Raw genomic sequence first — 57,671 nt, forward strand, 5'->3', positions numbered from 1 at the left:
AACTGCCTTTATGTTGTCAACCGGTCGACTGTATTTACTGATCCAGGTATGTAAGGTGTTTTCATTCACGCCAATTTCTCTGGCGGTTTGGGCTACAGGTTTATCCGATTCAATGGCCAACTTTACCGATGACTCCCTAAATTCAGCTGTATAGACTTTGGGTTTTTCTTGGATCATTTAAATACATTCCTTCTTTCAGTTATTTTAAGGAATGTGTCCGGTTTAGTGTAGCCACATCAAGTTTGGATGGTGTTCTAAACCAGAGGGGGCAAATTTAGATTGCCGATGAAGCAGTAAAAGGGGTCAAAATTACATTGCCGTTGACAATTACTGTATCATTACTAGTATTATGACATGCAGGTAGAGATTATGTTTGACGGCAGGTACGGTATCCCGATACATTTTTTGAACGAATGAAAAAATACGTCTGCATTTCTGCATTTCTGCATTTCTGCATTTCTGCATTTCTGCATTTCTGCATTGCTCCAATGCGATTCTACCAACTAAGGATCGCGGTATATTCTATTGCTTGATATGAGTAACGTCCCCAAGCGTATTCATCCACTTATCTCTATCGTTACGCCATTCTATAATTCGATTGGTAAAGCAAATCGTCTTTTGTCTACATTTGCTACGATGAGCGACCCCGATGTTGAGCTTATATGGGTGGACGACGGATCAACTGACGAGACTTGGTCATATCTGCAAAAATACAAAGATAAGATGTGCTGTAGGTGCATTGTCGTCCAGCAAGAGAACAAAGGACCAGGGGGCGCGCGTAACCACGGTCTGTCATTGGCATCCGGACGCTACATATGGTTCGTTGACTCCGATGACGACATCAATCCCTCCGCAATCGGTACTGTGAGACGCTTGGGTACCTGCGATTATGACTTTATCGACTTTGAGGTGAAACATTTTTCCGATGACGAAGGGCGGATCAAGCCGTCAGCGGGTCTACGAGCGGGCGCCTTAGAACTTCTTGAGGGTGAATATTACACCAAGAAGGTGACTCGCTACTCTCTGTTACACACTGTCGGCTGGCTCTGGACCAAGGTATTTAGGCGAGAATTCCTCGTAAATCATGGAGTTTTCTATCCAGAATATTGTGTTTACGAAGACACGCCGCTATTCTTCTGGCTTCCTTTTATTGTAAAGCGATTCTACAAATCTAACGATGTCGCGTACTTCCATCATCAGGAACAGGAATCTGTTACCAGATCTGTGGGTCACAAAGGTCCTCGCTTCTATGATCGCCTACCTACTGCTTCATACGGCCTCATGCTGACCAGTAGGTTTACTTGTAGTCGCAGTGAGCGCTTGCTCAGTGAGGAAAAGTTCAAACTCATTTTTCTTCTTCATACCCTCAAGATTCTCTACATCTCCGGTGATTGGCTAATGATCCCTCGCGTGATGAGGTTTTACCGAGAAGAGGCACGTCGACTTGGCGTTAGTATAAGCCCACTGCGGATGATTTCTAAAAGCCGACTGGTTTTATTCATTGCTCCTTGGTTATTATCGTACTTATACCCATCCCAGCGTAACTACTTTGATAAGCTTCATCTACACGCGTGGGGGGTACCCATACAATATCCCACATCTGAGAATGTGTTATAAATGGTCCATCCTGAAAACGCGCACTGCGCTGTTTTAATGGACTAATTCCTTTATTTATCGAGCGTATATTTTCTGGGGCGACTACTTATTACAAATGGCGTGCTAAAAATACGGTGGTATGGATACTGAGATGATGAAGCGTTTAAGAGAGCTTGAAGACGAAAATCATCGATATTAGAAATATGTATGCTGAAGAATGATTAAAATCTCAACTGCGCCAGGAAGCACTTGAGGGAAAGTGGTAAAGTTATCTTTACAAAAAAGAGATACACAGGATGTGGTTGAGCAGCAAGGCATCACAATTACATTGATCTGTGAGGCATTTGGTATAAGTCAAACGTGCTACCTCTGGCAACAGAATGGCTCTGGACAATATAATAGGATACCTCGAAAAACCTGTAAATTCTGAAAAGATTTATATGTAGCACATTGATTTTAAAATCAATTTTTTTCAAAAATAGGGTTTTTCGAGGTGGCCAATAACGAACGGTATAACTCAGCTGAAATGTCGGTTGTCCTCGGCATCGATACCTTTACCTGGTAGTAGCTCTGCGATCTGCAACCACTGTGTATCGCTCAACTATTATTTTTTTGCCTATAACAGAGTGATTACGGATTACAGCGAGTCCGTATTATTTAACAACCGAGACAGTAATTCCGGCTTTGCGCAGGCAGCGCAGCAGAAGATGATTGCTGGTACTGACGACTATCCAGCCAATTTTGAACCAGCCACATTTCTTGAAAGTATTCAGTGAAGCGACATTCGTTGAGCGTATATGTGTCACGATCCTGGAATAGCCATGCTTCTTAATATCCTCGCACATCATTTCCAGTAGTAATGCTGCAGCACCTAATCCACGGTAATGGGGGCGGGTGAATAAGTAGCCAAGGAAGACATCTCCAGATGCCAGACCAATATCTAAATCCGTTGGTGAATCGACTCGAATAACAGTGCTGTGGCTGATATTTGTTTGTGATACAACTTGTGTTCCATCAATCAATGCATAGATACTGGCATCGTCTTGAATAAGTTGTGTAACGCCTCGGCCACTTTGTGAACTGATTTGTTCGATCAGTTCATGCGGATGCATGGCAATATCCTGAGTGGAGTTTAGAGAAATAAAGTGGAATGTCTCTGTTCCGGATTTTTTGACAAGAGGCTGTGGCAACGACGCCTGTTGCCGAGTCAAATCAGTTGCGTAGAAAAAATAAATCTCTACTCTACATAGTATTTTAATCAGCCAGAATGCTGCCGCCTTGAACCCTCCCTTATATCTCAAGAGTGCCAGTCTTTCTCGCCAGGCATTCATGATATTGATTTGCTAAATAAAGTAAAAGTAATCATTACCAACCCCAATCACCCCGCCAGGATAAAGTAAGCCATCACATGCGGTGGCTGCTATTCGTTTAGATAAAAATATCAATCTTACGCATCAGGTTAGCCAATTTTTTTTGGGGCCAGCTCAATTGTTCCCAGTAGCGCGGATAAGATTGGCGCCGTACCAATTCGATTTCTTCTGACCAAAATCCTTTGCGATTCGCGTGTTGATGCAGATCTAGATCAGCAATTTCATTGTTTTCGATGATGACAGGACCCCGTTCAGTCAAAGCGATATCCCAATGGTGGAGATTCATCCCCATGAGATAGTTTTCTGCTTGTTCACAAATTTCTGTTAATTTTGGCCAGTCTGGCAATATGTATCGATCGAATGGTGCGCCGGTATCAGGATGAATAGTAACTGCCTCGATCTTTCCGTTAATCTTGCCAACGACTCGAGTGATCTGGCCGTTAGTTATGTTTACACCCCCCAGTAAATTTCCGGAAGCACCATGCTGAAAGTTATCCACCATGTTCGATCCGACAGGAATACGCCATACTGCACTGACAATGGCATTTTTGCTATTAATGCGGGCAGAAGTGACACGTATGCTGCTGACGCGAGGGCCACAGACACGCTCAATTTCCGGGTGTGGTTTGAGCTGTTCTTGAAACAGAATGCCGTGTGAAGATTTTGGGTTGAGTGACTTGATCCATTCAATCACGTTATGTTGCTCGCCGTTCAAAAAAACGATGCTGTCTGATTCCGGTGAATACTTTTGTAAGCCCAGAGCCCCCCAGCCATAAGCACTATGACTAGGTTTGACAAATAATGGGTAATGCTGGGGGGTGCGGAGATAAGCAGCAGTTTCATCGATATTGTTTAATGTAATGGCACCCGGCAAATTTCTACCATCGAGATCATATACTGCATGAATTCTGGGCATGGGGAGGTCCGTTGCCATCATGAAAAGTGTCATCGGTAACTTTTCGCCCAGCATGAACCAGCGAGTGTCATTACACACATAGTTGAGCCGGTATTTACGGCCATTTCCCAGAAATTTATTGCGTTCTTCAGCGCTCAGGTCATCCAGTTCATGCAAGCGATAATCAATATACTCTTGAAACAACAAGCGCTGCGAACCAAAGCGCATGCGCAGCACTTCAGATAATGTTGCGAAAGGTGTCTTGCGAGCACGTTTGCCAAACAGGATATTGAGAATATTCATGCGGTGCCTTAAAGTGATTGAAAGAACATCAATGAAATTGAGTGATGAAATCTTCCCAGATTGCATCTTCCGGTCGCATGGAGCCCTCAACCCAAACGGGCTGCGAAGCCTGATCAGATAATTTCCAGTGTCCCGGGCATTTCGCAATCGCCCACCCTTCGTAGTAATAACTAATTTCTGCGATGACAGGCTCGCCGTTTCGTCGCAGAACATCGACAGCGAGTGACTGGGTTTGCAGTATTTTTGCCGTTTGAAAAGCAAGGAGAAGTGAATCCAATGGAATTTGAGTGGGATCCCAATCTATGCGGCCGCTACCGCTTGCCCGAAAATCTCCTGGTCGATTATATCGTTTGAATGCAAAGGCACGATTACCGATGATGGTTATACGGATATCAAAGTCATTTCCAGGCAGGAACTCTTGGAGCAGCAAATATCCTTTATGAAATTCTATATCTGTTTTCTGTGATAGAAATATCCGTGCTGCTTCTCTTGCACGCCTGGCGAACCAACGGAAGGGCAGATTGGCTGGTGGCAGTGCGTACATACCGGAATCAAACAGTGCATAAGCGTGGTGGCTTGCCTCACGGCTGTTATGTACAAGTTCAACATTCGTTGAAACGATACCGGAAGATAATTTTAGTACCAATGGATAATTAGCCGAATTAATAAATTTATCCGCCTGTGATTTTGACCAGAATACCCAGGTTTCGGGAGTAGGGATGCCTGCCAGTTGCAGAAGATAAGATTGCGCTACCTTATCGTCAAAATGCCATATCGTATTATGATTGGGAAATGTTGGGATTTTATTGATATGTGCCAAGGCTGCGATTAATCTGCGGCCGGGGCGGCTAACCGAGAGTGGTTGGCCAAACCACCACATGAACCCATCACAATCTTTGAGTTGATCCAGCCAGTTAGTCGAATCAGAGAAAATATCGATATCTTGGGTTGTGATGTCCCGCTGTGCAGCCAGCTCATGCCAATGTGTCGAAAAGGACTGCCAACGGTTACTTGAAAGATGTTGGTGATCGTGTTGAATGGCGATAATTAGTTTATGCATTATCGTAAAGAATCAAATTTTTTCAGGAAGGGGGTAATTTTTCTGGTGATCCACGAGAGTTCACTTAAGTAAGATCGATAAGAGTAAGCAAGTACTTCTTCGAGTTTCGGTGAACGAAACCCTTGTCGGTTTGCATATTGATGGACATCCATGTCACCGAATACGTTAATTTCCGTAATGATGGGGCCTTGGTCAGTCAGTGCAACATCCCAGTTTTGTAAGTTAAGTCCAATCATGGTTCTGCCCGCCAGCATCAATGTTTCAACGATACGTTCCCAGTTCGGGATTATGAACCCTTCGAACAGGTAACCTGAATCCGGATGGCAGGTTACAAGGCTAATTTTACTGTCCTTCCGGCCATAAACCTGAGTTACTCTGCCAGTTTCTATATCGATACCACCGAGTAAATTGCCGGATACTCCATGGCAAAAATTATCCGTCATATTTTTCCCAACCGGGATTCGCCAGCATGCACTAATAATTTCAATTCCTTTTGCGGTGCGGCCTGTCGTTACACGCAAGCTGGAGATGGCTTGACCACAGATACTGGCGAGGATCTTTCCTGGTCTTAACAGCGCCTGGAATAGGATGGTTTTTGGCTGCTGATCAATTTTATGAGCAAAACTATCTAGCGGCTCCCTATCTCCGTTGATATAAATCAGCTCTCTGGATTGTTTATCATAGCCCTGAACTCCGGATGCACCCTCCCCAAGCATTCCGTCATCCGGTTTTATGAATAATGGGTAAACTGCCTGGTTGGTGAGATATTCAATAACAGTAATTTCATTACTTAATGCCGCTACGCCAGGTAAGTAATAAGTGGAATTTTTGTCGTAAATCGCGTGAATTTTAGGTATTTGGAATCCACCACCCATCATGAATTGTGTGAATGGAATTTTGTAATGCAGCATGAACCATTGTTTTTTATTGCAGCGGATATGCAGGCGCCATTTTCTGTCTTCCCCGATGAAACGTTTGCGTTCCTCTGTGGTTAGCGTCTGATCCGTATGTAGTTGATAACTTATATACTCTCTGAGTGATAATCTGTGCCCGCCAGCCCTCATGAGTAGAGCTTCATATAATCGACCAAACGGTTCCGGGCTTTCACGTAAGATAGTCAGTAGTTCATGCATGGCAATTAGATTCCTAAAGATCTTAATGAAAACATCATCGGCGAACTAGATCAATAACCTCATGGTAGCTGCGTTTGTTGAAAAACAATGTAAGACTTCCATATACCAGTATTCCAGTGACAATCAAAATCAATAGTTTTGCCCATTGATCAACATGATCTGCTAGCAGTATGGCTGTTGCCTGTACTGCCAGATACATTCCAATGGTGGTGCCCATGGCTGGCATCATGGCATAAAAAAAATCAGACAATCGTAGCTCTATTACCCGGAGCATACGCTGGATATTGATAAAAAATACTAATGGATAAGCAATAACCCAGCTTAGTGCAACGCCCTCCAACCCCCAGTTGCAGCCAATCAGGAAAGCGATCGGCATAACGATTGAGGCCAGGAGTACATTTCTCATGGTGACATCAGGCCTGCCCAGCGCATCAACAGCAGAAGGCAGGAAATTTGCAATCATACGTAAAGGCATCATTAGTGCTAGCAGTTGCAGCGGCAATATTGCGTTATGCCATTTTTCTCCAAGGAACAGCTGGACTATTTCATCAGCAATACTGGAAATTCCCCATAGTATGGGGAAAGCCACCAGGCTAAGCATTCGGGCTGCTTTAAGTATAAAACTACCAAATTGTTCACGATTATCCTGGATTCTGGAAAAGACAGGAAATGCAACCTGATTAATGATTGCGGAAATTCGCTGTACAGGTAATGAAGCAAGCTGCATCGCAATAGAATAAACCCCGAGCGTTTCCTTGCCCAACAATTTGCCGATAATGGCAATGTCTGCCTGGGTATAAAAAAACCAAAGTAAACGCGATAAGGTGACATTTCCACCAAAAGACAGAAGATTACGTATACTGACTATAGAAAATTTTGGGAGAAAATGCAATGGAGCTACAACGTTCATTGCGATTACGCTGAGTATGCCGGCGAACAGATTCCCCAGAACAAGCGCCCATACACCAAATTGTGCGAATGCCAGTATCAGTGTCAGTATGCTCCCAACGATCGTCGTTAAAAAGCTAATCAGTGACAAACTTCTAAATTTCAGCTGGCGATACAGCTGAACGCTGGGAAGCGTACCGAAGATAGTCAATAAAAATTGAAGTGACAAAACATGCAAAATCAGTATTAATCTTTCCTCATCAAAAAAAGCTGCAATGAAAGGAGTCAACAGATTGAGCAATAGCAGCAGACTAATATTTGCGATGATGACGATGGCAAATACACTGCGTAAAGCAGTTTCGTCAAGATCCTGTTTCTGAATCAGTGCAGGGCCAAGCCCAGCCTCGGACAACATCAACATGAAAGCAACAAATACCGATGCCATGGCCAGCAGGCCGTAGTCTTCTGGTGTCAGCAAACGCATCACAACAAGCGTGATTGCCCATGTAATGACCTGTGCTCCTAGCTTTCCACCCGCCGTCCATTTGAGCCCTGTCAATACCTGCTCGCGCACTGTCGTCATATGATGGTTATTTCCCATTGATCCGATGAAGTTAAATCCAATTTAAAATCTGCGGATAAACATTCATCAAGATTTTTAAGTTCGGTACCTATTGGTAAAAGAGATGAAGTGCGGTGGTGACGAGTACAAGAATCTCTCTTTTCTTGTTTGGCGCTATTAAATTTGATTCTTATTTGGTGCAACTTTAGACCAGTATCGATATAAAATTCCTGGGGTTTGGAGCAGATATGAGCGATCACTTTGTCTGAACCGCATCAGAATTGTCCATAGACGTAGGTAAAAAAGGTTCAAATACTGGTGTGAGAACACCGAATCTCGACTAAGCTCTTTTGCATATTTCAATGCATGCAGTTTGTTCTGTCTGGTTGCTTCAGTACTTGAATTCCATTGATATGTAAGGCCCTCTGGTTGGGGCAGTGGGCAAGGCATGTGACCTGGATATGCTTGCCATGGCACTTCCAGCACTGCTTTAGGAAAATAGCTCAACCATTCCATATAGAAAACATGGCGTAGAAAGGGATCTATCGGGAGTTTAATGATTTCTGCAATAAAGTTGGAATCAAAAAATGGGAGCTCAAATTCCACCCGTCCCAAATCTATGTTCTCAAAATGATTAAACATATGTCGACGCTGATCATTCAGCATCAGAAATAAGTAAAAAATCCGTCCAGGATCACCTGAATGGATTGAATCCAGCTCAGATCGGATTCCATCATTGAGGAAATTAATTAGGGTTGAGGCTATCTTCGGTTTCAAAAGCTTAGTGCTTATCCCGCAATTATTATAGGTAAAAAATTCTTTCTTTGCCCTCCCCATATCCTTTTTTCGTGAGGCTTGGATAATTTCTGGATTTAGATATACATGCCCAAGGCCTACGCTACCTCCATCACCAGACCAGATAACACGGGGCTTAGGTAGCTTCTTGTCCGTGTAAGTCGTTGAATTTATCCATTTGTTTACGGATAACTTGTGATATGAATCTCGCTCATCTTGTTTGCCTATCTGCAGATGGGTATGATGAGTTCCCAGCTTTTCAGCGGCAAGTTGCCCAAATACCTGATCCTGACTACCAAGTGGGGCAAAATTGGAGGTGACTATCGCTACATCAAGACTTCTCAGTGCGCCAACGATGGCGCGAGAATCGAGGCCGCCGCTTAAAAATGCCGCGACAGTTTTTTGTTCCTGCAGCCGTATTTTGACCGAATCAATGAATATTGTATGAAGGTGTTTAGCAGAAGTACCTATGTCACTATCACTAGTTTTTTCGATGGGTAACTTATCCCATTCCCAGTACTTTTGCCGGTTGATTGTTTCGTTTGAGAAACTGATTGTTTCGCCGGCATAGAGCGTAAATATATTTTCATAAGGGGAACGATCGGATAGCGGATAACCAAAACACGCAATTTCTGCCACTCCCTGAAGATTCAACGATTTTTTCTGGAAGGATAAAGCTTCCAGAATTCGTAATGCAGTCGAGAAAATGATGAAATCGGGCAATACCCAATAGTAAACAGGCCGGACACCAAGCTTGTCTGTTACTAAGTGAAGTCTACTGTTTGCATATTCGTAGATGACCGCGCAGTAGGTTCCGCGACAAGCATAAAGAGCATCCAGTTTTCCGGCTGCCAGATCAAATGCCAGATTTTGCAGACTTTCCGCACGCGGCCCTGGCATCATACTAGGGTTAGCTTGATATAAGGGGTCACCCGCCGCAAACGCAGTCAGCTCCTTGTTAGAAAAACTTCCTGGCTGTTTCAATACATCGATATCAACTTTTGCGAGATAAATCCCGTTATCAGTAAATTCTATTACAGCATTTTTATCATCAGGATGACGTGATATTGCCGTTCGAAGCTCACTTATAAGCGAATTAGGTATAATTTTATCTTTATGACGGGCGAGAATCCCTGCAAAAATTGTCATTGGGAAGTAGTAAAAAGTGAACAAGTAAAAATAGAAAATATACCCATCAATTATTTTTTAATTGTAGAGAGCTCTTGCTGTAAAGATGGTTGCAGCTAAGGTGTGGCAATCGTGCCATTTCAATAAATTTAAAGATATTGATATATACCCTATCTTATACAACTTACACTTAAATCATTTTAATAAAGACTGGCATCTTTCTGCGGATATTATCGTTCTAAAATTAATACAGTTTCTTGTTAAATAACCTGTTTAGATGAGGACTTTATTCTATCCTGTTTGATTTTAACTAGGAATTCTGGGAGCAGTCGGTCAAGTTTTTTAGAGCAAGTGGATTTGACGATAAATCTTGATTTGGCGAGGGATAGCAGGTAATTGTCCAGAATGGATCGCTCGATGCAAATTAGATTTGAACCTGTAGAATTTCTGATCATGAGTTTCTTATGATTGTTTTTTATTCACAACATTGCTCCTGTATGCCATGGTTGCATGGTGGTGCATAACTAACGACTACTAATCTTGTCTCTACGCGATATTATTATAGGTATTATTGTCCTGATTGCAGGATTATATGCATTACGCCGTGCGTGGATCGGGCCATTGCTCTGGACGTGGTTGAGTACCATGAATCCTCATCGTTACGCATGGGGGATGCTCGCTACCGCTCCGGTTGCCGCTTATGCTGCAGGTGTGACATTACTCGGATTAGCTTTTACTAAAGAGCGGCGTTCACCTTTTATAGGTCTGCCTGTCACTGTTTTTGCCTTCTTTGTCATGTGGATAACTTTATCTTGGTTGATGGGGCGTGATGTATCAGAGGATTACTGGCAATGGAGTAAGTGTGTGAAAATTTATCTAATGATATTCGTCACCGTTGCTTTACTCCAAACCAAAGAGCACATCATGGCGTTTGCCTGGGTTCTGATTGGATCACTGGCAATATTAGGCGCTAAGGGGGGGTTTTTTACACTTATAACATTGGGGAATTACCGTGTATGGGGTCCCCCCGACTCTTTTATTGCGGGTAATAATGAGTTTGCTTTGGCTTTGATCATGATTATCCCTTTGGTATATTTTTTGCAATTTCAGGTTACGCAAAAGGTATGGCGTCATGCGCTTAGTGTGGTGATGTTGCTGTGTGCTGTTGCTGCTTTCGGATCATATTCTCGAGGGGCTTTGGTTGCTATTGCAGCTATGGGAACCATGTTCTGGTGGCGTAGCCCGAAGAAAGGAGAGGTAGCAATATTTATCTTTATTATTGCGCTAGCAATGATACCCATGCTTCCGGAACAATGGTGGGCGAGGATGGATACTATTTCAGAATACCAGGCAGATGAATCAGCTATGGGGCGGTTAAATGCATGGGGTGTAGCGTGGGAGGTGGCGTTACATAATGTATTTGGTGGGGGGATGAGCTATCAATACCAAGATTATTTTCTGCTTTATGGAAAATATGAGTCTATTGTGCGAGCAGCACACAGTATATATTTTCAGATTTTGGGTAATCATGGTTTTATAGGGCTATTCCTCTTTCTTCTTTTGTGGATAACCACCTATCGCGATGCTGGATGGTTAAGAAAAAATGCACGTAATGAACCACATACTTTGTGGGCTGCTCAACTGGGAGCGATGGCGCAAGTCAGTCTAGTTGGGTATGCAGTGGGGGGGGCTTTTTTAAGCCTGGGCTATTTTGACCTGCCTTATAATCTTATGGTATTGGTAGTAATGACTAAAAAATGGGTAACTTCTAAGGCGTGGCAGTGTGAAGAGGTAAGTCATAAGCCTTGATTTTACTTTTTTCCTAAATTTTGTATAGCTTGTTTCGCTTGCCTTATGTACTCGCCTCCGGAAAATCTATTATCCCCAATGAAATGGATAAGTTTTGCGTGAGCAATATTGATCCCTGGCTTCCAGTAGGGATAGTGTTCGAAAGGTAGCATAAGAGCTCGATCGGAGTTAGCGATCAGAAAATTCGATGCAACTTGTTCACTTCCCCACTGTTTCCATGTATCCAGTCCGCCAAGTAGTTGCTCCATTGACTTTGAGAATTGTTTCAAATCCTCAATCATTACTGAATTTCTCCCAAATCCGGCAAAACCAGAGCATCCCCGGACATAGCGTAAACTCTCGGCACTTGGGAGCTTTCTCATGGCACGCTCCGCCAAGATTTGCACATGGCTGCTATCAATGTTATCGGCAAAAGTTGCTGTCTCTTGTACAGGTGCCACCGTACGTCCTTGAAGAGTGGAGAGCGTAAAGCATCTATTTTCTCTGACACAAACCGCAACTTCATCAGGATAATCGCGGGTTACAGTATCTGAATCGAGTTGAACGATATAATCATCAGTGCAGCGGTTTATAATGCTCACTAACCTTTCCCATGTCCCTCCTGTTGGACAACCCTCAGTTGGAATATTATGAGTCGATATGAACTCAGCTGCACCCAAATGATTAGATATGATTTCTTTATCTGATCTTGTAAACCCATCGTCAATCACTATAAAACTTTTCGGCCGTACAAAATGAGCGAACGATTTTGCTGCGATTAAAAACATAAAGAGATCACGGTGGTAACTTTGACTCAGTATAACTAAGTTGCTGGTTGGGTCACAATTTACAGGCGGCGTTTTAAGAATATCTTTTACAGTAAAATCGAAAATCTGTTTTTTGATCCTTTTTAGAGAAATCATTTTTGCATTATCCTAATTTAGGTTATAGCAATTACCGGGGAAAAGTGTTATTTGGTGAGTTCTTTTTCAAAAATATGCCTTAAGAGCCCCTGACTCGCATTTTCCACCAGGTCCAGCACTCTTTCGAATCCATGACTGCCCCCGTAGTAAGGGTCAGGCACTTCCTGGTGAGTACTCCATTGATTGCCGTATTGTAAGAACAGCCCTAACCGGTCAATATATTGTGACGGACAATCTTGCTGCAGTTCTTCCAGGTTGTGATGATCCATTGCTAGGATATATTGGAAGCGTGAAAAATCTTCTGGTGCGACTCTTCTGGCGCGCAAACCTTGCATGCCATAGCCGCGTTTTAGGGCAGCCTGTTGTGAGCGCCGATCCGGTGGTTCGCCAATGTGATAAGCGTGTGTCCCAGCAGAATCAACATGAATGAGGTGTTCCAACCCGGCAGATCTGACATGGTGCTTGAAAACTGCATCCGCCGTAGGCGATCGACAAATATTTCCCATGCAGACAAACAACACGCTGATTTTTTCTACCTTCAGATGCTCCATTTATCTTGCTGTTATAATTAATTAAGGGTTCTGCAATTATACCTTTGATCATAAAAAATCATAATTTCCATTTCTGACTTCTTTATCTGCACGATCTGAGATTTACCACCAGGATTTATTCACGATGAGCAATCGTTGGCAGGCTGTTTTGAAAACTGCTGCTTTCCTTAAGCCCTATAAATCATCGATGGGTTTCAGTCTGCTGGCATTATTTCTGACTGCCGGGATTACACTTTCGATCGGGCAAGGCATACGGCTACTGGTGGATCGGGGGTTTGCCACGCAATCTCCTGAATTGCTGGCTCAGTATGTTTTAATCTTCCTGATGCTCGTAGTGCTGCTCGCAATAGGTACGTTTACTCGTTACTACTGGGTGACTTGGCTGGGTGAACGGGTAATCGCGGATATACGACGTAAAGTGTTCGCGCATCTAATTGATTTACATCCGGGGTTTTTTGAAACTAATCGCAGCCTTGAAATTCAGTCTCGTCTGACTGCAGATATGACTTTGTTGCAATCTGTAGTGGGTTCTTCTATTTCAGTTGCATTACGTAACCTGATTATGTTGATTGGCGGTGTGATCTTGCTATTTATTACTAATGTCAAACTGACCATAATCGTTATGCTCAGTATTCCGCTGGTCATCATACCTATTTTGCTATTTGGTCGCCGTGTGCGTTTACTGTCGCGCCAGAGCCAGGACAAGGTGGCGACTGTTGGTGCTTATGTTGGAGAAATGCTCGGGCAAATTAAGACGGTACAGGCGTACAACCATCAAGCAGTGGATAAGATGCATTTTAATCAATATGTGGAGGATGCATTTCTTATTGCTCGTCAACGGACATTACAGCGCGCCTGGTTGATCGCAGTGGTGATTGTTCTGGTATTCGGTGCAATCGGTGTGATGCTTTGGATCGGTGGTATGGATGTAATCGAAGACAGAATCAGCGGCGGGGAGCTGGCAGCATTCATTTTTTACAGTATTATCGTTGGCTCGGCAGTAGGATCGGTTTCGGAGGTGCTGGGTGATTTACAGCGTGCTGCGGGAGCCGCAGAGCGCACCATGGAGTTGCTGGAGGAGCCCTGCCAAATCTATTCACCCGCTAATCCTTGTCAGTTGCCAGTGGTGACAGGCAATATTGTGTTCCAGCAGATATGTTTTGCTTATCCGTCACGACCGGAAATACAGGTCATCAATGATTTTTCACTGACTGTGCGGCCAGGTGAAACGTTGGCACTGGTTGGCCTCTCAGGTGCGGGTAAGTCAACTTTGTTTGACTTGCTACTGCGTTTTTACGATATACAGTCGGGTAGTATCAAATTAGAAGGCATAGATATCCGTGATCTGGATTTGTCTGATCTCAGACGCAGCTTTGCATTAGTGTCCCAGAATCCAGCATTGTTTCACGGCAGCATCGAACAGAATTTACGTTACGCACATCCAAATGCTACAAATGCCGAGATTGAAGCAGCTACCAAGGCAGCCTTCATACATGATTTTATTCTGTCATTACCACAGGGTTACCAAACCAATCTGGGCGATACTGGCTTGGGGTTGTCTGGTGGTCAGAAACAGCGATTGGCCATTGCGCGGGCTATTCTGGTGGATGCTCCAATTTTATTACTGGACGAGGCAACCAGCGCATTGGATAGTCAGAGTGAGAGCTGGGTGCAGCAGGCGATTACCAGATTAAGTGCAGATCGGACCACTCTTGTTATTGCACATCGTCTAAGTACAGTTGTTACTGCTGATCGCATTGCTCTTATCCATCATGGTCATCTGGAAGCGTTGGGGACGCATGCGGAATTGATGAAGTCCAGTGATCTCTATGCGCGCCTTGCCATGTCACGGTTCCAAACATCTGGTTGATATTATTTATTAAATATTAGCTATTTTTTCGCTGAAGCTGAGCCACATGCAGGACATTGTGGATCTTTTTTCAGTTTGAATGAGCGCAAGCGCATGGCTAACCCGTCCAGGAGAAGTAGGCGGCCATGGAGTGTTTCACCGATTTCCAGTAAAACCTTGATAGCTTCGGCAGCCTGAATACAGCCGATAATGCCTGTTAGTGGGGAAAATACACCCATTACGGCGCATCCGGGATCATCACTATCTCCCGAGTCAGGAAATAGGCAATGGTAACAGGGGCTATCACTCTGACGCAGATCGAATGCGGCAACTTGCCCGGTGAACCGGACAGCTGCGCCTGATATCAAGGGTTTACGATGATCCAGGCAGGCTTGGTTGAGTATGTGGCGTGCCGAGAAATTATCACTGGCATCAATTACGACATCGACACCACTAATTTCCCTGTTTAATAAATCAACAGTGGCATGTCGTGCCAGGGGGATAATTTCTATTTCTGGATTGATGCGCTGCAGTGTATTTCTAGCGGAATCAGTTTTAAGCTCACCAACCGAAGCCGTGTCGTGCAGGATCTGGCGTTGCAGATTAGTCAGATCAACCCGATCATGGTCACAAATAACAAGTCTTCCAATCCCGCTGGCGGCAAGATAGAGAGCAGAAGGAGAGCCTAATCCACCAGCCCCAAGAATGAAAACACTGGATTGTATTAGTTTTGTTTGACCGGAAAAATCAATTTCCGGTAACAAAATGTGGCGGCTGTAACGTAACAGTTGTTGATCATCCACGTTGCTCCGCCACCTTGTTCGGAATGAATTAGCCTTTCGTTGCCTTGGCTGTTTTGTGTTTGGATTTTTGAGACATGGATTTCAGGTGATTAATTGCTTTGGTCAACAGCTGGTCATCACTGGATCCGAATTCCATAGGCTCATGATTTATTGGTTTCTTGTTTGTCTTATTCTTTGATTCTTTGGAAGATTCAGTACCTTTTTTCTTGAGGGTTGATTTCTTACCGGTACTTTCTTCTTGATTATTGTTTAAATGGCGGTTGAGATCAACTTCTCTTAACAGACGAGAGTTGTTATCAGTATCTTCATCCAATATATCCGGCGTGATACCTTTAGCCTGTATCGACTGACCATTAGGCGTGTAATAGCGCGCTGTTGTTAGCTTAATGGCAGTGTTATTGCTAAGAGGCAAGATGGTTTGTACCGATCCCTTGCCAAAGGTTTGGGAGCCCATGATGATGGAGCGTTTATAATCCTGCAACGCACCTGCAACGATTTCCGATGCGGAAGCAGAGCCGCCATTAACCAACGTTATCATTGGTATGGTCTTGATACTCTGCGGCAAACCTGCTAGAAAATCGCGACCAGTACTGCGGAGATAATATTCGGGGTTTGCACGAAGTTGCATTTTGGCGTCATTGGTACGTCCCTCTGTATAAACTACCAGTGCATTACTTGGCAGGAAAGCAGCTGAGACTGCTACCGCACTATTCAGTAAACCACCTGGGTCATTTCTTAAATCCAGCACCATGCCTTTTATGGGAACCTTGCTTTCACTGTAAAGCTTGGTAATGGCTTCAGCCAGATTTTCTCCCGTACGCTCCTGGAACTGGGTAATGCGTACATAGGCGTAACCCGGTTCAATGAGTTTGGATTTGACACTCTCAATTTTGATCACATCTCGAACAAGCGTGAATATGAGGGGTTCAGCTTCCCCTTCACGAATAATGGTGAGTGCAATCGAAGTATCTGGTTTCCCGCGCATCCGTTTAATGGCGTCGTTGAGTGTCATGCCTTTAACAGCTGTATCATCAATTTTTATGATGAGATCACCGGTTTTGATGCCCGCACGGTATGCGGGTGTATCTTCAATCGGGGAAATGACTTTGACCAGCCCATCTTCCATTGTTACCTGTATGCCTAATCCGCCAAATTCCCCTTGCGTCCCGATTTGCAGTTCTTTGTACTCTTCACTGTCCAGGAAAGCCGAGTGCGGATCCAGTCCGACCAGCATTCCATTAATCGCCTCGGTGATCAGTTTCTTGTCTTCAACAGGCTCAACGTAGTCACTCTTGATACGCCCGAAGACTTGTGAAAATGTGCGCAACTCCTCAATCGGGAGTGTTTGCAATTCTTGCTTGATTTCCTTATCAGCAATGGCGGAGAAGTTCAAACTGACCATGACCCCGGCAATGATGCCGACAAAGACTAAACTGATTTTATTCATAAAATTACGCATGTGGTGTATTTGCTCTGCCCTTTATCTTTTCGGAAGAATTTATATGTACTTATTAAAATATTTACTATCAGCTTTTTGAAGCTATTCTATTTTTACCCAGCCCAGTGGATCAAAAGGCTTGCCTTGATATCTGAGTTCGAAATACAAGCCTGATTCAGCATTTCCACCACTGTTGCCGACTATTGCTATCGTATCACCACTTTTAACTTTATTGCCCACCCGTTTGTAAATCGCTTCGTTGTTGCCGTATAGGCTCATGTAATGGTTGCCATGATCCAAAATCATTAAATTTCCAAACCCTCGTAACCAGTCGGAAAATATAACTTCCCCACTTGCAATGGCCTTGACTTCATTGCCTCCTGAAGAACGAATAAACAATCCTTGCCATTTTATACCACCATTTTCGCGCGGGCTGCCGAAGCGGTTAGTTAGCTCCCCCCGGACGGGTAGTCGCAACTTTCCTTTTAGTGCAGCAAAAGAACCCTTTTGTTCAATGGCATCAGGTAATTTATTATTACGCAATGCAGATTTATTGTTTTTGTTGTTTGATTTTGTGGGAGTGCTTTTTTTACGAGCAAGCTGTTTATTGAGTTTCTCAATCAGCTTGGAAAGACGCTGTTCATCTTGTTTCAGTTCGTCAATTTTTTTTTGCTGACGAGAAACCTCATTGGAGAGTGATGCGAGGATTTCTGATCGTCGATTTTTCTCCAGTTCGAGTTGTTGCTTTTGATGGAGCTGCTCGTTCCGGATTTGTTCAAGAGATTGATTTTGAATGCGGCTTGCATGAGCCAGTGTATCCAGATCAGCCAACTGGTTACGTAAATTATCGATATTTTTGGAGCGAGCCTGTGCTATGTATCTATAGTAGTAAAAGTTACGAGTAGCTTTGCCTGGATCTTGTTGCTTGAATAATAATTGTAAATATTCCCTATGTTTTGTCAGGTGCTGATAATAAATTAGCTTTCCAAACTGCGTTTGTCCGGCGTTGGCTTTATCCCGGAGCTGTGCTGATTTTTTTTGTAAGCGGGCAAGCTTGTCTTGTGCGTTTTTTTGCTGGCGCGTAAGCTGGGAAAGTTTGTTGTGCAGATCGCTTATTGATCGTTCGGAATCACGAAGTGCATCAGCTGCTCTGATCTTGGAAGATTTTTTATCAGTCAGGTCTTTTTGCAGGACGTCGATACGAGTGCGCAGATCATGCAGCTGTTTTTGATTATCCAAATTGGTTTGAGGAATCGCATACAGCAGAGGAGATGAAAATATATTTACTAAAAGCAGAAGACAAACAGTCCTGGATAATATCTTCCCTATCCCCGGGAAGTAATGTGGCGCTAATGTGAAATCTGCAATGAAACCAGCAAACATTAAGCTCCGGCTTTATCCTGATTCGCGACAGCTGATATTGCTTCCCCAATTACACTGTCATTACCCAAGTAGTAGTTCGTTAGTGGTTTCAGGTTGTTATCCAACTCATAAACCAGAGGAATTCCTGTCGGTATATTGCAGTTCAAAATATCTTGATCTGAGATATTGTCGAGATGTTTAATCAGAGCGCGTAGCGAATTCCCGTGAGCGGTGATAATCACTTTTTTTTCTGCCTTAATTTGTGGGGCAATTGACTGATTCCAATAGGGAAGAAATCTTGCCACGGTATCCTTGAGACTTTCAGTAACCGGAATATCACCGGAGGGAAGGCCGCGATAACGCATGTCAAAACCAGGGTAGCGCTTATCATCGGTTGTAATGGAAGGAGGGCGAGTGTCATAACTGCGTCGCCATATGAGTACCTGTTCATCACCATACTCCTTGGCTGTTTCTGCTTTGTTCAAGCCTTGCAATGCGCCATAATGACGTTCATTGAGCCGCCAGTTAAGTTCGATCGGAGTCCACATCTGATCCATTTCATCCAGTGCGATCCACAGCGTGCGGATGGCTCGTTTGAGTAGCGATGTATGCGCAATGTCGAAGGTAAAGCCATTTTCGCGAAGTAGTCTTCCGGCATTTCTAGCTTCTTTGAACCCTTTGGGTGTCAAATCAACATCGGTCCATCCTGTAAAGCGATTTTCCTGATTCCAGGTGCTTTCTCCATGACGTAGGAGAACAAGTTTTTTCATGTCGGCCTTAGAGTTGAGCGGGGGGGAGAAAATTACATATAAGTAACTTTTGTAGTTTAATATATTTTACCTTAAGGTGCAGCAAATCAGGACTGATCCGATCTTAATAATCCCCCATTTAGTTGAGAAACTCGGGCATTGACGTGATCCGGTTTCGCAGGTAGCATCCTTGGGTTTATGGATTTAAAGCTGAGGGACGGGATGACGCGTGCGGGGTTTGTGGCGGGAAACTGGAAAATGCATGGTAATTTGGTTCAGAATCAAGAATTGCTTGCCGCAATTGTTTTGGGTATCCCATCATTGCAGAATGCGTCCTGCGCGGTATGTGTGCCTTATCCCTACTTGGCGCAAGCGCAGTCAGTGTTGAAGGGTACGCATGTGGCATGGGGGGGGCAGAATATTAGCCAGCATCATCAAGGTGCTTATACCGGAGAGGTATCGGCAGGTATGCTGACCGATTTTGGTTGTCGTTATGTAATTGTGGGCCACTCGGAGCGGCGGACGCTATACGGTGAAGATAATCAGATGGTTGCGGAGAAATTTCACTCCGCCCAGGAGCAATCGCTAGTACCAATACTCTGTGTCGGCGAAACGCTGGCGCAGCGTGAGGCAAATGAGACCGAACAAGTGATAGCTAGGCAGCTTGATGCGGTGATTGGTCTGGTAGGTGTTAATGCGATAAAGCAATCAGTTATTGCATATGAGCCGGTATGGGCAATTGGTACAGGAGAAACTGCTACTCCCCAGCAGGCGCAGGATGTTCATGCATTTGTAAGGAATCGAATAGCTGCTCATAACAGCGAAATTGCAGCAGATATCCAGATAGTTTATGGCGGAAGTGTGAAAGCAAATAATGCGTCTGAATTATTTGCGATGCCTGACATTGACGGAGGGTTGATTGGGGGAGCTTCGTTAGTTGCTGCAGAGTTTATTTCGATTTGTTTCGCAGCGCAAAGTTGAACGGGGATAAAGTATATTGTGGAAACACTTATTTGGTCAGTACATATCATTGCAGCAGTAGTTGTTGTTGTTTTGGTTCTGTTGCAACAGGGGAAGGGCGCAGATATGGGGGCGGCGTTTGGAGGCGGTTCTTCCGGGAGTTTATTTGGTGCTAGTGGATCTGCTAATTTTTTAAGCAGGATGACTGCATTGGCAGCTACAGTTTTTTTTGTTACCAGCCTGACGCTAACTTATTACTCAGGTGGTGATAAAGACGAAGGAAGTGTCATGCAAAAACTGGAGATGAAGTCGGATAAGGCGGCTGATTCGACCGGAAATGTTGAAAGTTCAGGTGCGGAAAACGAAAGTGGCTCCACATCAAGAGCTGGTGAAATTCCGGAATAACCTTGTATTTCCAGTATAGAGGCATTGGAAATAATAGAATAAGTTTATTCGCCGACGTGGTGGAATTGGTAGACACGCCGTCTTGAGGGGGCGGTGGCGAAAGCTGTGCGAGTTCGATTCTCGCCGTCGGCACCAGGCGAGCATATTTACAAATAGGAATTAAGCGAAAATCAATTTTATTTCCATGGTTTAGTAAGGAATTGGAGATGCTGGATACCATGCTTGGGAATTATTTCCCTATTTTATTGTTTATTTTGGTGGGTCTGCTAGTTGGCACATTATGTTTGGTGGCGGGTTGGTTGCTTGCGCCAAACAAGCCGGATGCCGAAAAATTGTCGACCTATGAGTGTGGGTTTGGTGCATTTGAGGATGCGCGCATGAAATTTGATGTGCGCTACTATTTAATTGCAATCCTGTTTATTTTATTTGATTTAGAAATAGCTTTCTTATTTCCTTGGGCAGTAGCGCTGAAAGAAGTGGGATTGTTTGGTTTTATTGCGATGCTAGTATTTCTTGGATTGCTCGTCGTCGGCTTTATTTATGAGTGGGCTAAGGGTGCTTTGGAATGGGATTAAATAATGGGTATTGAGGGTGCATTAGACAAAGGATTTGTTACCACAAACCTTGATTCCTTGATTAATTGGGGACGCACAGGATCAATGTGGCCTATGACATTTGGGCTGGCTTGTTGCGCAGTTGAGATGATGCAAACCGGTGCATCTCGCTATGACTTGGATCGGTTTGGAATTGTTTTTCGTCCGAGTCCCCGTCAGTCAGATGTCATGATCGTTGCGGGTACGCTATGTAATAAAATGGCACCAGCTTTGCGCAAGGTTTACGATCAAATGGCCGAACCTCGTTGGGTAATTTCCATGGGATCCTGTGCAAATGGTGGTGGGTATTATCATTATTCCTATTCGGTTGTCCGAGGGTGCGATCGGATAGTGCCTGTCGATATTTATGTGCCGGGTTGTCCTCCTACTGCAGAAGCTTTGCTTTATGGGATTATTCAGCTGCAGAATAAAATCTGGCGTACTAACACAATCGCGCGTTAGAGAATAAAAATGACAGATAGTCGCGTAGATAAACTTGCAACAAATTTACAGCAAGTACTGAGTGATCAGCAGGTTGATATGAGTCATGCGTTAGGTGAGCTAACTATTTTAATTCATTCCCGAGATTTGCTGGGTATTGCTGAAACATTAAGAAACCATACTGATTTGGCGTTTGATACGTTAGTTGATTTATGTGGCGTAGATTATAGCGAATATACGACAAATACGCATGCTGGATATAAGCGGGGTGACAAGCGCTTTGCCGTGGTGTATCACTTGCTTTCCGTTAAGCATAATCACAGACTGCGGATACGTGTATTTGTAGACGATAATGAATTTCCCATGCTTGATTCAGTGATACATATATGGCCTTCAGCTAATTGGTATGAACGAGAGGCATTTGATCTGTTCGGGATTGTTTTTAATAATCATCCAGATTTAAGAAGAATTCTTACAGATTATGGTTTTATAGGAAATCCATTTCGTAAAGATTTTCCATTGTCGGGGCATATGGAAATGCAATATGATCCAGAGCAAAAACGAGTGATATATCAGCCTATTACTATTGAGCCTCGTGAAATTACGCCATATATCATTCGCGAAGAACAATACGGTAAGGAAGAAACATGACACGCTCTATGATTAATCAGCGATCCTCACGAAGTTTTTGGGAAGGGTGTTTGTGAAATGGCTGATATTCGTAATTACACTATGAATTTTGGGCCGCAACATCCCGCAGCGCATGGGGTTTTGCGCTTGGTGATGGAGCTGGATGGTGAGGTTATTCGGCGTGCTGATCCGCATATCGGATTACTTCATAGGGCGACGGAGAAGCTCGCGGAGAATAAGACCTATATACAATCTGTGCCCTATATGGATCGGCTGGATTATGTGTCCATGATGGTCAATGAGCATGCGTATGTAATGGCGATTGAAAAGCTATTGCAGATAGATGTGCCCATAAGAGCGCAATATATTCGTGTTATGTTTGATGAAATAACGCGTATTCTCAATCACTTGCTATGGTTAGGCGCCCATGCACTGGATGTTGGGGCAATGACTGTTTTTCTATACACCTTTCGAGAAAGAGAAGATTTGATGGACTGCTATGAGGCAGTATCAGGCGCTCGGTTACATGCTGCCTATTATCGGCCAGGAGGAGTTTATCGGGATCTGCCGGATAGTATGCCGCAGTATCGATCATCAGCAATACACGATGAGAAGACAACGACAGCGCGTAATGAGAATCGGCAGGGCTCTTTGTTGGATTTTATTGAGGATTTTACTCATCGATTTCCAGGTTACGTGGATGATTACGAGACATTGCTGACAGACAATAGAATCTGGAAGCAACGCTTAGTTGATATTGGCGTGGTTTCACCTGATCGCGCTAAAGCTTTGGGATTTAGTGGGCCGATGTTGCGTGGATCTGGAGTGGCGTGGGACTTACGCAAAAAGCAACCTTATGAAGTTTATGACCAGGTAGATTTTGATATACCGGTTGGTGTCAATGGTGATTGCTATGATCGTTATTTGGTACGCATTGAAGAAATGCGTCAATCTAATTACATAATTAAGCAGTGTATTGATTGGATGAGAAAAAATCCCGGTCCTGTTATTACCAGTAACTTCAAAGTTGCACCACCTCCACGGCTGTCCATGAAACAAAATATGGAAGAAATGATTCATCATTTCAAATTATTTACAGAAGGTATGCATGTTCCGAGAGGGGAGGTCTACGCTGCTGTGGAGCATCCAAAAGGTGAGTTCGGTATTTATATTATTTCGGATGGCGCTAATATGCCTTATCGACTAAAAATACGTGCACCCGGGTTCGCACATTTAGCTGCAATGGATGAGATGGCTCGAGGGCATATGATTGCTGATCTTGTGGCAATTATTGGTACCCAGGATATAGTGTTTGGTGAAATAGATAGATGAGTTCGCTGATGTTAAGCATGGAAGCTCTAAAAAAGATTGATCGGGAAATTGCCAAATATCCCACGGATAAAAAGCAGTCGGCTGTCATGTCTGCGCTGGCCATTGCTCAAGATGAAAAAGGCTGGTTGGCAACTGAAACAATGGATTTTATTGCAAACTATTTAGAGATGCCTGCAATTGCCGTCTATGAAGTTGCTACTTTCTACAATATGTATAACCTGAAGCCGATTGGAAAATACAAATTGACTGTTTGTACCAATTTGCCTTGTGCGTTATCAGGTAGTAATCAGACTGTAGATTATCTTAAGAAGAAACTTGGCATAGGGTTCAATGAAACAACTGTGGATGGATTGTTTACCCTCAAGGAAGGCGAGTGTATGGGAGCTTGTGGAGATGCGCCAGTACTTCTGGTTAATAACAAGCGTATGTGCAGCTTTATGACTGAGGATCAAATAGACAAATTGCTTGAGGAATTAAAGAGATGACTCAACCTACTCAAGTCATCATGGCGGGTGTCGATTCTGCAGATTTAAATAATTGGCGGTTAAAAAGTTATTTAAAACGTGACGGATATGTTGCGTTAAAAAAAATTCTTTCGCAAAAAATTCCTCCGGAAGTTGTGATTGAGGAAGTGAAGAAATCTGCACTACGTGGGCGTGGTGGTGCTGGTTTTCCTACTGGCTTGAAGTGGAGTTTTATGCCAAAACAGTATACAGGTGAGAAATATCTTGTCTGTAACTCTGATGAAGGAGAGCCGGGCACTTTCAAGGATCGCGATATCATGCGTTACAATCCACATGTCCTTATTGAAGGTATGTTGATTGCTGCCTATGCGATGGGTATCCGCACCGGATATAACTATGTGCACGGCGAAATCTGGGATGTTTACGAACGAATGGAGGAGGCTGTCGAGGAAGCCAATGCGGCAGGATTTCTCGGGGAGAATATTCTGGGTTCTGGGTTCGTTTTTCAGCTCTACAATCATCATGGATATGGCGCCTATATATGTGGAGAAGAAACCGCGCTATTAGAATCGATAGAAGGTAAAAAGGGACAGCCACGCTTTAAACCTCCGTTTCCGGCTAATTTTGGCTTATACGGCAAGCCAACTACGATCAACAATACAGAAACGTTTGCTTCAGTTCCTTGGATTATGCGTAACGGGGGCGAAAGTTACTTGCAGCTGGGAAAACCGAATAATGGAGGTACCAAGATATTTTCGGTTTCCGGTCATGTAAATAAACCGGGTAACTATGAAGTGCCTATGGGCACTCCGTTTTCAAAGTTGCTGGAACTTGCCGGCGGAATGCGCGGGGGGCGGAAATTGAAAGGATGTATCCCCGGTGGTTCATCCATGCCAGTTTTACCTGGCAGCATCATGATGGAAACAGACATGGATTATGATTCAATAGCAAAAGCAGGTTCCATGTTGGGTTCGGGGGCGGTCATTATTATGGACGATACGACTTGCATGGTGCGTGCACTAGAACGCCTTTCCTATTTCTATTATGAGGAATCTTGTGGCCAATGTACTCCATGCCGAGAAGGAACAGGGTGGCTTTACAGGATCATCAATCGGATTGAGCATGGTAAAGGAAGGATTGAAGATCTGGATGTACTCAACAATCTTGCAGATAATATCCAGGGAAGAACTATCTGCGCGTTAGGTGATGCTGCTGCGATGCCAGTACGAGCTATGTTGCATCACTTCTGGGATGAATTTGTTTTTCATATTGAGCATAAAAAGTGCATGGTCTAGGTGAACCATGGTTTTAGTGCTGTATTTATCCAACTCCCGATAATCTTGGGAATTATTGCTGATGATTAATATTGAAATTGATGGCAAGCAAGTAGCCGTTGTACAAGGTAGTACCGTAATGGATGCTGCCAAGCAGGTTGGGATATACATCCCACATTTTTGTTATCACAAAAAACTGTCAATAGCTGCCAATTGTCGGATGTGCTTGGTTGAGGTCGAGAAAGCACCTAAACCTTTGCCTGCTTGTGCGACACCAGTTGCTGAAGGTATGAAAGTTTCAACGCACTCTCAGCAAGCTGTCACGGCACAAAAAGGGGTAATGGAGTTTCTGCTTATTAATCATCCGCTAGACTGCCCCATCTGTGATCAAGGAGGTGAATGTCAGTTACAGGATTTGGCTGTTGGATATGGTTCAAGTGGTTCGCGTTATCAGGAGGCCAAGCGAGCAGTAACCAACAAAAATCTTGGTCCACTCATATCAACAGATATGACTCGTTGTATCCATTGCACGCGATGTGTTCGTTTTGGGCAGGAAATAGCCGGGATCATGGAACTTGGGATGGCCGGCCGTGGAGAACACTCTGAGATTTTGACGTTTGTTGGTAAAACTGTTGATTCAGAGCTATCGGGCAATGTAATTGATTTGTGTCCGGTGGGAGCTCTAGTCAGTAAGCCTTTTCGTTACTCGGCAAGAACTTGGGAGTTATCACGCAGGAAATCAATCAGTCCACATTGCGGATTGGGAAGTAATCTGGTTGTACAAGTGAAGAATAATCGGGTTATGCGGGTGTTGCCACGTGAAAATGAAGCGATCAACGAATGTTGGCTCTCGGATAAGGATCGTTTTTCTTATGAGGGATTGAATTCTGAAGATCGTTTGACTGTCCCGATGATCAAAAAATCGGGAGAATGGCAAGCTTGTGGCTGGCAAGAAGCATTGGCTTTTACTGCGGAAGGTATCAAAAATGTAATTAATAAGTATGGTGCGCAGGGTGTCGGTGCCTTGGGGTCTGCTCATAGCACGCTGGAAGAGCTCTATTTATTGCAAAAATTGATGCGGAGATTGGGTAGCCATAATATTGATCATCGGGTACGCCAATCTGATTTCCGTGTAGATACCATGTCGCAGGGAGTTCCATGGCTGGGGATGCAAATTGCTGAGGTTTCACAACTGAAATCAATATTGGTTATTGGCAGTACATTACGCAAAGATCATCCGCTGCTTGCTCAGCGGATGCGTCAAGCAGTAAAACAAGGTGCGCAGCTGAGTGTCATTAATCCAATTGGAGATGATCTGTTTACCAAGCTCGCTTATCAAACTATTGTTGCACCATCAGCAATGTTGAATGCGGTATTACAGGTTCTTAAAGCAGTTGCAGAAATTAAAAATATGCCCATATCTGAGCAGATTGCATCTGCAGTAAATCAGGTTAATGTTTCAGAAAGCGCACGAGGAATGGCAAGTAGTCTTATAGAGCATTCTCCAGCTGCTATTTTTTTGGGTAATCTCGCTCAACATCATCCCCATTATGCTGATTTATTCAGTGCAGTACAGGCAATTTCAGAGATGACGGGAGCAAGATTTGGTGTTTTGGGAGAGGCTGCAAATAGTGTGGGTGCCTATTCTGTCGGAGTTGTACCGTGGGATGTCGGAGCGGAATCTGCTAATAAAACTGAATCAAGGAAATCTGGTCTGAACGCGGGGCAGATGTTAGGACTGGGTGCGTCAGAGGAAGAATCTGTCTGTAGCGCCTATATACTATTGAATCTTGAGCCGGAGTTAGATAGTTATGATACGCGCCGAGCATCGCAGGTAATAAATCGTGCCGAGTTTGTGGTTTCCTTGAGTAGTTATAAAGGTAATGTTCCCGATTATGCGGATGTTATTCTGCCTGTCTCTCCTTTTACGGAGACATCTGGTACTTTTGTTAACTCCGAAGGAAGAATACAGAGTTTTCAAGGTGTGGTATCTCCTCTTGGCGAAACGCGTCCTGCTTGGAAAGTATTGCGTGTACTAGGAAATTTGCTGCAACTGGAGGGATTTGATTACGACTCATCAGAACAGGTTCGTGCAGAAATCATTTCTGATAAAGAGGAATTTGTGCAAAATTTGAATAATTCACTGGATGTACTTTCTATCAAAGATTTCAGTCAGAAAGGTAGTGAGATAGAAAGGATTGGTGAGGTACCAATTTATCAGGCTGATCCAATCGTAAGGCGTGCAGTATCTTTGCAAAAGACACATGATGCTGCTCCACCTACTGCATTTGCTTCTTCTGCCCTACTCAATAAAGCTGGAATTCTGGCGGGTGAAACAGTCAGAATAGATCAACAAAATGAGGAAATTCAGTTGGTGATTTCTGTGGATGATAATTTGCCTGATGATTGTATTCGTTTGGCATGCGCTCACCCGCAAATATCCAGACTGGGAACGATGTTTGGTGAAATCAAACTGGAAAAATTATAAGAACCTGGATTTGGAATCTGATCAATGGATAGTTTTCAACCATTATTTGAACAATTATTTGGCAGCGAGTGGGGTGTTTCCCTCTTTCTATTGGCAAAGAATCTGCTGTTGATTCTGGCAATCATTATTCCATTATTGCTGGCAGTCGCATATCTTACTTTTGCAGAGAGAAAGATTATTGCATTCATGCAAGTCAGAGTAGGGCCAAACCGGGTAACATTTTTTGGTATTCCTTGGTTGGGTGGATGGGGGCAGCCTATTGCCGATGCGGTTAAGGCTATCATGAAGGAAATCATTATTCCGACCGGTGCCAATAAATTTCTATTTCTCCTTGCGCCAATACTTGCTATAACGCCTGCATTAGCGGCATGGGCTGTCGTTCCCTTCTCACCAGAACTAGTATTGGCTGATATCAATGCTGCACTGCTATATATTCTGGCTATGACATCTCTGGGTGTTTATGGTGTCATTATTGCTGGATGGGCATCTAATTCAAAATATGCTTTCTTGGGTGCCATGCGTTCTGCTGCACAGGTTATTTCATATGAATTAGCTATGGGATTTGCCTTGGTTTGTGTGTTGATGATGTCCTCTAGTCTCAACTTGGGAGATATCGTAGCGGGGCAACAGGGAGGGAGTTTTCTTAATTGGTACATGATTCCATTATTTCCGATGTTTCTAGTTTATTTTATCTCTGGAGTAGCCGAAACTAATCGATTACCTTTTGATGTGGCTGAAGGAGAATCGGAAATCGTGGCTGGTTTCCATGTGGATTATTCGGGAATGGCTTTTACCATATTTTTTCTTGCCGAGTATGCAAACATGATTCTGGTTGCAACCTTAGCCAGTATCATGTTCCTTGGAGGGTGGTTGCCCCCGGTAGATATCATTCCCTTCAATCTGATCCCGGGTGTAGTTTGGTTGTTGTTAAAGATAGCCATCATGTTGTTTTTCTTTCTTTGGTTCCGTGCTACTTTTCCTCGTTATCGCTATGATCAAATTATGCGGTTGGGGTGGAAGGTATTTATTCCAATTACGTTAATCTGGATTGTTTTATTGGGCGCAGTAATGCAATTGCCTGAAGCTGCATTGCAAAGCTTTCCATTGAATCTTTGGTTCTAGTCAAGAGGAATTTCAAAATGGAACGCATTAAACGGTTTTTAAAATCCTTTTTGCTATTTGAGTTGTTAAAGGGAATGAAAGTAACTGGACGCTATTTGTTTGCGCCTAAGGTTACTGTACATTATCCGGAAGAGAAGACGCCGCAATCACCTCGTTTTAGAGGGTTACATGCTTTGCGTCGTTATCCTAATGGTGAGGAGCGCTGTATAGCGTGTAAGTTATGTGAAGCAGTTTGTCCGGCGTTGGCGATCACTATTGAGTCAGAACAACGTGATGATGGTACACGGCGTACCACACGTTACGATATTGATCTGATTAAGTGTATTTTTTGTGGTTTTTGTGAAGAAGCTTGTCCAGTAGATGCAATTGTCGAGACACGTGTGCTTGAGTATCACGGCGAAGTTCGTGGCGATCTGACTTATACCAAAGAAATGCTGCTGGCTGTGGGTGACCGTTATGAAGAGCAGATAGCCAAAGACAGAGCAGCAGATGCTCCTTATCGTTAAACATTTAGATATAAATTTATGATTTTCCAGGATTTTGTTTTTTACAGTCTGGCTAGTGTGGTGATAATTTCTGCACTAGGAGTAATTACATTACGTAACCCCGTTTACTCGGTGCTGCTATTGGTACTTGCTTTTGTGACATCTTCCGGATTATGGATTTTACTCGAAGCGGAATTTTTAGCGATAGCTCTAGTAGTGGTATATGTAGGCGCCGTCATGGTGCTGTTTCTGTTTGTGGTTATGATGCTAGATATTAATTTAGATCAGATGCGGGAAGGATTCTGGAAGTGGTTTCCATTTGGTGCAATATTGGCTTTTATTATGACCGTTGAGATGAGTATGGTACTGATGAGCAAACAATTTAGTTCTGAAATCATACAAACTCCGGAATATAAATCAGTTGATTACAGTAATACTAAAGAATTGGGTCGATTGATTTACACTGAATATGTGTATGTTTTCGAATTAGCTGCAGTCATTTTGTTAGTGGCAATGGTTGCTGCTATAGCTATAACCTTGCGCCATCGCACCGATAAAAAATCTTCTAATGCCTCCAGGCAGATAGCTGTTAGCCGTAACGAGCGGTTAAAAGTAATATCTATGCCTGCAGAAAAAAAAGAATGATTTTTCCCCAGGGATTTCAACTATCTCAAATATTTTCATTTGAAGGGTAATCATCTTGGTATCACTATCACATTATCTTGTGCTGGGCGCTGTTCTGTTTGCCATTGGGGTTGTAGGTATTTTTCTCAACCGTAAAAATGTCATTATTTTGTTAATGTCCATTGAGCTGATGCTACTGGCAGTTAATATAAATTTTGTCGCTTTCTCATATTATTTACAGGATATAGCTGGGCAGATTTTTGTATTTTTTATTCTGACTGTGGCTGCAGCCGAGGCTGCTATTGGTTTAGCGATTTTGGTCGCTTTATTCAGAAACATACGTACTATCAACGTAGATGATTTGGATAGACTTAAGGGTTGAACGGCAGGCAGTTTTATATCCAGTCAGTTTGTTAAACAGTATTGTTAATTGATACCTTAGATGGAAAATCTTTATTTACTAGTACCAGCGGCACCCTTGTTAGGAGCAATCGTTGCCGGGCTGTTTGGGCGACAGATTGGTCTGATAGGGAGTCATCGTGCGACGATTGCGTTAGTGGCACTGTCATTTATTGCATCTGTTGTAATTTTTATCGATGTATTACAAGGAAATCTTTATAACGGTAGTGTCTATACCTGGATGACATCAGGCGAGACTGTAATTGAGATAGGATTTTTGATTGATACGTTGTCAGCCACGATGATGATGGTGGTAACAGGTGTATCGTTAATGGTGCATATTTATACTATCGGCTATATGCAGGGAGATCCAGGGTATCAGCGATTTTTTAGCTATATATCGCTATTTACGTTTTCGATGCTGATGCTGGTGATGTCAAACAATTTCCTGCAATTGTTTTTTGGCTGGGAAGCAGTCGGACTGGTCTCTTATTTGTTAATCGGTTTTTGGTACACTCGCCCGACGGCAATTTATGCCAATCTCAAAGCATTTCTGGTTAATCGGATCGCTGATATAGGCTTCCTGCTGGGTATCGCTTTAATACTGGCAAATGTCGGCACTTTGGATTACGAGCTTGTATTTACCCATGCGGAATACCTTGCATCCCGTACTATTGAAATCATGCCTGGTGAATCCTGGATGTTGATGACAGTAATATGTTTGCTGCTTTTCATAGGTGCGATGGGTAAATCTGCTCAATTTCCCCTGCATGTCTGGTTGCCGGATTCAATGGAGGGGCCAACACCAATTTCGGCTCTGATTCATGCTGCAACCATGGTAACAGCTGGTATCTTCATGGTAGCTCGCATGTCTCCTCTGTTTGAGTTATCTGTTACAGTGCACTCGGTTATTTTTGTGATTGGTGGAATTACCACCTTGTTTATGGCGCTGGTAGCGGTAGTACAGAATGATATCAAGCGAGTCGTCGCGTATTCAACGCTATCCCAGCTCGGATACATGACGGTAGCGCTGGGCGCATCTGCTTATTCAGCGGCTATCTTTCATCTTATGACGCATGCCTTTTTCAAGGCATTACTGTTTCTGGGTGCAGGGTCCGTCATTATCGCCATGCATCACGAGCAGGATATGCGCAAGATGGGTGGACTTAAACGATATATGCCGATTACATTTGGCACCATGTTTGTTGCTGCATTGGCCAGTGCAGGAGTGCCAGGTTTTTCAGGTTTTTTCTCTAAGGATGCGATTATTGAAGGAGTTCTCCTCTCGGAAATTCCTGGGGCAGGATTCGCCTATTTCTGTGCGTTAAGTACAGTATTCGTTACTGCGCTGTATACCTTCCGGCTAATATTCATGACTTTCTATGGCGAACCAGGTATGGATAGCCATACACGTGATCATCTGCGTGAATCCCCTTGGGTAGTGACGGTACCACTAGTTTTATTGGCAATTCCTACTGTGGCGGCTGGCTGGCTGATTGATCCAATGCTTTTTGGAGGTTTCTTCACTGAGGCTATTTATATAGATGCGCAGCATGATGTCATGGCCAAGATGGGCGAGAGCTATACAGGAATATTCGGCATGATGATACATGCTTTGACTGCCCCTCCGTTCTGGCTGGCGATGTCAGGAATTTTTACTGCCTGGTTTTTGTATCGTTATCAAACTGCATTACCCGGTAAAATTAAAAAACTGGCTAATCCGGTTTATGTTCTGCTTGATCGAAAATATTTTATTGATGAGCTGTACAGCTGGTTATTTGCGGGTGGTTTACGTACGCTAAGTACCGTGCTGTGGAAATATGTAGATATGAAAGTCATAGATGGTTTGATGGTTAATGGCACGGCAAGAGCGATGGGTTGGTTTGCGATGGTGGGACGTCGCTTTCAGTCCGGGTATATCTACCATTATGCATTTAGTATGATTGTGGGTGTATTTGTTCTGATGAGTATATGGCTGTTTCCTTTTTAGGCTTCAGGGAATTGAAAACGGACTGAACTTCTTTCTGTTCTCTGGGATAACTAATACGCATTGAAATGCGATTTAAGACGAAAAAAACATGTTATTTGGATTTCCGCTGTTAAGTCTAATTATCTGGCTACCAATTATTTCTGGTTTAATCGTATTTTTGATGAGTGACCGAAATACTCAAGCGGTACGCTGGGTTGCTCTGGCTGGATCTGTGGCCGGTTTCCTCGTAACACTTCCGCTTTATAGTGGATTTGATACATCCATGGGTTCGATGCAGTTTATCGAGCGGAATGTATGGTTTGAACGCCTCAATGTCTATTATTATTTGGGGGTTGATGGCATATCAATGCCATTAATTTTATTGAACAGTTTTACGACCCCGCTGGTCGTGATTGCCGGATGGGAGGTGATTCGTGAAAAGGTTTCCCAATATATGGGAGCTTTTTTGATCATGTCCGGTGTTCTCAATGGGGTGTTCGCGTCACTGGATGCCATATTGTTCTATTCTTTCTGGGAAGCATCACTGGTTCCAATGTTTATCATTATTGGAGTCTGGGGAGGGCCTAACCGGATTTATGCAGCTCTAAAGTTTTTTCTTTATACATTTCTGGGATCTCTATTGATGCTGGTGGCGCTGATTTATTTATATCAGGCTTCTGGTGGTAGCTTCTCAATTCTCGATTATCATCATCTTCCTATACCGATGGCCGCACAAATCCTTATTTTTATAGGATTTATGGTCGCCTTCGCGGTTAAGGTGCCGATGTGGCCAGTGCATACTTGGTTGCCGGATGCGCACGTTGAAGCACCTACAGGTGGTTCGGTAGTACTGGCAGCTATCCTGCTTAAACTGGGTGGATACGGTTTTCTCAGATTTTCTTTACCAATTACGCCAGATGCGAGTCATGAGTTGTCATGGATATTGATCGCTTTATCGCTGATTGCCATTGTATATATTGGCATCGTTGCGTTAATGCAGCGTGATATGAAGAAGCTGATTGCCTATTCTTCAGTTTCTCATATGGGATTTGTTACGTTGGGCTTTTTCCTGTTCAATCCTATTGGAATAGAAGGAGCCATGGTGCAGATGATTTCGCATGGATTCATTTCTGGCGCTTTGTTTCTATGTGTTGGTGTTTTATATGATCGCTTGCATACTAGGATGATCGCAGATTATGGTGGGGTAGTTAATAAAATGCCAGTTTTTGCTGCTCTTTTTATGTTGTTTGCAATGGCTAATTCCGGGCTTCCAGGCACCAGTGGTTTCGTAGGTGAATTTATGGTGATTATGGGTTCCATGGAAGTGAATTTCTGGTATGCATTTTTTGCTGCGCTGACATTGATTTTGGGGGCGTCTTACAGTCTGTGGCTATATAAAAAAGTTGTGTTTGGTGCCGTGGCAAATCCCAATGTCGAAGGAATGAAAGATATTTCCGCACGTGAATTTTTGGTTTTGGCTATCCTGGCGGTTGCAGTTCTAGCTCTGGGTATTTATCCGCTGCCACTTACCGAAGTTATGCATGTTACGGTTGATAATCTGCTGGAGCATGTTGCACGTACCAAGCTTTAAGATATTTAGCTAAATTTTTGGATAATAAAAATACTTTCCTGATCGGAAATTAAGGATTTTTCATGGATTTTTTGTTACCTGACTTCACACCAGCTTACCCTGAAATTTTCCTGCTGTTCATGATTTGCGTGATCATGCTTGCTGACTTGTTTGTAGGAGAAAAAAACCGGCTTCTGTCATTTTATTTGTCATTATTGACACTGGCCGGATGTTCATTCATTACGTATGACATATATAGCACAGAAGTTCGTTATACTTTCTCAGGCATGTTTGTCGGTGACGCAATGTCAGATACGCTAAAACTGATGATTTATCCTACTGTTGCGGCTGTGTTGATCTATTCCCGCGCATACATCAGTCTCCGGGGTCTATTGAAAGGGGAGTTCTTCAGTCTCGCATTGTTCGCCACACTGGGTATGATGGTTATGGTTTCTGCAAGCCACCTTATTACCCTTTATCTGGGAATTGAACTGTTATCTCTGTCGCTTTATGCCATGGTAGCGTTGCAACGTGAATCGGCTGTTGCTACCGAAGCAGCCATCAAATTTTTTGTTCTGGGCGCACTGGCTTCCGGGTTTTTGCTTTATGGCATGTCAATGCTATATGGCGCAACTGGAACATTGCATATTTCGGAATTGACGAAGAGCATCCAACAAGGTACGGCAGATCATGACATCTTTATCATCGGTCTGGTTTTCGTTGTTGCCGGTATCAGCTTTAAACTCAGCGCAGTACCATTTCATATGTGGGCTCCAGATGTTTATGAGGGAGCGCCTACTGCAGTAACATTATTTATCGGGTCAGCACCTAAGCTGGCGGCTTTTGGTTTTGTTATGAGATTGCTGGTGGAGGGCCTGGGAGAGCTGGCTACTGATTGGCAGGGAATGCTGGTCTTGCTGTCAGTGGCCTCGATGGCGGTTGGTAATTTTGTAGCGATAGCTCAGCTAAATATTAAGCGGATGCTGGCTTATTCAACAATTTCGCATATAGGATTTGTTTTGCTCGGTTTTATTGCGATAGGAGAAAACGGCTACAGCTCAGCCATGTTCTATGTGATTGCTTACGTATTAATGACGCTGGGTGCATTTGGAATTATTATGTTACTCTCCCGGGAAGGATTTGAGGCGGACAAAATCAGTGATTTTAAAGGTCTTAATCAACGTAGCCCGTGGCTCGCATTTATGATGTTGTTAATAATGTTTTCTATGGCGGGAGTTCCCCCCATGATTGGATTCTATGCAAAACTAGCTGTTTTCCAGGCCGTCCTGGAGGCAGGGTATGTATGGTTAGTGGTTGTTGCAGTTATACTGGCGCTAATTGGTGCCTTTTATTATTTACGCATCGTCAAGTTTATATATTTTGATGCGCCGGAAGATACCCGACCGATTTTATTCAAGCCGGATGTCAGGATACTTATCAGTACAAACGGATTGGCTATAGTACTTCTGGGCATGTTCCCGCAGGCACTTATGGGTTTGAGCTTGTCTGCCATTCAAAACTCCATGTAAAAATTATGGCAGGTGGGAGAGTTATGGCTGATTATAGCTGATACGATAAATCACACCTGCCATATCATCCGTGATCAGCATCGCTCCATCCGCTGTTATTAGTATGTCAACCGGTCTGCCCCAGGCTTCGTTATCCTGCAGCCAGCCTTCCGCAAAAGATTCTTTTGTAGTAACCTTATTTTCCTCAATCTGTACCCGTTCAATACGATAGCCTGTTTTTGTACTGCGGTTCCACGAACCATGCTCTGCAATAAAGATGTTGCCATGGTATTCAGCGGGGAACATGGTGCCGGTATAAAATCGCATTCCCATTGGCGTAACGTGAGGATCAAGTTCAGCGGCAGGAGGAGTAAACTTATTGCAGTCATATTTTGCCCCAAGTTTGGGATCAGCTACTTCTTGACCATGGCAGTAAGGGAAACCGAAATGCATTCCTTTCTCTGGAGCATGATTCAACTCATCTGGCGGAAGATTATCTCCCATCCACGCCCGGCTGATATCGGTGAACCACAATTCCTTTGTGATGGGATGCCAGTCAAATCCTTCTGTGTTACGTACCCCTTTCGCGAATACTTCATAGTTTGTACCATTCGGTTTTATGCGTGAAATTAGAGCAAAACGATCCAGATCCGTTTCGCAGATATTGCAAGGTGAGCCAACAGAAACGTACAGCCAATCATCCGGACCAAACGCTATGTTTCTCCAACCGTGATAGGTTTCTTTAGGGTAATCAGTCGTTATAATGTGCGGTGGTGCTGGGTGATCGAGCGTATTTTCAATATCATCAAAACGCAGGATTCTGTTAACCGATGATACGTATAAAGCACCGTCATGAAATGCTACTCCGGAGGGCATTTTGAGCTTGCTGGCAATAATGCGGACTTGGCGTTTTCCCTCGTTTTCTGTGATGGCATAGATATTGCCTGCCGATTTGGAACCTACGAATACTGTTCCTTTATCGCCTAATGTCATGGCTTGTGCATCCGGTACATATGCCCAAATACTGATTGAAAACCCGGAGGGTAGCTTGATTTTATCAAGTGGAAGCTCTAATTCTTGAGCATTAACTTGGAAGGTGACTGCACATAGCGATGCCGAGAAAACAAAAGATAAGAATTTCATACAATCGAACAAGTAAAAATTAAGGAATAGAGGTTTCGAGATTGAAGTAACTTGAAATCGGGAAACCTGATCCCACAATGTTAGCGCATTTTTTAAGGAGGAAAGTATGCAAACTGCAGAAAACGTCGAACACTTGAATTTTCAGGCTGAAGCGAAACAGCTTTTGAGACTGATGATTCATTCCCTTTACAGTAATAAGGAAATTTTTCTACGGGAGTTAATTTCGAATGCTTCGGATGCCGCAGACAAACTGAGGTTTGAAGGATTATCCGATACGGCATTATATGAATCCGATCCGGATCTTAAAATCCGTATTGCTTACGATAAAGAGGCGCGTACTATCACGATCAGTGATAATGGTATCGGTATGTCCAGACAGGAAGTGATTGATAATATTGGTACTATTGCCAAATCTGGTACACGGGAATTTATTGATTCGCTGACAGGTGACCAAGCTAAGGATGCCAACCTAATTGGACAGTTTGGCGTAGGTTTTTATTCGGCATTTATTGTTGCAGACAAAGTAACGTTGACTACTCGCCGTGCAGGCCTGACTACTGAGCATGGAGTGCGCTGGGAATCCAGTGGTGAGGGTGAATACACGCTGGAAACCGTGGAAAAAGGGGATCGGGGTACAGAGGTTGTTTTGCATCTGCGTGAAGACGAGGATGAGCTGTTAAGCGGCTTTCAGCTGCGTTCTATCATCCGCAAGTATTCAGATCACATCACGCTTCCTATCATTATGAAGAAGGAGGTATGGGATGACGAGAGCAAGGCATACAAAATAAGTGATGAAGAAGAAACAGTCAATCAGGCCAGTGCAATCTGGGCGCGGCCTAAAAATGAGATTACGCAAGAACAGTACGATGAATTTTATAAACATGTAGCGCATGATTTCGAGCCGCCGCTTGCTCATGTACATGCCAGAGTTGAAGGTAAGCAGGAGTATATTCAGTTGTTATATATTCCCGCCCATGCGCCGTTTGACCTGTTTGATCGCGAGCATCGTCATGGCCTCAAACTCTATATCAAACGTGTGTTTATTATGGATGATGCGGAGAAATTGTTGCCAGGGTACTTGCGTTTCATTCGCGGCATTATTGATTCAAACGATTTACCATTGAATGTTTCCCGTGAAATCCTGCAAGAATCGAAAGATATTGACAGCATTCGTGCCGGCTCGGTGAAAAAAGTACTGGGGTTGATTGAAGATCTTGCAACGAGTGATAAGAGCGAGGATCAGGAAAAATTTAAAATCTTCTGGCGTGAATTTGGCCAGGTACTGAAAGAAGGAGTTGCGGAAGATTACAGCAACCGTGAACGTATCGCTAAATTGCTGAGATTTACTTCAACACATGATGAACAAGAAGAGCAGACGGTCTCGCTGGATGATTACATCGCCCGGATGAAACCAGAACAGGAAAAAATTTACTACATTACTGCAGATGGTCTGAAGGCAGCCCAAAGCAGCCCACATCTGGAAATATTCCGTAAAAAAGGGATCGAGGTTCTGTTGTTGCATGATCGTATTGATGAATGGCTGACAGCCAATCTAAATGAGTATGCGGGTAAATCTTTACAATCTATTGCCAAAGGTGATCTGGATCTAGGCAAGCTGGAAGATGAAGTAGAAAAGCAAGAGCATGAAAAGGAAGCAGGAGATTTTCAGGAATTAACAGCAAAAATGAAGGAAGTGCTGGGTGAGCTAGTCAAGGATGTGCGCATTACCTACCGTTTGACGGAATCGCCAGCCTGTTTGGTAGCTGATACACACGATATGAGTGGTAATCTCGGACGACTGCTGAAATCTGCTGGTCAGAAAGTTCCGGATAGTAAACCGTTTCTGGAAATCAACCCGCATCATCCCATGGTTCAGCGCCTGAAATATGAAGAAGCCAAATTTGCTGACTGGAGCCATATTTTGTTTGATCAGGCATTGCTGGCCGAAGGGGGGCAGCTCGAAGATCCAGCTAGTTTCGTCAGACGATTGAATGATTTGCTGCTGCAAAATATTTTAAGCGGAAAATAAGATATCGAGGATTGGTTGTGCGTACACTATAAATTTGTCTAACAGTGTTTTTAAAATCCGGTTGTATAGAGTGAAAGCACAAGGTGCGCGAAGTTCAGCAACGAGACGTTACTTAAGGCAGTGCTCACCGTGCACTGCCTTGTTTTGCCTAAAAAAACCAACTTTAGAAGTATTCTCAAATAATATTGGCAAGTTTAGCGTGTTAATCTGAAGAGGAGAAATAGAGCAAACAGCGATTCTATTTCTTTATCTTGACACTCCAGTAATTCATCATATACCCTCCTAATCTCAAAAAGAGAACGATTAGTTTACTTTTGTCCGGAGAGGAGAAGCAGAATGAGAGATAACTCTGTTATAAAACTTTGTTCCACACTACCGATTTTAATGCTGGCCAGCAATCTGGCTTATGCCATGCCTGGTATGCATGGAGCAGAAGGTGTAGCTGAGCCACCAGCCGCATCAAAAAGTATGGGGGCTCCTATTAACTCGCCCGGTACTGAAATAGAGATAACTTACAGTGCGGATGGCAAAACAGCTATTTTCGTTTCAACGCGCGAAGGTAGTATCAAATCACCGGGCAGTGCCTATAACTTTGATATATGGATGTCTCATAATATAGATGGCATATGGCAGGAACCTGTTCATCTTGGCTCCGATATTGATCCGACTGTAGGCCCTAATATCAATACTACAGCCTGGGAGTTAGAGCCAAGTCTTTCAGATGACGGAAATGTTATTTATTTTACGAGATATGAGCCGGACAACCTGTTGTCGGGGGATCTTTATGTTGTTCAGAGAGTGAACGGCGTATGGCAAGCACCCAAAAACTGGAATGATATGCCGGAGCTTCCCAGTATCAATACATCAACTGGCGAAGAACACTGCCCGATTATTGCCTCTGACAGTCTAATTTATTTTAACTACAGCCAGCCTGGGGTAACTCAGGAGAGTGATATCTGGAAAGTTGAGAAAAAAGATGGTATATGGCAAAAGCCGGTAAGCTTGGGATCGAAAATAAATTCTCCACAGCGCGACCACATGCACTGGACTGGCTTGTCAAAAAATGGCAAAAGTCTGGTTCTTACCAGTATGCGGACAAATCTGGGTTCGCGGGGTGGGCATGATATGTGGATTGCTCATCAGGATGAAAAGGGTGAGTGGCAAGAGCCGGTCAATCTTGGTGATGTTATCAATACCTCGGGAGAAGAAATGTGCTGGACTTTTACGCCCGATGGCAAGAAGTTTACCGGTAGCTGGGGGCCACAAGGTACGTTTGATACGGATATCCACTGGATAAGTAAAGAAGATATTCCTTTGTTAAAAACATTCGAGCCGATGGGACCTCCCCCCAATTTACTTATCAACAGTAACGGCTAAACAAGCTTGCCTCTGGTTTTTCCAAGCGGGCCACTTTTCAATAATACAAAGAGCTCCAAATTTATTTGGGGCTCTTTGTACAAATACTTCAGCCTGAATATCGGTATGTGTGAACTCCTCAATTTCATCAAAACTGTTGTGTGACGAAGATATTTGGGAAAAATTGCTGGAAATTCTGATGGATGATCTGGATTATGAATAGCTGATGATTGATGCTAGCCACTGTAAAGTTCATCCACATGCCAGCGGAGCCAGAGGTGGCAGGAGGACAAAAAGGGACTCAACACCAAAATATATCTGGCCGTGGATACGCATGGTATGCTGGTCAAAACCCTTGTTACACCAGGTGTCACTACTGATTGCGTGCAAGTTAGGTACCTGATTGAAGAAGTTAGTGCAGATTACCTGTTGGCAGATCGTGGCTATGATAGTAATGCAATCATTGATCTGGCGAAAAAACAGAAGATGGAAATTGTTATCCCGCCCAAAAAGGATCGAAAGATAAAAACGTCTAATGATAAAGCACTGTATGAACTGAGGCATCTTGTCGGAAATGCTTTCCTTCATCTCAAAAGATGGCGTGACGTTGCCACAAGGTACGCCAAAAATACCGCTTCTTTCCTTGCCGCCGTACAAATTAGATGTATCGCCCTCTGGCGGGTGTCTCGTGACTACGATGTCTGGGATGTGGCTCACATTTTCCTGAAAATATTTTTCCACTGAATATTTGCTATCCATCTTATCAATATCCACTTTGAACCCCGATAAAGACAGGATCAATCTGTATGTTTATCAAAACTGCACTAAAATACCGCCCGGTATGAAAAATATAAAATGCAGTCACTTGATCTGGAGCAATAGCGGAAAATAATGGAATCTTCACATAGTAGAACCTATAAGATCTTTGCCTCTTGTACCAGCTTCTGCTATCGCCATGCTCCCTGGGTTTTATTAATCTCATTTATTTTTGTTGCAATAAGCGCGGTATATACCACTCGTAATCTTGGCATGAATACTGATACAACGGATATGCTTTCTGAGCATTTGCCGTTTCGTATCAACAGTGAAAAGTACGACCAGGCTTTTCCTCAGGACACGAATATTCTGTTGTTGGTACTCAGTGCTCCTACCCCCGAGCAGGCTTATTCCACAGCACACCGGCTGGTAGCACTCCTGAAAAAAGATAACAAAAATTTTTCCGATGTTTATGCGCCAGGCGTAGAAGATTTTTTTGGGCGTAACGGATTGCTCTATGAAGATATTCCTCAGCTGGAACGCATCACGGATCATTTGGCTGAAGCTCAGCCGCTGATTGCGCAAATTACCCGGAACCCCACACTGCACACATTTATCACGCTACTCACGCAAGCGACTGATGAATTAAACAAAGGCCAGCACCTGGAGCTGGAGCCGGTTTTCCAGGGAGTGAGCGAGACAATCGATGCACAGCTTACTGGCAAATCGCGCCCCCTATCATGGCAGACATTATTTCGTGGCGAACCGTTGAAGGCTAGTTATCAGGAAATAATTGTCGTTAAACCCATCCCGGACTATTCAGAGCTGCTTCCGAGCAAGCAACCTGTTATGGCGGTGCGCGCAGCCGCAGAAGAAGCAGGTTTAATCGACGATGGGCCAATTCAGTTGCGTATTACCGGGGACATGGCGTTGGCTGATGAGGAACTCAAGAGCTCGCTGGATGGGATGGAAATTGCCGGGGTCGTTACATTCATCATGGTGGGTGCAGTACTTTATTCGGCTATGTATACGGTTGGTATGACTATAGCTGTACTGATTTGTCTGGTGGCGGGTTTAGTGCTGACAGCCGCGTTCGCAACGGTTGCTATTGGTCAGCTGAATGTGATTTCCATTGCTTTTGCGGTGTTGTATATCGGCCTGGGGGCAGATTTTGCTATTCACTTTCTGCTTCGTTATCGGGAAATGCAAGAAAGTGGCTTGTTCACAAAAACCGCTGTATATCGGGCGGGTGGCGAAGCCGGGGTTGCGCTGACTGCCTGTACGGTTGCAAATGCTATTGGCTTTTATGCATTCATCCCCACCAGTTACAGCGGGGTGGCAGAGCTTGGGATTATCTCAGGTACGGGCATGCTGATCAGTCTGGTGGTTACTTTTATTGTCGGATCGGCACTGTTACGCTATTTATCGGGGCAATCAGCTGTTAAACCCAACGGCAGGAAAATGTTGGGTAAAGTACTTGAGGTTTCGCTGAAGTGGCGAAAATTGACACACATTTTTGTTTGTTTAGTGTTGTTGTTGGCAGCAGTATTGTGGCCACAAATCAGGTTTGACTATAACCTGCTCAATATGCAGGATCCAAAGGGGGAGGCTGTTCAGACTTTCCGGGAATTGCTGGCATCACCCGATCATTCACCGTGGTATGCGGTTGTGCTGACTGAAGATCGCAATGAAATTCAACAGTTGAAAGAAAATCTGAGCAAACTGCCAGAAGTAAGTAAAGTGGTTTCAATTAAGGATTTTGTGCCATCCGAGCAGGAAGAAAAGCTGGCTGCAATTGAAGAAATGTCACTTATCATCGGCCCGGAACTGTCAATGGCAACGCCATCCGCGGTTAAGCAAACAGCATCACAACAACAGCAGGTGCTCGCCTCTCTGCATGCTACGTTAGAACGTTTTACTGTGGGTTATCCAGATTCCTCCATTTTAGCTTCTGCATTGGCACTCAGGAATTCAGTGGGATCATTGCTTCACCGGCTAAACAAGGCAGATCCGGATGAGCAGGATAAATTACTACAGTTGCTGGAAGAAAACCTGCTGTCCACACTGTCTGTTGCGCTTCAGCGTTTATACAATCTGATTGAAGCTACTCCTTTCGGTGAACAGGAGCTGCCCGTGCCACTGGCCAGTCGCTGGCACAGTCATACAGGGGAATATCTTGTTGCCGTATATCCGTCTGATGATATTGGTGATAATGAGTCATTGCGCCGTTTTGTCAGATCGGTGCAGCAAGTGGCACCGCATGTAACCGGGATACCTGTAATCAGTCTGGAAGCAGGCAATGCGGTAATCGATGCATTTATTCAGGCATTCTCACTGACTTTTGTGGGGGTGGTAATTGCGCTTCTGCTCATGCTGCGCAGCATAAAATATACCGTACTGGTATTGATTCCACTGTTGTTATCCAGCATATTTATCGGCATTTTTACTGTCTTGCTGGATACACCATTCAACTTCGCTAATATCATTGCTCTACCACTTTTGTTGGGTCTGGGGATTGACAGCAGCTTGCACATGGTACATCGCAGCATGGATAACCAGGTTGGCAGCGAAATTTTGATTCATACCAGTACGGTACGAGCTATCTTTTACAGTGCGTTGACCGCGCTGGTTGATTTTGCCAGCCTCATGTTTTCACCACATAAAGGAACGGCCAGCATGGGAACGTTGCTTACCGTCGGGCTGGCATTTACCCTGATCTGTACGCTTGTTATTCTGCCTTCTCTACTGGGGAATTCCAGCCGACGGACGGCATCATGAAGTCCTCATTATCCGGCATGTTTGAACAGGGTAGGTCAACCTTGGTCTGGTTTGTTCTTTCCGTAGCGATGTTTAAGGTATTCAATTACAGGTGGGATGATCGATAAAATAATGATCGCAACAATAACCAGCTTGAAGTTTCTTTGTATAAATGGGAGTTGCCCGAAATAAAATCCAGCGTAAACAAATATCCCGACCCACAGCGCAGCACCAATGATGTTGTAAGTAAGAAAGGTGCGATAAGGCATAGTGCCAATACCGGCCACAAATGGAGCAAAAGTACGGATGATAGGGATAAAGCGCGCGATGATAATCGTTTTGCCACCGTATTTGAGGTAAAAGGCATGCGTCTTATCAAGATGCTCCTGTTTAAGGAAGCGAAACTTCTCCGGGGTAAAAACCTTTAGCCCGAATTCTTGACCTATCCAGTAATTAAGGCTGTCACCCAAAATACCAGCCAGGCATAACCCGGCAAACAGGATATGGGGATTAAGCTGTGATCCTTGTATCGATGCGAGTGATCCTGCAGCAAACAGCAAGGAGTCACCAGGCAAAAAAGGAAATACAACCAGCCCGGTTTCACAAAAAATGATCAGAAAGAGAATGCCATTGACCCATATTCCATATTCCAAGACGAGCTCCCGCAGGTGGCTATCAATATGGATAATGAAGTCGATAAGAAACATGGGCAGGGGGATATGGGTTTGTTGTGGAGAATGAGGTTACGGTTTGTAACAATCAGTGCAAGAATACCGCACCAGATTACCTCGAAGCATGAATAAATCTGAACAATAAAAAAGGCACTTGCCCATTTTCTGACCAAGTGCCTGTGTCTGGTAGGCCGTGCGCGATTCGAACGCGCGACCAACGGATTAAAAGTCCGCTGCTCTACCGGCTGAGCTAACGACCCGAAGGCGGCAATTATACCAATTCATTCCTCATTGGGGAACACTTTATCGTGATTAGAAGAAAGTGATCACATATATTGCCGGGTTATTCTGCTGAAACTGCGTATGCCTGAGCTGATAATGATAATGAAACCGGTTTGTACCAGGCACCAGCGGGTAAATAATTCTGCTTCGGGCAGAATTTGCTTACGATCAGGGCCAAGCAGAAATTGGGGGCCAGAAAAAATATGTCCATATTTATGCACTTCGGACTCCAGCCCAAGAGAGAGTAGCCACCATCCTATTGGCAGCATTATAAGGGATAGTACTATCCCTAAGATCCATTCCATAACGTTACCGGATAGATTGACAAGTATGATGGCGTTAACGCAAAGAACAAAGAGTAGAGCGTAAAGATAAAAACCTCCTCCCATACCTATGGCACCATTGCGGGCGATTAACTCATTCAGGTTGTCAGTTGAGGACCAGCTAAAGGTGATGGTTTTGGCCAGCCAGAGCCAGGGTAGTGCGCTGATAACCAGAATAAGCATTTTTCTTGTGACTTGTGCACGCTGTTTACGTAGGCTGAAGAAACTGATAATCAGCGCCAGAAAGATGACAAGGGGTGCATACAGCGCTGTATAGCGAACTGGTCTTTCCAGTGTGGAAATCAATGTTGGCCCAAGCCATTCAAAGATATGTCGCCAGCCTTCCCCCCAGATGTCTTTGTTAATAACGAACCAGTAAATATTATTCGATCCAGTGATATCGGCAATACTTTCCTGGGTTACGCTGATTGAAAGTAACCCCAGGCTGATAAGACTGACTGTGAGTACCCATCCTGGCAAGCTTATAAAGGGTCTGGTACTGGAAAGTATTCTGGAGCTGATCCATGCGGCTCCTGCTCCGATCCATAGTAGTGTCAGAATAAAAATGAATATAAATAATATATTGCCATCAAACAGAAATAGCTCTTTGAGGTTGTAAGGTATTTGGGGCAAGTGCAAGATCAGCCAGAGCAGGCTTGTAGCTCCCATTGACAAAAGAATTACGGGAATCCATGCACTGAATAAAGACAGATTTGTAGGGGAATCAGTCCGGTGAGAGTGGGGTGTGAATGGAATGGGCTTGTCCGGTACAGGGTTAGCTATGGGATGAGGTATTTCAATACGGCACTCAAGTTGTCTGGATTCACCCAACCCCCATGCAATCAGTCCGATCAGTAGTGGCTCGGTAATATCTGCATTACGCCCTAATAACGCCATTTGAATCAGTTCGATGACTATCGACCAGAAGACCAGTGCCAGGACTATGCCACGAAAATTTCCACCGGTATATGGAGCGAACCATAACAGGGCAGAATAGATGTAAAGAGACAGAACCAATGCCATAGCATTGGTAAGCATGGAGCCCTCAAGCATGGTGGCGAAGGGGATAAAATTGAAAGTGCCACCTATCGTGAAGGAGAAAGGTGTCAGGGCATGAATAGTCCAAGCAGTCAGTAGCGACCAGAAAGCGACGACTATCCTGGTGTGTGGACTGGTTTTCAGTAACAAAACGCTTGCCAGATAACCCGCCAGTAACCCCGATATGGTTGATGTGTCAAGGAGCTGATTTACAATCGTAATTTTTCCGGCCAGAATGAATAGTAATGCTCCTGTCAGCCAGACTAGGGGTTTTGGGGCCAGTAAGGAAAGTATGCTTCCGGCTGTTATGATGCTTGCTGCATGTATCCAGATAGAGGAGAAACTGAAGTCAAGTGTTTGCAGGGGTTTGACAGCATCCTTGAATTTTTGCCAGTCCAGGGATGGAACGAGAGGTAATAATTCACTGCATAACCAGAGCAATAATATTGCTAAAGGGATAGCAGCCTTGCCACCCGGGAAAGACTGCCTGCCTGGCCATAATAAGGATATCTGTTTTATCAGGACACTTACTCCGATTCCTGTGAACAGGCCTGTTATGTTCCAGAATACATCCACTAATGCTGCGGATCGGGTAGGTAACCATATTTGCAGGATTTGTAGAATCAGTGAGAATATAAAGCTGATTATGGTTAATAACAATAAATCGGGTATCTTGTTTTGCGAGTGGATTACTCGTTCTCCGGCAATGCCAAGCGGGAGAAATAGTACGATATTGCCTAATATGTCACCGATGGACGTTGTCCATTCCGGATTTATAAAAAATTGTTCAAGTGCTCCAGGAGCGGCGTGTGTGAAATTTCCTGGGTAAAGTGATCCATAAGTGATAAGTAGGACGAGAACAGTCAGTACTTTTGTGCTGAAGGATAAATGTCTGCTGCTATGGCTGATCATCATGGGTTTTTATCCGGTATTTCGTGTCTGTTATCTGCCGCAGATTTCAGTGATTCAGGTTATAACGTTAAAACATCCAGTTCTTTTGCAGTAGCCGGGTAGATAATTCTCTATAATTATTGGAGTGTACGGTCATATCAAAAATCTCTGGATAAATATGAAATGTTTCTGTTTGTGTAAAATAATTATCCGGATTCAAGGGCAAGCGATCGTACTGATTACTTAAAACTTTTCCGGTCCCTGACTTCTTCTGATTTTAAACCTGATATTTCACTATGCTCTGGATTAAATCGTTACATATCATTTCTATGGTGACCTGGTTTGCCGGGTTGTTTTATTTGCCCAGGTTGTTTGTTTATCACGCCATGTGTACGGATGAGGCGGGCATAGATCGGTTCAAGGTAATGGAGCGCAAGCTCTATTATGGCATTATGACCCCAGGTGGGTTATTGACGATCATTTTTGGTTCGTGGTTATGGCTTGGTTACGGTTTTTCTGGAGGGTGGCTGCACACCAAGCTGGTACTGGTGGTTTTGCTGATCGCTTACCATTTCTACTGCGGGAAGTTGCTGGTCGATTTCAAGCATGATCGTAACCGGCATGGCCATGTTTACTACCGCTGGTTCAATGAATTGCCGGTACTGGCGCTGTTTGCGATTGTTATCTTGGTTGTGGTCAAACCTTATTAACAGGGTAGTGCAAAGAATGAATCAGTCTTCTGCGATTGTCTGGCCTGGGAATAGTGTATCGGTATAACCGAATTTTCGCAGATCATTGATTCGCATAGGATAGAGTATCCCATTCAGGTGGTCACATTCATGCTGTACCACGCGCGCATGAAACCCGGCGACTGTTCTGTCGATGGGAGTAGCGGTTTCATCCACCCCCTGATAGCGTAAGTGAGTGTAGCGGGGAACCAGTCCGCGCATGCCCGGAATACTCAGACAACCCTCCCAGTCTTCTTCCTGTTCTTCGGTCAATGGGGTGAGTATGGGGTTGATCAGCACGGTAAATGGCACACTTTCAACATCCGGATAGCGCGGAGAGTGTTCTATCCCGAAGATGACTACTTGCAAGCTTATGCCGATTTGCGGGGCAGCCAGACCGGCGCCATTGAGTGCAGCCATCGTATCTTGCATGTCCTGCAATAATTCTTTGAGTACAGGTGTGTCAAATTGCTCAATTCTCTGCGCAGGCTGTAACAGGCGTGGGTCCCCCATTTTTAATACGGGTTTAATCATCGTTATTCCTTACCAGATGCTCCAATATATTTCTGACATTCATCATTGCATCTTCCAGTGCCTTGTGAGCAGCTTGCAGCGGGATAGCTTGTTTGCTTTCCCCGCGTCCGGCTGCATGATTAGCAATGGCGGCAATGGTCGCGTAGGAAATACCTAATTCCCGCGTGAGAATTGCCTCCGGCATACCCGTCATCCCAACTATATCTGCCCCATCACGTTCCAGACGATTGATTTCTGCTGCTGTTTCAAATCTGGGGCCCTCGGTTGCAGCATAAACACCTCCATCAATAACTGATTCACCCGCATCCTGTGCAGCCTTTAGGAGACAGTCGCGTGCAATAGGGCAATAGGGTTGTGTAAAATCCGTATTGGTGATGGCTTTGTCAGATCGATCATGAAAAGTAGCTTCCCGGCTATGGGTATAATCAATAATCTGGTCAGGAATGACGATTTTTCCAGGTTCCATATCTTTACGGATACCGCCAACTGATGTAACAGCAATGATTTTTTTGACTTGCTGGGTATGCAGTGCCCAGATGTTGGCACGATAGTTGACCATGTGCGGCGGAATGGTAATGCCATGGCCATGCCGGGACAGAAAAACAACTTCGTGCTCGCAGATCGTGCCAAAAATCAATGAACCGGACGGTTCTCCATAAGGGGTCCTTATGACCTGACGATGGGTAACTTCTAGGCCGGCCAGTTTGTTCATACGTCTGCCGCCGATAATTGCAATCATATTGATCCTGATGGTAATAAGTTATTTTTTTACATTTATATTATAACTGGCTACATACGCGTAATACGCGTGCAAGAGAAGATAACTGCAATCAGGAAGATTGTTATTGATCAATTACCTTACTGTGTTGTGCACCTGTCGAGATATTTTGCAGCAGTGACAGTAGCTGATCTTCATCCAGTACAGAAATGCCTAACTCGATTGCTTTAGCGTACTTGCTGCCAGGATCTGATCCCGCAACGACATAACTGGTGGCAGATGAAACGCTGCTGGTTACCTTGCCGCCTTGTTGTTCAATTTTGATTTTGGCCTGATCGCGCGTCATGGTTGGCAAAGTTCCGGTCAGAACGAAGGTTTTACCGGAAACAGCTGGATTGGTTTGTTCTGATTGTTGTACGCCATGGTTTGGTATTTCCCACTGCAACCCGCTATCAAGCAGTTGTCTGATCACTTCCCGGTTATGTGCTTCAGAAAAAAAATCTATAATACTTTGCGCAACTATCGGGCCGACATCCGGGATTTGTTGTAACTGTTCAATATCCAGAGTCATCAGCTGATCGAGATCGCTTGCCTGGTTAGCAAGCGCCTTGGCAGTCGCTTCACCAACATGACGAATACCCAGCGCATAAATAAAACGCGGCAACGTAGTTTTTTTGCTGTGTTCAATTGCGGTAACGAGGTTGCGTGCAGATTTTTCAGCCATGCGTTCCAGGCCCGCGAGCGTATCAATGTTCAGTTTATACAGATCGGCAGGGGTATGCACCAGTTCGCGGTCAATTAATTGATCAATCAGTTTTTCCCCCAACCCATCAATATCAAGGGCACGGCGGGAAGCAAAATGCCAGATTGCCTGTTTACGCTGAGCTGGACAATATAAACCTCCGGTACAGCGGGTCACTGCTTCACCTGGTAGACGTGCCGCTTTTGATCCGCATACCGGGCAATGATCCGGCATGATGAACGGTTGGGCGTGCGCAGGGCGCTGTTCCGGTATTACCGCCACCACTTCCGGGATGACATCGCCCGCCCGGCGCACGATGACGGTATCGCCGATCATGATCTGTTTGCGTTGAACTTCATCTTCGTTGTGCAGAGTGGCATTGGTAACTGTTACTCCCCCCACAAATACCGGGGCCAGGCGTGCAACCGGCGTCAGGGCACCGGTTCTTCCCACCTGGATTTCGATTGTCAATAATTCGGTACTGGCTTCTTGCGCCGGGAATTTATGTGCAATAGCAAAACGGGGAGCACGTGAGACATAACCAAGTGTTTCCTGTTGCGTCAGATTATCGACTTTGTACACCACACCGTCAATTTCATAGGGAAGGGATAAGCGTAAGGCACCCATTTCATGGTAATAGGTTAATAGTCCAGCCACGCCCGTTGTCGTACCATTTTGCTGCGCCACCAGAAACTGTTGTGATTTAAGATAATCTAGTATTTCGCTATGTTTGGAAAAAAACGGCTGATCTTTATGAGAGAGCACGGCATCATAAGCAAAGAAAGTCAGTTTGCGTGCAGCGGTGATATTGGAATCCAACTGACGTAGCGAGCCGGCAGCGGCATTACGTGGATTGGCAAAGAGCTTCTCCCCCTTGTTTCGCTGTTGTTCATTGAGATGCTCAAAGTCTGCTTTCAACATAACCACTTCGCCACGTACCTCGAACTGATCAGTGACAGTGGCTGTCTGCAGGCGCAAGGGTATGGATGGAATTGTGCGCAGATTCAGTGTGATATCTTCCCCGGTATAACCATCTCCCCGGGTGGCTCCGTTTGTCAATATTCCATTTGTATAAACCAGGCTGACAGCCAGTCCATCAAATTTGGGTTCAACTGCGTAGTTAACCTGATCCACATTCAGCGCTTCACGAATGCGCTTATCAAAGGCAATGGCCTCATCTTCTGTAAAAGCATTGGTCAGTGACAACATGGGTGTCTGGTGAGTGAGCCGAGCAAATACTTTTAGCGGGGGAGCACCCACCCGCTGGGTAGGTGAATCCGGTGTGATCAGATGCGGATATTGCTGTTCCAGTTGTTGCAAGGTGCGAAAAAGCTTGTCGTAATCTGCATCTGGAATAATTGGCGCATCCTGCACGTAGTAATGAAAGTCATGCAACGCAATGGTTGAACGTAATGCTTTCAGGCGTTCTTCAATTATTTTTTCGGATTCCATGTCAAGAATTACCATGTGAGGGGAGTAGAATAGGAAAATCCCGGTTGTAGGATAATAGAAATAGATTGCGCGGAGAGAGTTTCCGGGTTTTTTCATAAACTTTGCGCAAGACAGATTGTCTAAATATTTGTAATTTTATTTACAACAGGAGAAGTAATATGAATATCAGATTGACCGGATTATCAATCCTCATCGGCGCTTTATTTGCCATTCCCGCTACCACGGCAACAGCTGTTTCTCCGGTTGCTGAAACATTAATCCAACGAGGAGAAGCAGTTACCCTTATCCTGGCACAAGCTCAACAAAACCAGAGCAAGGAAGGAGAAGGTAGGGCCCAGGAAGAACAAGGAAAGGGTAGAGAAAAAGGCGGAAGTGATGCAGGCCATTCAGATCATGATGGCCATAATCAGGGAGATCAGGCGAAACAAGAAAAGGGAAAGTGCAAGGGAAAAGATAAGAGTAAAGATAAGGAAGGATATGATCGAGGAGACAAGGCCGATCATGAGCACCATCATCACAGCTATGCACATAATGTTGTGAGGCAAGCGGAAGCACTTGATCTTTCCGATGAACAGCTTGGCAAAATCGTACGCATTCATCTGAAAGAAGATCCTAAAGTGCATGATCATCTTAAAAAGAAAATGAAAGAAAGCATGAAAGCTTTCCGTAAAGCGGTTGCTCAACCCGCCGTTGATGAAGAAACTTTACGCAAACTGGGGCAGGATCTTGTTGATAGCTTCAATGAAATGGTTGCCCACCATATTGAAGAGCGAAAAGCTATTCGCAGCATATTGACGCCTGAACAGATCAAAAAATTGAAAGATATAAAGACAGAGCATGATCATTGATCTGATCTAGCAACCTGGTGTCGGCAGTAGTAAAGATATACTGCTGGCAGTAATTTTGTGTTCTGACTACGGCTCTTTATGGCTGGCTGAAGGATCCCGATAAAACGGATATTCTTCAGTCAGCCGTATTCATTTCAGCCCCATGCGCCCATTCGGGATTGGAAGCCTGCCATAAACCGCGTTATGATCGAATCTGGTAACTGACTGAATGGTCATCTGTAATTAACCGGCAAAGGTGTTTACACAAAAAGCTTTACAGGCTCGTCTTCTCCACTTATTGCCTGTTATTTCTGCTTTCGACCATAGAGTCCTTGTTTCGTAAGGATCTGTTGTTTAGCCAAATGTACGTGGTGATCCAGAATATCATTATGTATCTGTCTGGTAAGTCTGTCCCAGTTTTCGTTTGTGGTCGTGGTTGGTCAGCATATTTTGCAGGTGTGTCATTCGAGGTTCGGTGATGGTGCGGATTTCAGCATCACGAGCGAGTATCTGCTGGATAAGGTCAATTTTTTTTTTCTGTTGAGTTTCACTTAATGGCTGCCGGGTGTGCTGTTCCATCAGTCGATTGGTCAGGTACTTACAATCGTGCTCCAGTGCCACCAGTTTATCCCAGTCGCTGTTTTTTGCTGCTTGCAGCATCTGGTTGGTGATTGTCAGGATTGCTTCATACGCGGTGATCATTTGCATACCGTCGTTGCTGTCATCCGGTGGAGGTTTGGATGAGTTGTTGAGATTCATATAGTTGCACCTGTTTCAACTGTTTGTTCAATCATCGTGTTGACAGCTACTTTTGTATCTATTTTGCCTACAGGTTGCTTTTCAATGGAAGCCCAGGCTTCTTGCAATTCGCCCAGCAGCTGGCTGACTTCTTCGATGATGGCCGGATCATTCTGAAGGTTGGCGGTAAGCAGTCGGGTGGTCATGTAGTCGTAGAGCTGATCGAGCCGCGTGGCCAGTTCTCCGCCTGCTGTTTTGTCCAGGCTGGCTTTCAGGCCGTGATCGATAATCATAATCGCCTTGGAGATCATCTCCCCTTTGGCAGCAATTCTATGTTGCTGCATGTATAGTCGGCCGCAATCTAACGCCTGCCGTGCGCCTTCAAACAACATCACGATCAGCTTGTGTGGATCGGCAGATGCCACGCCGGATTCAACTCCGACACTCTGATAGTTCTTGATCGCTCGGCCAGGTGATTCAATGAACATGATCGTTTTCTCCTTTTCGAAATGAGAATATTGGTTAATGATCGTTATCTGGCGCGATTATTTGTCGCCAATCTTGGGCAAATTTGCCAATTGCTGCTGCAGGTAATTGTTGGTCTGAGTCATGCTGGCAACCATCGAATCCAGCGCGGTGAATTGCGCTCGCAGGCGTTTTTCTACTTCCCCCAGACGATGTTCCAGTGCCTCGCGCTGTCTGCCGATGCCTTTGATTGTGCTGTTAATGCCGTCCATGCGGTTGTTGATCAGGCCATCGCTTCTTGCCATGCCATCGAGCAGCTGATCCAGCTGGGTAGCAAAACCTTCTGTTCCTTCCATTGTCTGTGTGGAAAAAAATGCAGCCACGTTCTTGTCCGGATCAACCAATACTGCGCTCAGTTTGCCGTTGTCCAGTTTTAATGTGCCATCTTTTTGGAAGCTGATACCTAGTTCGGATAGTGAATTGATTCCCCCGACAGCTGATTGGTTGCCGGTCAGCATGGCTCGTACCCTGTTTTGCACCATTCTCACAGTGGAGTCCCCGGTTAATACTGAGGCCTGTTTGTTGGCGGTATCGTAACGAGAGAGATTACCAATGCTTTTCTCCAGTTCGTTGTATGCTGTGACAAACGCCTTTACCGCTGTTTCTACACTGGCCTTATCCTGCTCCACTGTCAGTGTCATGTTTGTGCCTGGATTGGCCTTGAGCAGATTGAACGTTACGCCTTCCAGTGCATCATTAATAGTGTTGGAAGATTTTTCCACCGCTATGCCATCAATCTTCATTTTCGCATTTTTTGCTGGTACCGCCTCGGCCATGTTGGTAACGCCACCAGTAGATGACGCATCAAACGCCAGCTTTGATAACCCGGTGTTATTGGTGTGATTGCCATCTGCATCGTCTACCGTAATTTTCAGTGCATTGGTTAATCCGGTATCTCTGGAAGCAATTACCAGTCGGTTCCCGTTGCCATCGTTAACGATGCTTGCCGTTACTCCGGTATTTGCTTCATTGATCGTGTTGCGAATATCACTTAGTGTGGATTTGGCTGGATCAATCGTAATAGTTTTAGCAGCCTTCTCTGTATTGGCGGTAAACGTATCGTCTTCGTTATAGGTGCCGAATGCAATAGTCAGCGTACCGTTACCGATTATCGTATCTGTCGTGACAAAAGCTTCTGATTTGATTTTTTGCGCCTGCGCCAGTGATTGCACTTCAATTTCGTGCACACCTGCTGCTACTTTGGCAGATGTACTTACTGTGGCCACTGTCGTATCTGTCAATGTGGCCTTAAAGCCGGTGAATAATGCGGGTTTTGCCAGCGCCTTTACACTTTCTTGAAACGACGATAAGGCACTTTTTAGACTACCAAAGGCAGAAAGCTGTGCCTGTTGTTTGGCTTCCTTAGTATTAAGCTGAGTGAGCGGGCGCTGTTCAACCTGCATCAATTTGCTGATAATCCCACTGATATCTAGCCCCGAACCAATTCCTGGTGATGAAAGCATAATCTATACCCTTGGTGTGATCTGTGTTATTTCGTCAATTTTTACCATTGCCAATTTTCCTGTTGCCTTTGGATTACTTTAGTGCGTCATCTCGTAAAGACAGCGCTTTTTTCTCCGTGCACTTGTTGTGTTCACAAGATCGTTAATTAAGCTGTGGCGACGCTGAGACACCATATCGGCAAGAACGAAAGCGACTTTACACATTCTGTTAATATCGTTTCTGGATTACTTCGCGCCGTTTACGTTCGCAATATCAGGGATTTTATGTACAGCGGGTGAGGATGAAGTAGGTGTTTGTGTAAAAGTGAGCCGGAAGGGTGTAGTTTGTCGAGGTGGAGATATGCTTTAAGGGTACCTTAGAGCCAGCGTCGTACTCTGGTTTTGTAGTCCCGATAGGCATCTCCGAATCTGGCTTCGAGGTGCGCTTCTTCATGGCGGATGACGCCGTAGCGTAACATTGCCCAGATCAGCGGTGCGAAGAATAGAGGCCACCAGGTTGACAGTAGTATTGAGGTGCCGATGAAAATTAACCAGTCGCCGAGATAAATCGGGTTGCGGCTGTAACGGAATGGCCCGGTAGTGCACAGGCTGGAGGCTGCTTTATAGGGGTTGACGGTAGTTCGATAGCGCCAGAGTGTGATGGCTGTCCATGTAAGCAGCGCCAATCCAGCGATTATGCCCAGCCAACCGAGTGGTTGAGTTGCCGTACTCCAGCCCCAGTGGAGTGCTTGAATGTTACGATCGATCCACCAGCCGGCGAGTATGGCTGCAGCGTAGGGTACGGGCGGGAGAATTAATGTGCGTGGACGATGAATGTTGTGATCCATGATGATTCAGTCAGTTTGTCAGGATGGAGAAGATTCAGGATTCGAATTAAATCGGCGTCTTCAGTATATGGCAGCATACCTGATGCAAAAAAATGTGCAAAACGAAAGAAGTAGCTTTATGTTGTACTTTAAGGATGATGGACGACAAACTGCTCGACCACATTTTCTTTTTTGTTGCGGATGGCGAGTAAGGGAAAAACAGCAAGCCGTTCGTTTTTAGATGCAACAGTAATGAATTACTTGATAGAATGTAGCCGGTTTGTATTAACCATAGCCGATGAGAGGGATGAAGTGTCGGCTGGTGATCTGTGCCGATGATTTGAACCGGTTTTTCAGGCCGGGAAATACTGATCAGGGGGCGGATCGCAGGGAGGCCTGAAAGGTTATCAGGTAAGAGATTTGTTTTAGGAAATTTGAAGAGGAGTGCAAATGAACAAGGTGATCGTCGCAGCTTTCGTTTCAATTTTTGTACTGGGTTCCACAGCAACGTTTGCAAGTGGTAACTTGGAGTCTTCCTTAGCACCGATCAGTGCTAAGGATCTGTTGAATTATCTGGCTTGCAAAGATAAAAAACCAACTGATGTCGTGAAAAGCCATACCGATGTTGAAAATGGAAAAATCGTCAGAGTAAAATGTGGCGATGCTGTAGCGGTTGTTCAGCAAGCGAGAGAAAAATCGGGTGACGCCTGGAAAGGCGGTTATTGATCCGTTTTGTTTACATAAAAAAGGCCTGTTAATCAGGCCTTTTTTAGCCACTTCTTTAGTATTTCAATGAATATTTTGTTCCAGCGCATCAATCATTAGCCCTGCAACATTTATTCCTGTTTGATCAGAGATTTCCCGCATACCGGTTGGACTGGTGACATTTATTTCCGTTAGATGGTTGCCGATGACATCCAAGCCTATCAGCATCAAGCCGCGAGCATAAAGGATTTGTCCGAGTTCTTCAGAAATTTTCCTGTCACGTGCTGACAGCGGTTGTACTTTACCGGTGCCACCAACCGCCAGATTGCCACGCGTTTCTCCCGGTTTGGGGATGCGTGCGAGTGCATAATCGACAGGTTTTCCAGCAATTAGCAATATACGTTTGTCTCCTTCGCGGATTTCCGGTAGAAAGCGTTGTGCCATGATAGTACGAGTGCCATAACGTGTTAGCGTTTCGATGATGACGCCAATATTATGGTCGGTGTTCTGCATGCGAAAAATACCAGCACCTCCCATGCCATCCAGTGGTTTCAGGATAATATCCTTATGTTCGGCAAGAAACTGGAGAATCAGCTGTTCCTGGCTGGTTACCAGTGAAGAGGGTATAAATTGTGGAAATTCTGTGATTGCCAGTTTCTCATTGTGATCACGAATGCCCCGTGGGCTGTTCACAACGTAAGCACCCTGACGTTCAGCCAGTTCGAGTAGATAGGTGCTGTAGATATACTCGGTGTCGAAGGGAGGATCCTTGCGCATGAGCACGGCATCAAATTCGGTCAGTGGAATTTCTTCTATAACGCCTTCCTCATACCAGCGATGGGGGTTATCCGGAGGATCGATGAGTGTCAGTGATCGTGCGAAACCAATTACCTGGTGATTTTTCCAGGCCAAGCCACTTTGTTGCAAGGTATACAGCTGATGGTGACGGGACGCCGCTTCACACATCATGGCATAGCTTGAATCCTTGCCAATTTTGATACTGTCGAGCGGGTCTAGAATAAAAGCCAGTTTCATCGGGTTTCGGCCATTGCCAGTGTGGACAATGGGGTTTGAATATACCGTTCCAGCTCGATGGCAGAGGCAAGTAGTGCCAGCCTGGCGATTACACCATAGGTATAAAAACGATTAGGGATTGCATCCGGAGGAGCGGAGGGATCGGTCTGCATACAGGTGGTATCAAATGCCAATGGTACAAAATGCATGCCTGGTGCATTCAGGTTTTCATTAACACCCCGACTGGTATGGACCCGGTAGAATCCTCCCACTACGTGATGATCAATCATGTAGATAACGGGCTCCGCTACGGCCTGGTGAATGTTCTCAAATGTATGCACTCCTTCTTGCACCAGTACGTTTTTCACAACCAGCCCCTCCTTGATTGTCGTCATTTTGTTGCGCTGTTTGCGGTTAAGTTTGTAGACTTCAGTACCATCTTTGATACTCATGATTCCCATGCCGTAAGTGCCTGAATCAGCCTTGACGATAACAAACGGCTCTTCACTGATTCCATATTGTGTGTATTTTTCCCTGATCTGGTTCAGAATTTCATCTACGGCTGCAGCGACACAATCCAGTCCCTCTTTTTCTTGAAAATCAACTTTTCCGCAAGCGGTAAAATACGGGTTAATAAGCCAGGGATCAATATCAATCAGCTCTGCGAAATCCTGTGCTACGTTGTCGTAGGCGCTGAAATGCCAGGATTTACGGCG

At 44.4% G+C, this 57,671-nt stretch carries 49 protein-coding genes, 2 tRNA genes and 1 pseudogene (1 of these 52 running past the window's edge); 27 read left to right on the plus strand and 25 right to left on the minus strand.

Features of this window, described 5'->3' with window-relative positions:
- Positions 1 to 534 precede the first annotated feature (534 nt).
- A complete protein-coding gene (locus ABF86_RS00155; RefSeq protein ID WP_074685020.1) occupies positions 535 to 1,617 on the plus strand; it encodes a glycosyltransferase family 2 protein in 1,083 nt (360 codons plus the stop codon).
- 632 nt (positions 1,618 to 2,249) lie between these two features.
- On the opposite strand, the gene ABF86_RS00160 is transcribed toward ABF86_RS00155, so the two are convergent.
- The 6 genes from ABF86_RS00160 to ABF86_RS00185 form a co-directional block, all read right to left on the minus strand.
- Positions 2,250 to 2,927, minus strand: a complete 678-nt coding sequence (locus tag ABF86_RS00160) for a GNAT family N-acetyltransferase (protein WP_160803391.1) — start codon at positions 2,925 to 2,927, stop codon at positions 2,250 to 2,252.
- A gap of 97 nt (positions 2,928 to 3,024) precedes the next feature.
- The gene (locus tag ABF86_RS00165) at positions 3,025 to 4,164 is read right to left on the minus strand and encodes a sugar-transfer associated ATP-grasp domain-containing protein (protein ID WP_074685018.1); all 1,140 of its coding nucleotides are present in this window, start codon (positions 4,162 to 4,164) and stop codon (positions 3,025 to 3,027) included.
- Positions 4,165 to 4,192: 28 nt separating this feature from the next.
- Positions 4,193 to 5,224, minus strand: a complete 1,032-nt coding sequence (locus tag ABF86_RS00170; RefSeq protein WP_074685017.1) for a hypothetical protein — start codon at positions 5,222 to 5,224, stop codon at positions 4,193 to 4,195.
- Entirely contained in the window at positions 5,224 to 6,357 is a 1,134-nt protein-coding gene (locus ABF86_RS00175) for a sugar-transfer associated ATP-grasp domain-containing protein (RefSeq protein ID WP_083341442.1), read from the minus strand. Before ABF86_RS00175 ends, ABF86_RS00170 begins: the two co-directional genes overlap by 1 nt.
- A gap of 34 nt (positions 6,358 to 6,391) precedes the next feature.
- Positions 6,392 to 7,828: a lipopolysaccharide biosynthesis protein gene (locus ABF86_RS00180; RefSeq protein WP_160803392.1), complete on the minus strand. Its 1,437-nt coding sequence runs from the start codon at positions 7,826 to 7,828 to the stop codon at positions 6,392 to 6,394.
- Between the two features lie 156 nt (positions 7,829 to 7,984).
- A complete protein-coding gene (locus ABF86_RS00185; protein ID WP_074685014.1) occupies positions 7,985 to 9,751 on the minus strand; it encodes an asparagine synthase-related protein in 1,767 nt (588 codons plus the stop codon).
- A gap of 519 nt (positions 9,752 to 10,270) precedes the next feature.
- Here ABF86_RS00185 and ABF86_RS00190 point away from each other — a divergent pair.
- Positions 10,271 to 11,539, plus strand: a complete 1,269-nt coding sequence (locus ABF86_RS00190) for a putative O-glycosylation ligase, exosortase A system-associated (protein WP_074455949.1) — start codon at positions 10,271 to 10,273, stop codon at positions 11,537 to 11,539.
- A 2-nt stretch (positions 11,540 to 11,541) separates the two neighbouring features.
- On the opposite strand, the gene ABF86_RS00195 is transcribed toward ABF86_RS00190, so the two are convergent.
- Both ABF86_RS00195 and ABF86_RS00200 read right to left on the minus strand, forming a co-directional pair.
- Positions 11,542 to 12,441 (minus strand): hypothetical protein, encoded by a 900-nt coding sequence (locus ABF86_RS00195; RefSeq protein WP_074455950.1) that lies wholly within the window; start codon positions 12,439 to 12,441, stop codon positions 11,542 to 11,544.
- 47 nt (positions 12,442 to 12,488) lie between these two features.
- On the minus strand, positions 12,489 to 12,992 hold the full coding sequence (locus ABF86_RS00200) for a low molecular weight protein-tyrosine-phosphatase (RefSeq protein WP_074455951.1): 504 nt from the start codon (positions 12,990 to 12,992) through the stop codon (positions 12,489 to 12,491).
- A 124-nt stretch (positions 12,993 to 13,116) separates the two neighbouring features.
- Here ABF86_RS00200 and ABF86_RS00205 point away from each other — a divergent pair, with 124 nt between their 5' ends.
- Positions 13,117 to 14,862 carry an ABC transporter transmembrane domain-containing protein gene (locus ABF86_RS00205; protein ID WP_074685013.1) on the plus strand — a complete coding sequence of 582 codons (1,746 nt, stop codon included), beginning with the start codon at positions 13,117 to 13,119 and terminating at the stop codon, positions 14,860 to 14,862.
- 20 nt (positions 14,863 to 14,882) lie between these two features.
- Here ABF86_RS00205 and ABF86_RS00210 read toward each other — a convergent pair whose 3' ends face one another.
- The 4 genes from ABF86_RS00210 to gpmA form a co-directional block, all read right to left on the minus strand.
- Positions 14,883 to 15,644, minus strand: coding sequence for a HesA/MoeB/ThiF family protein (locus ABF86_RS00210; protein WP_011634000.1), 762 nt, complete (start codon positions 15,642 to 15,644; stop codon positions 14,883 to 14,885).
- A gap of 28 nt (positions 15,645 to 15,672) precedes the next feature.
- Positions 15,673 to 17,103: a S41 family peptidase gene (locus tag ABF86_RS00215; RefSeq protein WP_074685012.1), complete on the minus strand. Its 1,431-nt coding sequence runs from the start codon at positions 17,101 to 17,103 to the stop codon at positions 15,673 to 15,675.
- Positions 17,104 to 17,184: 81 nt separating this feature from the next.
- Positions 17,185 to 18,465: a peptidoglycan DD-metalloendopeptidase family protein gene (locus ABF86_RS00220; RefSeq protein ID WP_011634002.1), complete on the minus strand. Its 1,281-nt coding sequence runs from the start codon at positions 18,463 to 18,465 to the stop codon at positions 17,185 to 17,187.
- The gene (gpmA, locus tag ABF86_RS00225; protein ID WP_011634003.1) at positions 18,465 to 19,214 is read right to left on the minus strand and encodes a 2,3-diphosphoglycerate-dependent phosphoglycerate mutase; all 750 of its coding nucleotides are present in this window, start codon (positions 19,212 to 19,214) and stop codon (positions 18,465 to 18,467) included. Before gpmA ends, ABF86_RS00220 begins: the two co-directional genes overlap by 1 nt.
- A gap of 201 nt (positions 19,215 to 19,415) precedes the next feature.
- On the opposite strand from gpmA, the gene tpiA reads away from it, so the two are divergent.
- The 17 genes from tpiA (at position 19,416) to nuoN (ending at position 35,478) form a co-directional block, all read left to right on the plus strand.
- A complete protein-coding gene (gene tpiA / locus ABF86_RS00230; protein WP_074455989.1) occupies positions 19,416 to 20,174 on the plus strand; it encodes a triose-phosphate isomerase in 759 nt (252 codons plus the stop codon).
- A gap of 18 nt (positions 20,175 to 20,192) precedes the next feature.
- Positions 20,193 to 20,558, plus strand: coding sequence for a preprotein translocase subunit SecG (secG, locus tag ABF86_RS00235; RefSeq protein ID WP_074685011.1), 366 nt, complete (start codon positions 20,193 to 20,195; stop codon positions 20,556 to 20,558).
- A 50-nt stretch (positions 20,559 to 20,608) separates the two neighbouring features.
- A tRNA-Leu gene (locus tag ABF86_RS00240) sits at positions 20,609 to 20,693 on the plus strand.
- 83 nt (positions 20,694 to 20,776) lie between these two features.
- The gene (locus ABF86_RS00245; protein WP_011634006.1) at positions 20,777 to 21,133 is read left to right on the plus strand and encodes an NADH-quinone oxidoreductase subunit A; all 357 of its coding nucleotides are present in this window, start codon (positions 20,777 to 20,779) and stop codon (positions 21,131 to 21,133) included.
- Between the two features lie 3 nt (positions 21,134 to 21,136).
- Positions 21,137 to 21,613, plus strand: a complete 477-nt coding sequence (locus tag ABF86_RS00250) for an NADH-quinone oxidoreductase subunit B (RefSeq protein WP_011634007.1) — start codon at positions 21,137 to 21,139, stop codon at positions 21,611 to 21,613.
- A gap of 9 nt (positions 21,614 to 21,622) precedes the next feature.
- Positions 21,623 to 22,243, plus strand: a complete 621-nt coding sequence (locus ABF86_RS00255) for an NADH-quinone oxidoreductase subunit C (protein ID WP_011634008.1) — start codon at positions 21,623 to 21,625, stop codon at positions 22,241 to 22,243.
- Between the two features lie 57 nt (positions 22,244 to 22,300).
- Positions 22,301 to 23,554 carry an NADH-quinone oxidoreductase subunit D gene (locus tag ABF86_RS00260; protein ID WP_011634009.1) on the plus strand — a complete coding sequence of 418 codons (1,254 nt, stop codon included), beginning with the start codon at positions 22,301 to 22,303 and terminating at the stop codon, positions 23,552 to 23,554.
- A gap of 8 nt (positions 23,555 to 23,562) precedes the next feature.
- Complete coding sequence (gene nuoE, locus ABF86_RS00265) at positions 23,563 to 24,039, plus strand: NADH-quinone oxidoreductase subunit NuoE (RefSeq protein WP_074685023.1); 477 nt, start codon at positions 23,563 to 23,565, stop codon at positions 24,037 to 24,039.
- Positions 24,036 to 25,313 (plus strand): NADH-quinone oxidoreductase subunit NuoF, encoded by a 1,278-nt coding sequence (nuoF, locus tag ABF86_RS00270; protein WP_074685010.1) that lies wholly within the window; start codon positions 24,036 to 24,038, stop codon positions 25,311 to 25,313. The genes nuoE and nuoF overlap by 4 nt, the downstream gene beginning before the upstream one ends.
- 61 nt (positions 25,314 to 25,374) lie before the next feature.
- Complete coding sequence (gene nuoG / locus ABF86_RS00275) at positions 25,375 to 27,780, plus strand: NADH-quinone oxidoreductase subunit NuoG (protein WP_074685009.1); 2,406 nt, start codon at positions 25,375 to 25,377, stop codon at positions 27,778 to 27,780.
- Between the two features lie 24 nt (positions 27,781 to 27,804).
- Positions 27,805 to 28,902: an NADH-quinone oxidoreductase subunit NuoH gene (nuoH, locus tag ABF86_RS00280; RefSeq protein WP_011634013.1), complete on the plus strand. Its 1,098-nt coding sequence runs from the start codon at positions 27,805 to 27,807 to the stop codon at positions 28,900 to 28,902.
- Between the two features lie 17 nt (positions 28,903 to 28,919).
- A complete protein-coding gene (gene nuoI / locus ABF86_RS00285) occupies positions 28,920 to 29,408 on the plus strand; it encodes an NADH-quinone oxidoreductase subunit NuoI (protein ID WP_011634014.1) in 489 nt (162 codons plus the stop codon).
- Positions 29,409 to 29,426: 18 nt separating this feature from the next.
- On the plus strand, positions 29,427 to 30,032 hold the full coding sequence (locus ABF86_RS00290; protein WP_074685008.1) for an NADH-quinone oxidoreductase subunit J: 606 nt from the start codon (positions 29,427 to 29,429) through the stop codon (positions 30,030 to 30,032).
- A gap of 55 nt (positions 30,033 to 30,087) precedes the next feature.
- Complete coding sequence (gene nuoK / locus ABF86_RS00295) at positions 30,088 to 30,393, plus strand: NADH-quinone oxidoreductase subunit NuoK (protein WP_011634016.1); 306 nt, start codon at positions 30,088 to 30,090, stop codon at positions 30,391 to 30,393.
- Positions 30,394 to 30,453: 60 nt separating this feature from the next.
- Positions 30,454 to 32,400: an NADH-quinone oxidoreductase subunit L gene (gene nuoL / locus ABF86_RS00300; RefSeq protein WP_074455959.1), complete on the plus strand. Its 1,947-nt coding sequence runs from the start codon at positions 30,454 to 30,456 to the stop codon at positions 32,398 to 32,400.
- An 88-nt stretch (positions 32,401 to 32,488) separates the two neighbouring features.
- Positions 32,489 to 33,970, plus strand: coding sequence for an NADH-quinone oxidoreductase subunit M (locus tag ABF86_RS00305; RefSeq protein ID WP_074455960.1), 1,482 nt, complete (start codon positions 32,489 to 32,491; stop codon positions 33,968 to 33,970).
- Between the two features lie 62 nt (positions 33,971 to 34,032).
- The gene (gene nuoN, locus ABF86_RS00310) at positions 34,033 to 35,478 is read left to right on the plus strand and encodes an NADH-quinone oxidoreductase subunit NuoN (protein ID WP_074455961.1); all 1,446 of its coding nucleotides are present in this window, start codon (positions 34,033 to 34,035) and stop codon (positions 35,476 to 35,478) included.
- A 21-nt stretch (positions 35,479 to 35,499) separates the two neighbouring features.
- Here the strand turns inward: nuoN and ABF86_RS00315 are convergent, their stop codons facing one another.
- Complete coding sequence (locus tag ABF86_RS00315; RefSeq protein ID WP_240142168.1) at positions 35,500 to 36,678, minus strand: PQQ-dependent sugar dehydrogenase; 1,179 nt, start codon at positions 36,676 to 36,678, stop codon at positions 35,500 to 35,502.
- A gap of 28 nt (positions 36,679 to 36,706) precedes the next feature.
- Here ABF86_RS00315 and htpG point away from each other — a divergent pair, with 28 nt between their 5' ends.
- The 4 genes and pseudogenes from htpG to ABF86_RS00335 all read left to right on the plus strand — a co-directional run bounded on the left by htpG (position 36,707) and on the right by ABF86_RS00335 (position 43,519).
- On the plus strand, positions 36,707 to 38,629 hold the full coding sequence (gene htpG, locus ABF86_RS00320) for a molecular chaperone HtpG (protein WP_074685007.1): 1,923 nt from the start codon (positions 36,707 to 36,709) through the stop codon (positions 38,627 to 38,629).
- A 336-nt stretch (positions 38,630 to 38,965) separates the two neighbouring features.
- A complete protein-coding gene (locus ABF86_RS00325; protein ID WP_074455964.1) occupies positions 38,966 to 40,006 on the plus strand; it encodes a PD40 domain-containing protein in 1,041 nt (346 codons plus the stop codon).
- Positions 40,007 to 40,148: 142 nt separating this feature from the next.
- Positions 40,149 to 40,729 (plus strand): annotated as a pseudogene (locus ABF86_RS00330) (IS5 family transposase); the annotation flags it as partial.
- A 147-nt stretch (positions 40,730 to 40,876) separates the two neighbouring features.
- Positions 40,877 to 43,519: an MMPL family transporter gene (locus ABF86_RS00335; RefSeq protein WP_074455966.1), complete on the plus strand. Its 2,643-nt coding sequence runs from the start codon at positions 40,877 to 40,879 to the stop codon at positions 43,517 to 43,519.
- A 35-nt stretch (positions 43,520 to 43,554) separates the two neighbouring features.
- On the opposite strand, the gene ABF86_RS00340 is transcribed toward ABF86_RS00335, so the two are convergent.
- The 3 genes from ABF86_RS00340 to ABF86_RS00350 form a co-directional block, all read right to left on the minus strand.
- Positions 43,555 to 44,205: a DedA family protein gene (locus tag ABF86_RS00340; RefSeq protein ID WP_011634025.1), complete on the minus strand. Its 651-nt coding sequence runs from the start codon at positions 44,203 to 44,205 to the stop codon at positions 43,555 to 43,557.
- Positions 44,206 to 44,353: 148 nt separating this feature from the next.
- Positions 44,354 to 44,429, minus strand: a tRNA-Lys gene (locus tag ABF86_RS00345).
- A 66-nt stretch (positions 44,430 to 44,495) separates the two neighbouring features.
- A complete protein-coding gene (locus ABF86_RS00350; protein WP_074685006.1) occupies positions 44,496 to 46,727 on the minus strand; it encodes a VanZ family protein in 2,232 nt (743 codons plus the stop codon).
- A gap of 272 nt (positions 46,728 to 46,999) precedes the next feature.
- Between ABF86_RS00350 and hemJ the strand changes: the two genes are divergently transcribed.
- The gene (hemJ, locus tag ABF86_RS00355) at positions 47,000 to 47,413 is read left to right on the plus strand and encodes a protoporphyrinogen oxidase HemJ (protein WP_011634027.1); all 414 of its coding nucleotides are present in this window, start codon (positions 47,000 to 47,002) and stop codon (positions 47,411 to 47,413) included.
- Positions 47,414 to 47,434: 21 nt separating this feature from the next.
- Here the strand turns inward: hemJ and def are convergent, their stop codons facing one another.
- The 3 genes from def to ligA form a co-directional block, all read right to left on the minus strand.
- Positions 47,435 to 47,965, minus strand: coding sequence for a peptide deformylase (gene def, locus ABF86_RS00360; protein WP_011634028.1), 531 nt, complete (start codon positions 47,963 to 47,965; stop codon positions 47,435 to 47,437).
- Positions 47,958 to 48,704 (minus strand): S-methyl-5'-thioinosine phosphorylase, encoded by a 747-nt coding sequence (locus ABF86_RS00365; RefSeq protein ID WP_074685005.1) that lies wholly within the window; start codon positions 48,702 to 48,704, stop codon positions 47,958 to 47,960. Before ABF86_RS00365 ends, def begins: the two co-directional genes overlap by 8 nt.
- Before the next feature lie 103 nt (positions 48,705 to 48,807).
- Positions 48,808 to 50,877, minus strand: coding sequence for an NAD-dependent DNA ligase LigA (gene ligA / locus ABF86_RS00370; RefSeq protein WP_074685004.1), 2,070 nt, complete (start codon positions 50,875 to 50,877; stop codon positions 48,808 to 48,810).
- A gap of 158 nt (positions 50,878 to 51,035) precedes the next feature.
- Here ligA and ABF86_RS00375 point away from each other — a divergent pair, with 158 nt between their 5' ends.
- Positions 51,036 to 51,725 (plus strand): Spy/CpxP family protein refolding chaperone, encoded by a 690-nt coding sequence (locus ABF86_RS00375; protein WP_074685003.1) that lies wholly within the window; start codon positions 51,036 to 51,038, stop codon positions 51,723 to 51,725.
- A gap of 366 nt (positions 51,726 to 52,091) precedes the next feature.
- On the opposite strand, the gene ABF86_RS00380 is transcribed toward ABF86_RS00375, so the two are convergent.
- From ABF86_RS00380 to ABF86_RS00395, 4 genes are all read right to left on the minus strand, one after another.
- Complete coding sequence (locus ABF86_RS00380) at positions 52,092 to 52,463, minus strand: flagellar protein FliT (protein ID WP_011634032.1); 372 nt, start codon at positions 52,461 to 52,463, stop codon at positions 52,092 to 52,094.
- Positions 52,460 to 52,930 carry a flagellar export chaperone FliS gene (fliS, locus tag ABF86_RS00385; RefSeq protein ID WP_011634033.1) on the minus strand — a complete coding sequence of 157 codons (471 nt, stop codon included), beginning with the start codon at positions 52,928 to 52,930 and terminating at the stop codon, positions 52,460 to 52,462. Before fliS ends, ABF86_RS00380 begins: the two co-directional genes overlap by 4 nt.
- 57 nt (positions 52,931 to 52,987) lie before the next feature.
- Entirely contained in the window at positions 52,988 to 54,430 is a 1,443-nt protein-coding gene (gene fliD, locus ABF86_RS00390) for a flagellar filament capping protein FliD (protein ID WP_011634034.1), read from the minus strand.
- Between the two features lie 356 nt (positions 54,431 to 54,786).
- Positions 54,787 to 55,257, minus strand: a complete 471-nt coding sequence (locus ABF86_RS00395; RefSeq protein ID WP_011634035.1) for an isoprenylcysteine carboxylmethyltransferase family protein — start codon at positions 55,255 to 55,257, stop codon at positions 54,787 to 54,789.
- A gap of 429 nt (positions 55,258 to 55,686) precedes the next feature.
- Between ABF86_RS00395 and ABF86_RS00400 the strand changes: the two genes are divergently transcribed.
- Complete coding sequence (locus ABF86_RS00400; RefSeq protein ID WP_011634036.1) at positions 55,687 to 55,962, plus strand: hypothetical protein; 276 nt, start codon at positions 55,687 to 55,689, stop codon at positions 55,960 to 55,962.
- 63 nt (positions 55,963 to 56,025) lie between these two features.
- On the opposite strand, the gene gshB is transcribed toward ABF86_RS00400, so the two are convergent.
- Together gshB and gshA are read right to left on the minus strand one after the other, a co-directional pair.
- Positions 56,026 to 56,976: a glutathione synthase gene (gene gshB, locus ABF86_RS00405; protein WP_011634037.1), complete on the minus strand. Its 951-nt coding sequence runs from the start codon at positions 56,974 to 56,976 to the stop codon at positions 56,026 to 56,028.
- Positions 56,973 to 57,671, minus strand: partial view of a glutamate--cysteine ligase gene (gshA, locus tag ABF86_RS00410; protein ID WP_011634038.1) — the 3' portion only. 612 nt of this gene lie beyond the right edge of the window; the window shows 699 of its 1,311 coding nt (coding positions 613-1,311); the start codon falls outside the window, past its right edge — the gene reads right to left on this strand; the stop codon is at positions 56,973 to 56,975. The genes gshB and gshA overlap by 4 nt, the downstream gene beginning before the upstream one ends.

Origin of the sequence: Nitrosomonas sp. GH22, assembly GCF_009833115.1 — a bacterium.
Classification (GTDB): domain Bacteria; phylum Pseudomonadota; class Gammaproteobacteria; order Burkholderiales; family Nitrosomonadaceae; genus Nitrosomonas; species Nitrosomonas eutropha.

Excerpts from the sequence above, each read along its gene's own strand:
- ABF86_RS00155 (WP_074685020.1), top strand. The coding sequence starts at position 535 with ATGAGTAACGTCCCCAAGCGTATTCATCCACTTATCTCTATCGTTACG.
- ABF86_RS00160 (WP_160803391.1), bottom strand. The coding sequence starts at position 2,927 with ATGAATGCCTGGCGAGAAAGACTGGCACTCTTGAGATATAAGGGAGGG.
- ABF86_RS00165 (WP_074685018.1), bottom strand. The coding sequence starts at position 4,164 with ATGAATATTCTCAATATCCTGTTTGGCAAACGTGCTCGCAAGACACCT.
- ABF86_RS00170 (WP_074685017.1), bottom strand. The coding sequence starts at position 5,224 with ATGCATAAACTAATTATCGCCATTCAACACGATCACCAACATCTTTCA.
- ABF86_RS00175 (WP_083341442.1), bottom strand. The coding sequence starts at position 6,357 with ATGCATGAACTACTGACTATCTTACGTGAAAGCCCGGAACCGTTTGGT.
- ABF86_RS00180 (WP_160803392.1), bottom strand. The coding sequence starts at position 7,828 with ATGACGACAGTGCGCGAGCAGGTATTGACAGGGCTCAAATGGACGGCG.
- ABF86_RS00185 (WP_074685014.1), bottom strand. The coding sequence starts at position 9,751 with ATGACAATTTTTGCAGGGATTCTCGCCCGTCATAAAGATAAAATTATA.
- ABF86_RS00195 (WP_074455950.1), bottom strand. The coding sequence starts at position 12,441 with ATGATTTCTCTAAAAAGGATCAAAAAACAGATTTTCGATTTTACTGTA.
- ABF86_RS00200 (WP_074455951.1), bottom strand. The coding sequence starts at position 12,992 with ATGGAGCATCTGAAGGTAGAAAAAATCAGCGTGTTGTTTGTCTGCATG.
- ABF86_RS00205 (WP_074685013.1), top strand. The coding sequence starts at position 13,117 with ATGAGCAATCGTTGGCAGGCTGTTTTGAAAACTGCTGCTTTCCTTAAG.
- ABF86_RS00215 (WP_074685012.1), bottom strand. The coding sequence starts at position 17,103 with ATGCGTAATTTTATGAATAAAATCAGTTTAGTCTTTGTCGGCATCATT.
- ABF86_RS00220 (WP_011634002.1), bottom strand. The coding sequence starts at position 18,465 with ATGTTTGCTGGTTTCATTGCAGATTTCACATTAGCGCCACATTACTTC.
- gpmA (WP_011634003.1), bottom strand. The coding sequence starts at position 19,214 with ATGAAAAAACTTGTTCTCCTACGTCATGGAGAAAGCACCTGGAATCAG.
- tpiA (WP_074455989.1), top strand. The coding sequence starts at position 19,416 with ATGACGCGTGCGGGGTTTGTGGCGGGAAACTGGAAAATGCATGGTAAT.
- ABF86_RS00245 (WP_011634006.1), top strand. The coding sequence starts at position 20,777 with ATGCTTGGGAATTATTTCCCTATTTTATTGTTTATTTTGGTGGGTCTG.
- ABF86_RS00250 (WP_011634007.1), top strand. The coding sequence starts at position 21,137 with ATGGGTATTGAGGGTGCATTAGACAAAGGATTTGTTACCACAAACCTT.
- ABF86_RS00255 (WP_011634008.1), top strand. The coding sequence starts at position 21,623 with ATGACAGATAGTCGCGTAGATAAACTTGCAACAAATTTACAGCAAGTA.
- ABF86_RS00260 (WP_011634009.1), top strand. The coding sequence starts at position 22,301 with ATGGCTGATATTCGTAATTACACTATGAATTTTGGGCCGCAACATCCC.
- nuoE (WP_074685023.1), top strand. The coding sequence starts at position 23,563 with ATGTTAAGCATGGAAGCTCTAAAAAAGATTGATCGGGAAATTGCCAAA.
- nuoF (WP_074685010.1), top strand. The coding sequence starts at position 24,036 with ATGACTCAACCTACTCAAGTCATCATGGCGGGTGTCGATTCTGCAGAT.
- nuoG (WP_074685009.1), top strand. The coding sequence starts at position 25,375 with ATGATTAATATTGAAATTGATGGCAAGCAAGTAGCCGTTGTACAAGGT.
- nuoH (WP_011634013.1), top strand. The coding sequence starts at position 27,805 with ATGGATAGTTTTCAACCATTATTTGAACAATTATTTGGCAGCGAGTGG.
- nuoI (WP_011634014.1), top strand. The coding sequence starts at position 28,920 with ATGGAACGCATTAAACGGTTTTTAAAATCCTTTTTGCTATTTGAGTTG.
- ABF86_RS00290 (WP_074685008.1), top strand. The coding sequence starts at position 29,427 with ATGATTTTCCAGGATTTTGTTTTTTACAGTCTGGCTAGTGTGGTGATA.
- nuoL (WP_074455959.1), top strand. The coding sequence starts at position 30,454 with ATGGAAAATCTTTATTTACTAGTACCAGCGGCACCCTTGTTAGGAGCA.
- ABF86_RS00305 (WP_074455960.1), top strand. The coding sequence starts at position 32,489 with ATGTTATTTGGATTTCCGCTGTTAAGTCTAATTATCTGGCTACCAATT.
- nuoN (WP_074455961.1), top strand. The coding sequence starts at position 34,033 with ATGGATTTTTTGTTACCTGACTTCACACCAGCTTACCCTGAAATTTTC.
- htpG (WP_074685007.1), top strand. The coding sequence starts at position 36,707 with ATGCAAACTGCAGAAAACGTCGAACACTTGAATTTTCAGGCTGAAGCG.
- ABF86_RS00325 (WP_074455964.1), top strand. The coding sequence starts at position 38,966 with ATGAGAGATAACTCTGTTATAAAACTTTGTTCCACACTACCGATTTTA.
- ABF86_RS00335 (WP_074455966.1), top strand. The coding sequence starts at position 40,877 with ATGGAATCTTCACATAGTAGAACCTATAAGATCTTTGCCTCTTGTACC.
- ABF86_RS00340 (WP_011634025.1), bottom strand. The coding sequence starts at position 44,205 with ATGTTTCTTATCGACTTCATTATCCATATTGATAGCCACCTGCGGGAG.
- ABF86_RS00350 (WP_074685006.1), bottom strand. The coding sequence starts at position 46,727 with ATGATGATCAGCCATAGCAGCAGACATTTATCCTTCAGCACAAAAGTA.
- hemJ (WP_011634027.1), top strand. The coding sequence starts at position 47,000 with ATGCTCTGGATTAAATCGTTACATATCATTTCTATGGTGACCTGGTTT.
- def (WP_011634028.1), bottom strand. The coding sequence starts at position 47,965 with ATGATTAAACCCGTATTAAAAATGGGGGACCCACGCCTGTTACAGCCT.
- ABF86_RS00365 (WP_074685005.1), bottom strand. The coding sequence starts at position 48,704 with ATGATTGCAATTATCGGCGGCAGACGTATGAACAAACTGGCCGGCCTA.
- ligA (WP_074685004.1), bottom strand. The coding sequence starts at position 50,877 with ATGGAATCCGAAAAAATAATTGAAGAACGCCTGAAAGCATTACGTTCA.
- ABF86_RS00375 (WP_074685003.1), top strand. The coding sequence starts at position 51,036 with ATGAATATCAGATTGACCGGATTATCAATCCTCATCGGCGCTTTATTT.
- ABF86_RS00380 (WP_011634032.1), bottom strand. The coding sequence starts at position 52,463 with ATGAATCTCAACAACTCATCCAAACCTCCACCGGATGACAGCAACGAC.
- fliS (WP_011634033.1), bottom strand. The coding sequence starts at position 52,930 with ATGTTCATTGAATCACCTGGCCGAGCGATCAAGAACTATCAGAGTGTC.
- fliD (WP_011634034.1), bottom strand. The coding sequence starts at position 54,430 with ATGCTTTCATCACCAGGAATTGGTTCGGGGCTAGATATCAGTGGGATT.
- ABF86_RS00395 (WP_011634035.1), bottom strand. The coding sequence starts at position 55,257 with ATGGATCACAACATTCATCGTCCACGCACATTAATTCTCCCGCCCGTA.
- ABF86_RS00400 (WP_011634036.1), top strand. The coding sequence starts at position 55,687 with ATGAACAAGGTGATCGTCGCAGCTTTCGTTTCAATTTTTGTACTGGGT.
- gshB (WP_011634037.1), bottom strand. The coding sequence starts at position 56,976 with ATGAAACTGGCTTTTATTCTAGACCCGCTCGACAGTATCAAAATTGGC.